This is a genomic window from Actinocorallia populi, from assembly GCF_002995495.1.
GTDB classification, from domain to species: Bacteria; Actinomycetota; Actinomycetes; order Streptosporangiales; family Streptosporangiaceae; genus Actinocorallia; species Actinocorallia populi.
In genome coordinates, this window is record NZ_PVZV01000005.1 from 54,477 (window position 1) to 112,147 (window position 57,671).

Consider the following 57,671-nt stretch of genomic DNA (forward strand, 5'->3'; position numbering starts at 1 on the left):
CGCGCCGACCCGCGGGTACTCCTCGTGCACGCTCGTCACGTTGACGATCCGGCCGCCCGCGCCGCGCTCCACCATGCGGCGGGCCGCGCGCTGGGAGCACAGGAAGGCGCCGTCCAGGTCGACGGACAGCACCGAACGCCAGTCCTCGAAGTCCATCTCCAGCAGGGGGGTGCTGCTGCCGGTGCCCGCGTTGTTCACCAGGACGCCGAGGCCGCCCAGCTCGTCCGCCAGCTCGTCGACGGCCTCCGACGCGGTGACGGGGTCGGTCAGGTCGTGGCGGCGGACGGCGGCGCGGCGGCCGTGCGCCATGATCTCGTGGACCGCCTGCTGGGCGCCGAGGTCGTCGCAGTGGAAGGTGATGCCGATGTCGAAGCCCTGCTCGGCCAGCGTCACCGCGGTCGCCTTGCCGATCCCCGAGTCCGCGCCGGTGATGATCGCCACCCGGTCGTAGTGGGCTTCGGAGACGGGCGCAAGGCCGGGCTGCATGGCGGACCTCCTGTCGGACGCGTTCCGTCGGAGGCCTCCCCGGTGTGATCGCCGCGAAACCGGGGACTCCTCAGGCGTCCTCGGGGAACGGAGGGCCCCAGTCCGCCGACAGGGCGCGGCGGAGCTCCCGGAGGGCGGCGCCGCCGATGCGTCCGGCGAGCTCCTCCTCCAGGCGGGCGATCTGGGCGCGGGCGACGCGGTCCACCCGGTGGCCCTCCTCGGTCATCACGGTGCGCAGGCGGCGGGCCGAGGCGGGGTCGGGGGACTGCTCGAGCAGGCCGAGCCGCACCAGCGCCTGCACGGCCTGGTGGGTGCTCTGGCGGGTCACGCCCATGCGGCGCGACAGCTCCGCGACCGTCGTGCCGCCGGGGTCCAGGGCGGCGAAGACGGCCTGCTGGCCGATGGTGACGGGCTTCTCGCCCGCCGCCCGCATCGCCTCGGCCAGCGCCTCGTCGAACCAGCGGCGCGCGTCGCCGAGGAGCTGCGGCAGGTTTCGCTCGGTCATCTCTCCCCGGAAGGTCGTCTCGCGGCGGGCCGGAGGATCCCGGCTCCACGGATCAAGTTACCGGTGGCCGGCCCTTGGATCCCCCACGCTATGTCAGGTAGCCTGACATCAGTCGAGAGAGACGGAGCCCCGCCATGACCATGGAATACGCCACCCGGTACCGGACCCGCTCGTCCATCCCCCCGGAGCCCGGCAGGCCCTACTTCATCGAGAAGGGCCTCGGCGACCGCGCCCACCTGTTCACCGACCTGTTCACCGTCTACGCGGGCGGGGAGCAGACCGAGGGCACCTTCAACTTCTTCACCTGCGAGGGGCCCAAGGGCGACACCATCCCGTCGCACTCCCACCCCGACACGTACGAGGTCTTCTACATCGGCCAGGGGGCCGTCCGGCTGTTCGTCGAGGACCTCGAAGGCGAGCCGCACGAGAAGCTGCTGACCCAGGGCGACTTCGGGTTCGTGCCGAAGAACTGCCCGCACGCCTACCGCATCGAACGCCACCACAGCCTGATCATCGGCGTCGCGGCCGGCCCCGGCGGGACGTTCGAGCGCTTCTTCGAGAACCTCGGCGCCCCCGTGGAGGAGCTCGGCCTGCCCCAGGCCCCGGTCGTCCCCGAACCGCACAAGTTCGGCACCGTGCCGCAGGAGTACGACGTGCGGTTCCTGCCCGACCACCGGTGGAGGGCGTCGTAGCCGTGCTCTACCTCAAGGCGCTCGCGGCGGGCGTGCTGGTCGGCGTCCTGTACGCGGCGGTGCGGGTGGACTCCCCGGCACCGCCCCCGGTCGCGCTGCTCGGCCTCCTCGGCATGCTGGCGGGCCAGGCCCTTCTGGAAGCCCTGTGAACGCCCGCCCGCTGAAGGGCTTCGCCCGGCGGGGAGCCGTCGCGTTCGGCGCGGGCCTGCTGATGGGAGCGGTGTACTGGGCGCTGGGCATCACCTCGCCCGCCCCGCCCCTCATCGGGCTGACCGGCCTCCTCGGCATCGTCGCGGGCGAACGCGCCGTCACCGCCCTGCTCTCCCGACGCCGTCCCGCCTCCGGCCCCGAGCAGTGAACAGGCGGGCGACCCGGATCCCGCCCGCACCCGCACCGCGGCCATCCGGGATCCCGCCCGCACCCGCACCCGTTCCGAGGCGGCCGCGCCGGCCCCGGGCACGCGCCGCCGCCTCCGACCCCGACTCCGACAAGGAGGAGCCCATGTCCTCGGGCTTCATCGACGTCCACGCCCACTTCGTCACCGACTCCTACCTCGAGCGCGCCCGCGCCGCCGGACACGAACGGCCCGACGGCGTCCCGGCCTGGCCTTCCTGGTCGGCGGCCGCGCACCTGGAGCTGATGGACGAGGCGGGCGTCGACACCGCGGTCCTGTCGATCTCCTCACCCGGCGTGCACTTCGGCGACGACGCCGCCGCCCGCGCCCTGGCGCGCGAGGTCAACGAGGACGGCGCCGCCGTGGTGCGCGACCATCCCGGACGTTTCGGGCTCTTCGCGTCCCTGCCCCTGCCCGACGTCGACGGCGCGCTCGCCGAGATCGACCACGCCCTCGACGTGCTGGGCGCGGACGGCGTCGTCCTGGAGACCAACACCCACGGCGTCTACCTCGGCGACGAGCGCCTGGAGCCGGTGTTCACCGAACTGGGCCGCCGCGGAGCCGCGGTGTTCCTGCACCCGACCTCGCCGGTGTGCTGGGAGAAGTCGGCGCTCGGCAGGCCGCGCCCGATGGTGGAGTTCGTCTTCGACACCGCCCGCACCGTCACCGACCTGCTGTTCGCCGGAACGCTCGACCGCCACCCCGGCCTGAAGGTCGTCGTCCCGCACTGCGGCGGAGCCCTGCCCGTCCTCGCCGACCGCATCAACGGCTTCATGCGCCTGTTCATGCCGTCCGAGACCGGCGCCCCCGACGCCCTCACCCAGCTGGGCCGCCTCTACTACGACACCGCGGGCCCGGCCTTCCCCCGGCAGATCCCCGCGCTGCTGAACCTCGTGGGCCCCGATCGGCTGCTGTACGGCAGCGACTACTGCTGGACGCCCGCGCCCGCCGCCCTCGAGCACGCCGCGTCCTTCGCCGCCGCGCCCCCGCCCGTCGAAGGCCAGACCTGGCAGTCCCTCACCACCGCCAACGCCCTGACCCTCCTGCCGCGCCTCGAGACCGGAGGACGCCCGTGACCGGCTTCCCCTTCGAACTGCTCGCGCCCCCGGACCCGGCGGTCCTGCCGCTGCCCCCGGCGGCGCGCCCCGAGCCCGGGGTGCGGCTGCTGCGCGGAGCCGTCTACCACGTTCCCGACGGGAGCCGTCCGCTGGAGCTGGACCTGTGGCTCCCCGAGGAGGCGCCGGGGCCGCTGCCCGTCATCGTGTTCGTGCACGGCGGGGCCTGGCGCACCGGCCTGCGCGAGGACATGGGTCCCCGGTTCCACTCATGGCGACCCGGCCCGTTCGCCCGGCTCGTCCAGGCCGGTTTCGCCGTCGCCTGCCCGTCCTACCGGCTCAGCGGAGAGGCCGTCCACCCGGCCCAGCGCGACGACCTCGCCCGGGTCCTGGCATGGCTGCGCAGCCGCGCGGACGAGCTCGGCCTGGATCCGGAACGGACCGTTCTGTGGGGGGAGTCGGCGGGCGGCCACCTCGCCGCGCTCACGGCGCTGACCGCCCCCGCCGGAACGGTACGCGGCTGTGTCACCTGGTACGCCCCGTCCGACCTGGCCTCCCTGGCCGAGGACCATCCCCCGGGCCGCTTCGACCCGTCCGATCCGGGCACCTTCGAGGCGCTCCTCCTGGGCGCGCCTCCCGCGGAAGCCCCCGGGCGGGCCCGGGACGCGAGCCCCGTCGCCCACGTCACCCCGCAGGCGCCGCCCTTCCTCGTCCTCCACGGCACCGAGGACGGCCTCGTCCCCTTCGCCCAGTCCCGCCGTCTGGCCGAAGCCCTGCGCGCCCAGGGCGCGGACGCCGCCCTGCACCCCGTGGAAGGCGCGGACCACCTGTGGGTCGGCCTGCCGGAACGGGAAGTGGCGGAGTGCTTCGCCCTCTCGCTGGACTTCGCGCTCCGCAACGTCTGAGGTCAGGGCCAGGAGGGCTCGTTGCGCGGGACGATGACGAGTTCGCCGACGACGCTGCCGGCCGGGACGGACAGCGCGTACATGACGGTGTCGGCGACGATGTCCGGATCCTGGAGCTTGCCGGTGTCGGCGTCGGGGAAGCGCTCGAGGATGAAGCGCGTCTCCATGCCTCCGGCGATGATGCCGGTGACCCCGATGCCGAGGCAGTCGCGCTGCGCCTCCTTGAAGAGGGTGTGCGTGAACGCCCGCAGCCCCGTCTTGCTCGCCGCGTACGGCCCGGCCTCGGTCCAGGTCCGGTTGGCCGCGGTGGACAGGATGTTGACGATGTGGCCGCCGCCCTGCCGGATCATCCGCCGGTAGTTCTCCAGGCACAGGTGGATCGGGCCCAGCAGGTTGGTGGAGATGACCAGGTCGGCCTCCTCGGCCGTCAGGTGCTCGATCGGCTTGCTGACGTCGACCGCGGCGTTGTTCACCAGGATCTCCAGGCTGCCCGACGCCTGCCAGACGTCGCTCACCGCCGCCGCGACCTGCGTCCTGTCCCGGATGTCCAGCAGCAGCGGCTGGACCGCCAGCCCCTCCTCGCCGAGCGCCCGCGCCAGCTCCTTGAGCTCCTTCTCCCGCACGTCGGCCGCCCACACCATGGCCCCGGCCCCGGCCAGCCGCCGTGCGATCGCCGCCCCCAGCCCCCGCGCGGCCCCCGTCACCAGCGCGTTCCTGCCCCGCAGATCCACCTGCATCTCCCCGTCCCCGTTCTTCCGTCCGCCCGACCCAGGCATCCCCGTCATCCACAGCGTGAAACCGGCACGTCACTTTCCGTGCCAGGGTGGGAAAGGGCCGGTCGGGAGGGAGGGGCCGTATGGATGTGAACGAGGTGCTCCTGCCGGGGGTGGGGCTGCGGTACGAGTTCACCAACCGGGACGGGGAGCGGATCGGGGTGATCGCGCGGCGGTCGGGCGACTTCGAGGTGGTGGTGTACGGGGAGGGGGATCCGGACGAGTCGCGGCCGGTGTTCCGGCTGACGGGGGACGAGGCCGAGACGCTCGCGCAGATCCTCGGGGCGCCGCGGATCGCCGAACGTTTCGCGGACCTGACGCGGGAGGTGCCGGGGCTGAACGCGGGCCAGGTCGAGGTGCTGCCGGGCAGCCCTTACGCCGGGCGGCCGCTGGGGGACAGCCGGGCCCGCACCCTGACGGGCGCGTCGATCGTGGCGGTCGTGCGGGGAGAGGAGGTGATCGCCTCACCGGGGCCGGAGCGGATGCTGCAGACGGGAGACGTCCTGGTGGTCATCGGCACCGCCGAGGGCATCCTCGGCGTGGAACGGCTCTTCGGGGGTTGAGCGGCTTGGACATCTCGGTCGCGTTCCTGCTGGAGCTGGGCCTGATCCTGGTCGTGCTGAGCGTGCTGGGTTCGCTGGCGCGCCGCTGGACGTTGTCGCCGGTCCCGCTGTACCTCCTCACGGGCCTGGCGCTGGGGGACGGCGGGCTCGCGCCGGTCCCCGAGGCCGCGGAGTTCGTGGAGGTCGGCGCGTCCATCGGGGTGGTGCTCCTGCTGCTGGCGCTGGGCCTGGAGTTCTCCCTCGCCGAGTTCGCCGTCAGCCTGCGCCGCCACGTGCCCTCGGCCGGCGTGGACCTCGTGCTGAACGCGCTGCCGGGCGCGGCGGCCGGCTGGCTGCTGGGCCTGAACGGCGTCGGCGTCCTGGCCCTGGCCGGAGCCACCTACGTCTCCTCCTCGGGCATCATCGCCCGCCTGCTGAGCGACCTGCGGCGCCTGGGCAACCGGGAGACCCCGGCGGTGCTGGCGGTCCTGGTGCTGGAGGACTTCGCGATGGCCGCCTACCTGCCGCCCCTGGCCGTCCTGGCCGTCGGCGGCACCTGGTGGCAGGCCGCCCTGGGCGTCCTGGTCGCGCTCGGCGCGCTGGCGGCGGCCTTCGCGGGCTCCTACCGCTGGGGCCACCGCGTGGGCCGGGTCGTCACCCACCCCGAGGCCGAGCAGTCGATGCTCCGGATCCTGGGCATCACCCTGATCGTCGCGGCGCTCGCGGAAGCCGTGCACGCCTCGGCGGCGGTGGGCGCCTTCCTGGTGGGCCTCACCCTCACCGGCGAGGCCGCCGACCGCGCCCGCGCCGTGATGGAGCCGCTGCGCGACCTCTTCGCCGCCGTCTTCTTCGTCGCCATAGGCCTGTCCGTCACCCTCTCCGCGCTGCTCCCCCTCCTTCCCGCCGCGGCGGCCCTGGCCGCCGTCACCGCCGCCACCAAGATCGCCACAGGCTGGTACGCGGCCTCCCGCGACGGCGTGGCCGCCCGAGGCCGCCTCCGCGCCGGCACCGCCCTGACCGTCCGCGGCGAGTTCTCCATCATCATCGTCGGCCTGGCCGCCCCCCAGTCCCCCCACCTGGTCCCCCTCATCTCGGCCTACGTCCTCCTCCTGGCCCTGGCCGGCCCGCTCCTCACCCGCCTGGCCGCGACCCCCCTCGCCCCGCTCCCGCCGGCACGGCGCCGAACCCGCTGAACCCGCGCCCCTCCCGCCCACCCGGGCCCGCGAGAACGGCCGCCCCGCGAAGCCCGTTCCTCGCTACCCTGTTCCCGTAAAAGCGGCCCGACGGGCTTCCGCACGATCGTTCGATCTCGGACACGCTCCCACCCGCACGAGATCTCGTGCTGCCCGGGAGTGGGTTCGTGACGGCATTCCGGCATTCCGCCGAAAGCCTGGCCGCGTTGGCCTCGCCCGCCGAACAGAAGTTGAGCGATCGCATCGCCGAACAGCTCCGGAGGTCCACCAACGGGAATCCGGGCCCGGCCGAGCGGAGGTCCTGGGACCGCAGCCTGCCCGTGCTGGCGCGGGACCTGGTGGACGCCGGGCTCGGCGGCGTCGAGATGCTGGTGGAGTACCAGCTGCCGCTCACGAGCCGGCGCGCCGACGTGGTCCTGGCGGGGGTGGACCACGGCGGCGGGGACGCCTACCTGGTGGTCGAGCTCAAGCAGTGGAGCCGGGCCGAGCTGTACGAGGACGACCCGGACCTGGTCCTCGTCGAGGGCGCGCCCGGCGGGCCGCGCCTGCACCCCGCACTCCAGGTCAGGGGCTACTGCGAGTACCTCCGCGACTTCGTGGGCGTGTTCGACGGCAGAGGCCCGGCCGGAGCCGCCTACCTGCACAACGCCGAGGACCTGGACGTGGCGGACCTCCTGCCGAAGGCCGACTCGGAGCAGGGACGGCTGTTCACCAAGAGCAGGAGAGGCGCGTTCCAGGAATACCTGCGAGAACGCTTCTCCCCCCGATCGGGCGCCGAGGCCGCCGACCGGCTCATGAACAGCGCGGTCCGTCCGTCCAAGCAGCTGATGAAACTCGGCGCGGCGGAGATCAAGGACCGGGAGCAGTTCGTCCTGCTGGCCGAGCAGCGGCTGGCCTACGAGCTGGTGCTGCACGCGGTGGAGGCCTCCCGGCGTGCGGACTCCAAGGAGGTCGTCATCGTGACCGGCGGTCCGGGCAGCGGGAAGAGCGTCATCGCGCTGTCGGTGCTCGGCGAGCTGTTCCGGCAGGGCAGGACGGCGCTGCACGCGACGGGCTCCTCGGCGTTCACGACCACCCTGCGCAACCACGTCGGCAAGGGCTCCGGACGGGTCAAATCGCTGTTCAAGTACTTCAACAGCTTCATGGCGGCGGAGAAGAACTCGCTGGACGTCCTGATCTGCGACGAGGCCCACCGGATCAGGGAGACGTCGGCGAACCGCTACACCAGGGCCGCGTTCCGGACCGGCAGGCCGCAGCTCGACGAGCTGATCTCGGTGGCCAGGGTCCCGGTCTTCCTGCTCGACCGGAACCAGGTCGTCCGCCCGGGGGAGCTGGGCAGCCCCGAGGAGATCCGGGCGTACGCGGAGAGCCGCGGCTTCAAGGTCCACGAGATCGCCCTGGACGGGCAGTTCCGGTGCGGGGGGAGCGCGCTGTACGAGGACTGGGTGCTGCGGCTGCTCGGCCTTCGGGGCGACGGCCCCGTCCCCTGGACCGGTGAGGACGACCACTTCCGGGTGGAGGTCGCCGACAGCCCCGCGGCTTTGGAGGCGCGGCTGGAGCGGGAGCACGAAGCCGGTTTCTCGGCGCGGATGACGGCCGGGTACTGCTGGCCGTGGAGCGAGCCGGAGGGGGACGGCTCCCTCGTGCCGGACGTGCGGATCGGCGGCTGGGCCCGGCCCTGGAACGTCAAGAGCGACAGGGCCGTCGGAAACGCGCCCGCGAGTTCCCTGTGGGCGACCTCGCCGGGCGGGTTCGGGCAGGTCGGATGCGTCTACACCGCTCAGGGGTTCGAGTACGACTGGAGCGGTGTCATTCTCGGGCCCGATCTCGTCGTCCGGGACGGCCGGTTCGTCGCGGTCAGGGAGGGCACGAGGGATCCGGTGTTCAGGAAGGACACTTCGCCGGCGGAGTACGAGCGGCTCGTGAAGCACACATACAAGGTGCTGCTCACCCGGGGCATGATCGGGACGGTGCTCTACTCGACGGATGCCGAGACGCGGCAGTTCCTCGAGCGGCTGGTCGGTCCAGGGGCCTGACGGGTTTCTTGTGGGGCGGGGCGCGGGCGCCTAGCGTCGGAGGCATGAAGATACGGATCGGGTACGCGCCGGGGACCAGGGAACCGCAGCGGGAGGACTTCACCGCGCTGGTGGAGGAGCTGGAACGGTTGAGGTTCGATTCGTTGTGGGTGACGGAACGGGCCACCGGGGCCGGCGGGGACCCGGTGGCGCTGCTGGCGTACGCGGGGGCGGTGACGTCGCGGATCAAGCTGGGGACCGCGGTGATGACGTTGCCGGGACGGCAGCCGGCGCTGCTGGCGCAGCAGCTCGCCACGCTCGACCGGTTGACGGGCGGGCGGCTGCTGCCGGCGTTCGGGCTGGGGCAGCGGAGGCAGGAGGAGCACCAGGCGTTCGGGGTGCGGCGCAACGAGCGGGTGGCGTTGTTCGAGGAGCTGCTGCCGCTGCTGCGGCGCTTCTGGGCGGAGGACGCCGTCACCCACCACGGGGAGCGGTTCCGCTTCGACGCGCTGAACGTGCTCCCCAAACCGGTCAAGGGCGGATTCGACGTCTGGATGGGCGGCAGCTCGGACGCCGAGCTGCGGCGCACCGGGCGTCTGGCCGACGGGTGGCTGGCCGCTTTTGTCACCCCCGCCGAGGCCGCCGCGGGACGGGAGAAAGTGGAGCGCGCCGCCGCCGAGGCGGGCCGCGAGATCGACCCCGAGCACTTCGGCGCGACCATCCCCTACCACCGGGGGACCGTCCCCGAAGAGCGCCTGGCCAGAGCCCGCGCCGTCCACGGCCCGGCGCCCCTGGCCGACCTGGTCCCCGCCCTGGACGACCTGGAGGCCCACCTGCGCCGCTTCGTTGACGCGGGCATCTCCAAGTTCGTCCTGGCCCCCGTGCACAGCCCCGCGGACTGGACGACCGAGCTCACCGAGGTCAGGGACGCCGCCCTCTGCCTCCAGACCTGAGGACTCCGGGCGGGCCGGTGGCCTCGGCCGGGCGGGGCGGGGCCAGGAGTGCCGTCCTCTGCCTTCAGGGGTGGGGGCTTCGGGTGGGCCGGTGGCCGGGTTGGGTGGGGTGAGGTCAGGGGCGGTGGGCGGCGGTTTCGGGGGCGGGGTTGCGGTAGCGGTCGCGGACGTCCTGGCGGAGGAGGGAGGCGAAGCCGGCGGATTCGATGCGGTGGACGAGGGCGGGCAGGGTGATGCCGAGGGCGGTGGCGGTGTCGGCCAGGTGCCAGTCCGCGGCGGCGAGGGTGCTCAGGAGGTGGCCGCGGCGCACCTGGTTCTCCGAGAGGCGGAAGGTCTTCAGGTAGGCGAGGGTGCCGGAGGAGTCGGTGATGGTCTCGGCCAGGTGGTTCTCGCGGCGGCGTTCGAAGGACGGCAGGAGGCGGGACAGGCGGTAGGGGCCGAGGTCGTAGACGGTCCCGGACGTGTAGACGCCGTCCAGGAGGGCGCCCGCCATGAGGCGGTCGTGGAAACGGGCCCAGGCCTCCTGCTGCTCGCGGGCCTGGGATCTCAGGTCGGCGAGGGAGCGGATGCGGGTGTCGTCCAGCCTGGCGTGGAAGTCCGGTACGGGCGGGCTGAGAACGCCGTAGTGGTAGATCAGCTCGCCGTACAGGTCGTTGACGAGCGTGGTGTGCAGGACGCGGTAGTCGGCGGGGTGGGGGACGACGAACGCGGCGGCCAGGGCGTCGGCGACGTAGACGAGGACGCCGCACTGCCCGTGGTGGATCTCGAAGACGCGCAGGGCCTCCTCCAAGCCGGTGATGGCGGCGCCGCTGTACGCCTCCTCCACGCGGGGAGAGAGTCCTTGTCTGACGGCGCGGTGCGACCACTCCTCCCACATGATCTCCGGGCCGCCGAAGTGCAACGTGAGGTAGCCCTCCAAGGCGAGGTGGAGAGGCAGGAAACGCAGCCGGTTCTTGTCCGTACGGCGTGCCATGCGGTGGTGGAAACGCAGCGGCATGTGGGCGGGGGGCCGTTCCGGCGTGCCCGGTGCGCGCAGCTGGGTGCCGTACGTCGCGGCGGGTGAGCCGTCAGAGGTCCAGGTGGCGACGAAGCCGTGCGGAATGTAGGTGGAGTACGTCATGCGGACGCCGACGTCCACCACGCCGTACGCGCTGTAGATGCGGGGGTCCAGGCGGAGGTCCTCGATCGGCGAGTCGCGAACCAGCGGGACGAGCCGCACCCCGCCCCAGGCCTGGGCCGGACGTGTCGTCAGTCCCTTCAACGCGATCCCGTTCACGTCTTCTCCCCCAGGAAGTCCGCCACCCGCCGGTCCAGGTGGGCGCGCAACTCGGCCAACCCGGTGCGTCCTTCGGCGAACCCGGCCAGTTCCACCAGCGCGACGAGGTTCTCCGCGTCGCGGATGCCCGCTGTCGGAACGGTGGGGGACAGGCGGCGCACGTCGAAGGCCGCCGCGTCGTACACCGGGTTCAGGTGGACGATGGCGCAGGCGCGGGCGGGATCGAGCCGGGTGCGCCATACCCGCAGCACTTCACCGGCGAGGCCGGGTGGCGAGTTCTCCCACCCGTCGGAGACGATGACGAGCCGTTCGGGAGCGGTCTCCAGTGCGTCGAGGATGCGTTCGCCCAGGGGAGTGGCCCCGTACGGGCGGACCATCAGCGGGTCCCGCCGTCCCGACAACCACAGCGGCGTGTACCGCGACGCGAGAGCCTCCAGCAGGTAGTGGCAGGCCAGCGCCACCGCCAGCGGCCGGCGCCGCTTCTGCGCCGAGCCGTAGGCGGAGAAACTGTCGTCCAGGACGGCGGAGACCGCCCCCCAGCTCCCCGCGAGCCCGCCCGCGCACCTGCGGGCCGCCGCGCGCAGCGCTTCGACCAGTTCGTCATGGCGACGGGCACGCTCGTCGAGCCCCAGGGACAGCACATAGGACGCCAGCCGCGTCAGCGGCATCGCCGTCAGGTCGGCTCGGACGGCTTCGCCCCCCGATCCCTGCAGGCGCAGCCGCTCCAGCCGGGTGAGCCGGGGTTCGATCCGCCCCAGAAAGGCGCTTCTCTTCACTCCGTGTTTGGCCGCAAACCCTTCCGCCACCGTGTATGGCAATTCATAAATGGCCTCCTGCGCAAAGTGCGCGCGCACCCAGGCGTTCATCAGGGGGGCGGAGTAACGCCCGCCGCGGTGCGGAGTGAAGAGAAAGGTCCCGAGTTCCCGGTCGAGGCTCAGGTGAATGTGACGCACGGCATCCTTGAGCCCGCCGCGGTACTTCACCGCGTCGAACGCCGGATCGGGCCGTCCCGCAAGCCAGTCGCGCATGATGGCGCGCGTCCTTCGGTTGTTGACCCGCGCGCGCCGCAGCCGCCGGAACAACCGGTAGACCCGCTGGGGAGGCAGCGTCTCCAGTTTCCGCGCGATGAGCCGCCCCTCGGCCCGCGGGTCCTTTGCCTCGCGCGAGGTGCACAGGAGGTTCTGGATGATCAGCGCGGCGTTGTGGTCGTTGACGTCCAGGGCGAGCGACGCGGCGTACAGGTCGCGGTAGTTGCCCAGCAGGTAGTGGTGCAGGAAGTCCAGGGAGAGCCCCTGCCCGCCGCCTTGGGAGTGGAACTCACGCTGCCCCGTCGAGGTGATCGCCGCGTTGACGAACAGCAGCACGTCCTCGGCCGCGATGAGGTCGGCCTCGTCCCGCATGGGCTCCTCCCGGTGGCGTGGGGTCGGCCGGGGAATGGAGCGCGAACTGCGAAGCTTCGCTGTATAGGCGGGTCCCGGAAGTCGCGCCGGAGTCCCGCGGCCGACCGCCGAACGCTACCACCTGAAGCGCCTCCGTTTCACCGGTATTTCACGCGCGCTTACCGGCCGCGCCGATCACTAAACACCGGAGACTGTCAAGTGACATAGATCTCTTTTGCATAAAATCTGCATCAAGTCCTGCGGCACGGGCAGATCTAGAAATGCCAACAACATCACTTGACTTCGCGTTCGGAGAGGCATAATGACCGTCACTGGAATCATCACCGCCATCGTCATCGGCGCGATCGTCGGCATGCTCGGCCGCCTGATCCTGCCCGGCCGTCAGTCGATCGGCGTGCTGCTGACCGTGGGCGTCGGTATCGTCGCGGCGATCATCGGCACCCTGCTCGCCCAGGGCGTCGGCGTCGCCACCACCGATGGCGTCGACTGGATCGAGCTGGCCTTCCAGGTCGTCCTGGCCGCCGTGGGTGTGGGCGCCACCGCCGCCCTGATGGGCCGGGGCGGTCGTACCCACCACCGCGGTCGCTACTGACGCGAGACGCACGGGGACGCCTGAGCGCTCCCGCGGCCGGCGCCGAGGCCCCGCTTCCGGAAACGGAAGGCGGGGCCTCGCCCTTTGTTCCCGGGCACCGCCCGCCGGGTGGGCCGGCGCGATGAGCGCGTTCCCCGGTGGTCAGCCTCCGGCGAGGTTCCCGTCCAGCGGTTCCTCCACATGCGGGAGGCACCGCTGCCCGACCTCGCGGAGGCGGCCGGTCTCCACCTCGTAGACGAAGCCGCGGATCTCGTCGGTGTACGGGATGAACGGATCGACCCGGATCCGCCTGATGGACTGGAGGACGTCCTCCTCCAGGTCGTCGAAGGCCTCGGCCGCCCAGTCCGGCTTCACCCCCGTCTCCTCCTGGAGCCGCCTTTTGAACATGTCGTCGGTGAAGGCGAGCATGCCGCAGTCGGTGTGGTGGATCAGCATGATCTCGGTGGTGCCCAGGAGGCGCTGGCTGATCGCGAGGCTGCGCCGCTCGTCGGCGGTGATGACCCCGCCCGCGTTCCGGATGACGTGCGCGTCGCCCTCGCGCAGGCCGAGGATCTTGTAGATGTCGAGCCGCGCGTCCATGCACGCCACCACCGCGAGGCCCCTGGCCGGCGTCGATGGCAGGTTCCCCTCGGCGAACGAGGCGGCGTAGCGCTCGTTGTTGGCCAGCAGCTCATCGGTCACGCTCATGTATACCTCCGTTACTCTGCGTCACTTTCGAGAGTAGAGGAACGGACGGGGTGAAGGGCGGAGGGGCGGCTCTCGCCGTCCGGATGTCATCCGCCCGGCGGCCGCGCTCACAGGCCGCCGAGGCGGCCTTCGAGGAGGACGAGGAGTTCGGCGAGGCGGTCGGCGAGTTCGGTGCGGGCCGTCTCGTCCAGCCCGGAGAGGAGGGCGGACTCGTGGGCGAGCTGGGCGGGGAGCGCCTCGTCGATGAGGGCGCGGCCCTCGGGGGTGAGGGAGAGGTGGGTGACGCGGCGGTCGTGGTCGTCGGTGCGGCGGGAGACCAGGCCGCGGTCCTCCAGTGCGCGCAGGCGCTTGGTGACGGCCGCGCCGGAGGCGAAGGTCTCGCGGGCCAGATGGCCGGGGGTGAGTTCGCCGCCGACGCGGCGCAGCGCGGCGAGGATCTCGAACTCCGGACGGGACAGGCCGTGCCGGGCCAGCGGGGTGTGCTCGGCCTGCTGGAGCAGCAGGTGACAGCGGGTCAGCCGGCCGATCACCGCGATGGGGGAGGTGTCCACGCCGGGAAGTGCCTGCTCCCACTGGCGCAGCACCCGCGCGACGACGTCCTCGGTGTCCTTCACGGGAGCGACTTTAGCCGCGCCAGTTCGCGGTGGCCGTCGCGCTCCGCCTGAACGATGCGCTCCTCGGGCAGGCCGCGCCGCCACCATTCCCCGGACTCGGTCTCGAGGGAGTCCCGCAGCTCCGCCAGCGCGGAGGCCAGGGCCGTCGCGGCGGGGACGGGCGCGACGGTACGGGAGGATTCCCGGGTCCGCTCCAGCCGTTCCAGGGCCAGGTCGACGCGGTGGGCGGCGCGCCGGTCGACCACCAGCAGGCAGGCCAGCAGGCCGGCCGCGACGCCGACGCAGGTGTCCAGCCACCGGTCGGTGACGAGCACGAAACCGGGCTCGGCGGCGGCGAACTCCGTCATGAGCAGGGCCATCGGGGTGACGAAGACGGTGCCGAGCCAGTAGTTGCGGGGGATGAACGCCTCGGCGGCGACCTGGCAGGCCAGGATCAGCAGGATCAGCGCTACGGCGCCCGTCCGGCTGACCGGCAGCAGCAGGGTGAAGACCGCGAGGCCCGCGAAGTTCCCCAGGGCCCGCTGGAGCCCGCGCGTCCAGGAGAGTACGGCGTTCGCCTGGCACACCGCCGCGGCCGTCACGAGCGCCCAGTACGGGTGCCCGACCCCGGCCAGCAGCGACACCCAGCCCGCCAGCAGTGTCGCCAGCAGTGTCCGGAGGACGACCGGGACGAGTCCCGGCAGTATCTTCACGGGCCGTGCGGCGCTGCGTTCCGCGGCCAGCCCGACGAGTTCCTCGTGCTGCTCGCCGGACAGGCCCACGTCCGGAACGGTGTCCGTCTCGCGCAGGGCACGGGCCCACCTGCGCAGCGGGACGGGGTCGGGTGTCCGGACGAGCGCCTCCTCGGCCTGGACGATCAGCCGTTCCAGCCCTGAGGGGCGGGCCGCCAGGACCGCCCGCCACGCCGCGTTGACGGCCGCCGCCGCACGCCGCCTCCCGGCGGGCCCGTCGATCGCGGCCGCGGCCTCCAGCGCCTGCGCGACCGCCCGCCGTTCGGGTCCGTGCGGCCGGAGCAGGGCGGGCGCCATCACCACCGCCCAGGCGAACGCCGCGCCCAGCGCGGTCAGCGCCACGTGTTTCGGCACCTCGCCGAGCCGGTGCGGAACGAACGCGCAGGCCGCCCCGATGAACGTCAGGACGACGTTTCCCGGCGGTCCGGCCCGCAGCGACTCGGTGAAGAGCCTGTGCCCCGCGGCCAGCAGCGCCCCTACCGCCACCAGCAGCACCGCCGAGCCCGTCAGGCTCGCCGCGGTGATCGCCGCGGCCACGGTGCCGGTCATCACCAGCCCGATCCACGCCGTCATCCGGGCCCGCGCCCGGTAGGGCAGCGCGTGCGCGTACAGGGCGCACATCGCCCCCGCCGAGGTGTAGACCGCCAGGTCGAGCCGTCCCAGCGCGAGCAGCGCGAAGTCCGGCACGACCAGCGCGATCACCGCGCTCAGCGCGCGTTTCCACCAGATCTCGTCCCGCGCGCCGACGCCGAGGACCCCCGCGAGGGGGAACCGGGGGCGCAGTGACCACCTGTCGAGAGCACACACGAACATATAGCTTACAAGTGTTTTACTCGTGAAATAAATTCCGGCCGGACGTGACCGGTTCCGCCCGGGGCGGGATCCCGCCCGGACGTCACAGGTAGGGGCCGGGGCTTTCGGCGGGGGCGGCGGGAGCCGTGGTGATCTGCTGCGAGGCCGAGGCCAGCGCGGTGAGCTCGGCGAGGGTCGAGCCCTCGGGCGCGATCCGTTCGCCGGGCGGGAGGGCGGTCCCGGAGCGTTCGAGCCACGCGGACGCCTCGTCCCGGGGGAGGCGGCCGATCTCCAGCTGGGCCATGCACCGGCCGGGGCGGATGACCGCCGGGTGGAGCCGGGAGAGGTCCTCGTTCGTGGTGATGGCGATGAGGACGTCGCGCCCCTGGCCGAGCATCCCGTCCGTCAGGTTGAGCAGCCGGGACAGGCCCTGCCCGGTGTTCTGCTTGGCCTCGACGCGGATCAGTTCGTCGCAGTCCTCCAGGAGGAGCATCCGCCAGCGGGGAGCGTCGTCGTCGCTGTCCGCGCCGACCGCGACGCTCATGAGGTAACCGGGGTCGGAGAACAGCCGCTCGGGGTCGAGCAGGCAGTCGACCTGGCACCAGGACGACCACTCCCGCGCCAGCGCCCGCAGCAGGGTGGTCTTTCCGGTGCCCGGAGGCCCGTGCAGCAGCAGGAGGCGGCCGGTCAGCCCCTCGGACGTGAGCCGCATGAGCCTGTCCAGGGCGGGTGCCGCCACGGACGGGTAGTTGCCGCGGATGTCCGCCCACGAAGGCGCGGAGATCGACCGCTCCCGGCGAATGGGGGAGTTCGTTCCGGCGTGCCAGAACCCCATCTCCACCCGGCTCTCGTCCTCGGGGGCGGGTTCGGTGGAGTCGCGCACCGACTCCTCCAGCACGGAGGCCGCCAGTTCGCGGCTCACCGCGGTGACCTCCACCTGCGCCGAACCGCCCGGCCACCGGACCGCGCGCAGCGCGTATCCCTCTCCGGCGGCCAGGACGGACCCGCCCCCGTCCTCCTCGGCGCTCCGCAGCACGGTGGAGTCGGCGGGGCGGAGCGGCGCGTCGGCCCGCACCCGCTCCAGCCGGGTGGACTTGGAGTGCGGGTGCTCCCCGCGGACGAACCGCTGGAGCGCCAGGGCGTCGATGACGTCGCGGGGGGAGTCGGCGTCGTCGACGTTCATGACCCAGGAGAGCTCCGGCTCGCCTTGGGGAAGCTGCGTATCAAGAAGCCGGAGATTCCCCTGTGAACTGGACATGTCCTCGATGATCGCCCTCCTACGGCGGCCCGTCCACTACTTTTCCCGGAACGTGCCGGGCGGCGGCGCGCGCGGCCCGTGGGACAAAGAAGACACGACCCGGGAGAACACCTGGTTGAGGAACGGGACGCCCGGTGCCTACATTCGGTCGGTCGGAGTCCGACCCGGTGAAAGGACACGAGGTGCTCCTCGACGCGGCCCAGTGGCAGGACAAGATCTTCATCGACGGCGCGTGGGAGCCCGGCTCCGGCGGGACGGCCGAGGTGAGCGAGCCCGCCACCGGCGCCTCCCTCGGCTCCATCGGCATCGCCGGCACCGGCGACCTGGCGCGGGCGGCCGAGAGCGCCGCCGCCGCGCAGCGCGAGTGGGCCGCGCTGCCGCACTCGCGGCGGGCCGCGGTGCTGCGCAGGGCCGCGGCGCTGTGGGCCGAGCACGCCGAGGACATCTCCTGGTGGAACATCCGCGAGGTCGGCGCGGTCCCCGGCATGGCCGGATTCGCGGTGCACAACGCCGAGCAGGAGTGCCACGAGGCCGCCGCGCTGCCCGGCCGCTCCTACGGCGAGCTCCTGCCCAGCGAGGAGCCGCGCCTGTCGATGGCCGCCCGCATGCCCGCGGGCGTCGTCGGCGTGATCTCCCCGTTCAACGTGCCGATCATCCTGGGCATCCGCTCGGTCGCCCCGGCGCTGGCGCTGGGCAACGCGGTGATCCTCAAGCCGGACCCGCGCACCGCCGTCACCGGCGGCGTCACGATCGCGCGGATCTTCGAGGAGGCGGGCCTGCCCCCGGGCGTCCTGCAGATGCTCCCCGGCGGCGCGGACGTCGGCCAGGCGATGGTGGAGCACCCGCTGGTGCGCGTCATCTCCTTCACCGGCTCCACCGAGGCGGGCCGCAGGGTCGGCGAGCTGGCCGGACGCCACCTCAAGCGCGCCCACCTGGAGCTCGGCGGCAACTCCGCCCTGATCATCCTGGACGACGCCGACCTGGACGCCGCCGTCAACCTCGCGGCCTGGGGCGGCTTCTTCCACCAGGGCCAGATCTGCATGACGACCGGCCGCCACCTCGTCCACGAGCGCCTGTACGACGAGTTCGTCGACCGCCTGGCCGCCAAGGCGAGCGCCCTGCCCGTCGGCGACCCCGCCACCGGGCAGGTCGCCCTCGGCCCGGTCATCGACGCGGGACAGCGCGACAAGATCCACGCCCTGGTCTCCGCCAGCACCGGCGGAGGGGCCCGCCTCGCCGCCGGAGGCACCTACGAGGACCTCTTCTACCGCCCCACGGTCCTGGCCGACGCCACCCCCGACACGCCCGCCTTCGCCCGGGAGGTCTTCGGCCCGGTCGCCCCGGTGGCGCGCTTCACCACTCCCGAAGAGGCCGTACGCCTGGCCGTCACCAGCGAGTACGGCCTGTCTCTCGGCATCGTCACCGGCGACGCCATGCGGGGCTGGGAACTGGCCCAGAAGATCCCCACCGGCATCGTGCACATCAACGACCAGACCGTCAACGACGAGGCCAACGCCCCCTTCGGCGGCGTCGCCGCCTCCGGGACCGGCTCCCGCTTCGGCGGACCCGCCGCCAACGTCGAGGCCTTCACCGAGACCCGCTGGATCACCATGCGCGGCAAGGCCCCGACCTACCCGTTCTGACGGGTCACCCGGCGAAGCGCTCGTCGACCTCCTCGGGGGTGAGGCCGAAGTCCTCCAGCGAGTAGCTGTGGGACGGGCGGCCCGTCCCCGCGTCGCTCTCGGTGCGCAGGGCCGCCATCGCGGCGCGCGCCTCGTCGGTGAAGGGCAGGCCGAAGCGGGTGTAGATGCCCTCGACGGTGCCGACGGGGTCGCTGACGAACGCGTCGTAGTCGACGTCGTGGAAGCGGGACGGGTCGTGCTTGGCGCGCTCGGCGCGGAAGAGGTCCAGGCCGCGGCCCCACAGGTCGAGCTGGGAGCGGCCGATCACCGGGCCCTCGAAGGCCGTGGACCAGCCGGACGAGCTGTGCGCGGCGAGGCTGCACATCGAGGCCATCGACGTGCGGGGGGCGCGGTGCGTCTGGACGATCAACGCGTCGGGGTAGACCTCCAGCAGCGCGTCCAGGGCGAAGAGGTGGCTGGGGTTCTTCAGCACCCAGCGGCGGTTCGCGTCGGGCATGCCGATGAGCTGGAGGTTGCGCCGGTGCCTGCGGTAGGCGGGCGTCCAGTCCTGGTCGGCGAGCCAGGCCGAGTACGTGGGCAGGTGCGCCAGGCACTCGAACGAGACGGAGCGCAGGGACTGGCGCAGCAGCTGCCAGCACTCCTCCACCATGTCGGCCGACATGTAGTGCACGCCCATGAACTCGGGGTGCTTGACGTGGTGCCGCTGGTATCCGGCCTGGATGGCCTGGAAGAACGGGTCGTCCGGCCAGGTCTCGCGGGGCGGGCGGGGCCGCGGCATCTCGGCGAGCCACACCTCCAGGCCCTGGTGCGCCGGGTCGGCGGTGAGGAGGCGGTGCAGCGCGGTCGTGCCGGTGCGGGGCAGGCCGGTGACGAAGATGGGGCGTTCGACGGGGACGTCCGCGTACTGGGGGTTCTGCCGCCAGGCCTGCTCGGCCAGGAGGCGGGCGCCCAGCGAGCCGCGCACCATGGCGCGGGCCGCCTTGACCCCGAGCGGGGTGAGGGCGGCCTCCCGCTCGTAGGAGTCGAGGAGGACGGCCAGGCCGTCGCGGTAGTCGTCCTCCCCGAAGTCGGACAGGCCGGTGATCTTGGTGGCCGAGGCGTGGAGGTCCTCGGCGGTGCCGACGGTGCTCATCGGTGGGCCTCCGGAGGTCAGTGGTGGAACTCGCCGCAGTTGACGTCGAGGCACTGCCCGGTGACCGCCCGGGCGAGCGGGGAGAGCAGGAACACCGCGGTGTCGGCGATCTCGTCGGGTTCGGGGAGCCTGCGCAGGTCGATGTCGGCCGCGGTCTCCTCGTAGACCTGCCGGGTGGGGACGCCGCGCTCCTTGGCGAGGTGCTTGAAGTAGAACTTCAGGTTGTCGGCCCAGATGTAGCCGGGCGCGATCGTGTTGACCCGCACGCCCCGCGGCCCGAGCTCGGTGGCGAGGCTCTGCGCGAGGGCCAGCAGTGCGGCCTTGGACATCTTGTACGCGCCGAACGTGCGCCGCGAGTGCCGCAGCACCGAGGAGTTGACCATCACGACGGAGCCGCCGTGCTCGGCGAGCGCCGGGGCGGCCAGGCCGGTCAGCCGCAGCGCGGCGAACACGTTCGTCTCGATGGCGGCGCGGATCCCGTCGGGGTCGGTGTCGCCCAGGTCGGCCAGCGGGGGGATCGAGAAGGCGTTGTTGACCAGCCCGTCCAGCCGCCCGCACTCCGCCAGCGCGGTGTCCACGAGCCGCCGGCACGAGTCGTCGTCGGTGATGTCGGTCCGGACGGTGATCGCGCGGCGGCCCAGCGCGGCGACCTCCCCGGCGACCTCGGTCAGCCGTTCGGGCGTGCGCGCCGCCAGCACGACGTCGGCGCCCGCGGCGGCGCAGCGCAGCGCCAGGCTCCGGCCCAGGCCGGGCCCGACCCCGGAGACGATGACGACCTTGTCCTGCAGCAGCATCAGCCCAGCATCCTTCGCGCGACGGCCGTCTGACGCACGGCGATCCGGTCGGTCCACTCCTGCGGCGTCACCTTTTGGTTTTCGTGGTGGGGCAGCAGCTTGGGCAGCTCGTCGAACGGCACGACCTCGACGCGGGGCCCTTCCTCGGGGTTGAGCGCCCGGGAGAGCCGCTGCCAGCGGAACTGCAGGAAGCCGCGCCGGTGCCCGGTGCACTCGATCCAGTTGGCCAGGCCGGGGTCGCGTTCGGCGACGACGTAGCGGATCATCCCGTCGGGGTCGACGCGGGCCTGGTCGGCGGTGAGGCTCGTCTGGTGGTTGATGTAGTCGAGCGAGACGTACCAGAGGCTGCCGAGCTGGAAGCCGAAGTACGGCGCGAGCTCCTTGGCGGGGGCCGGCACCGTGATGACCATGGCCTGGTCGTCGGCCAGGTCGTAGTGCCCGACGGAGGAGTACTGCGTGGTGAGGCCGCCGGGGGTGGAGCGCGGCTCGGTGAGCGTGTTGACCGGCAGGTCCAGGTAGTGCCACTCGGGGAAGGCGAGGAACGTCTTGATCCGGGAGACGAGGATGCGCCCGGCGACGCCGAAGCGCTTGGCGCTCAGCTGCTCGGTCGCCGCGGGAGGGGCCATGCCGAGGGTGTCGGCGCGGTGGATGCGGATCTCGCCGCGCCGCTCGTTCGCCCAGTCGCTGTAGACCTCGCGGGCGATGAGCATCGCCGCGCCGGGCGCGAGCGCGAAGTAGTTCGGGCCCGCGTCGGGCTTCGCCGGCCCGAACCGCACCTCGTACGTGCCGTCGGGGGCGATCTCGAGCTCGCGGTCGTCGAACGCGGTGAGGCTGTCGGGGGAGCTGGCGGGGCTGTAGTCGCCGTTCATCACCTGGAAGCTGAGGTCGGCGGTGGTGCCCCGGCGGCCCGTGACGACGTACTCGGCGTCGTCGCGGATGTAGGCGTGGAAGTAGAGCGTGTCGGGGTTGTCGAGCCCGAGCTTGCTGTACGGGCCGGTGGAGGCGACGAAGAAGGGGAAGTCGCGCTCGTAGGCCCATGCCAGGTGCAGTGACGCCTTGATGCTCCCGGCGAGGTAGTCCAGGCCCTCGGCCAGGTCCTGCTCGGTGCTGATGTGCGGTGCCGAGCGGATGATGCGCTCGGCTTCGGCGATCGCCGCGCCGAAGGACTCTGTGGCCACCTGCTGCTCCTTGCGGTACAAATATGGACCGATGCGGTAGATTTCTGTGCTGCGACATTAGAACGCGTTCCAGGGAGGGGTCAATGGGCGGAGCCCGGCGCTCACCGCCGACCGCGCGGGTGGTCGCGGTGCTCGACCGGTTCGCCACGTCGGGCGGCCGCCGCTTCGGCCTGTCGGAGCTCGCCCGCGACCTGGGCATCAGCAAGCCCACCTGCCTGGGCATCCTCACCGAGCTGACCGCCACGGGCTACCTGGTCCGCGACCCCCGCACCCTGGCCTACGGCCTCGGCCCCGCGCTCATCGCCGCGGGCCGCGCCGCCCAGCGGGGCTTCGCCGCGACCGGGGCGGCGCGCCGCCACCTCGAGCCGCTGGTCGCCCGCCACCGCACGGCCGCCACGGTCTCCGCCGTCGTCGACGACGAGATCATGGTCCTCGACGCGCTCGCCGCCCCGGGGCTCACCCCCGCCCGGGTGGGGGAGCGCTACCCGTTCGCCCCGCCCAGCGGCCTGATGTACGTCCTGTGGGATCACGACGAGGCGTTCGAACGCTGGCTGGCCAAGGAGCCGACCCTCCCGGTCACCCTGGACCGCGGCCGCCTCCGCACCATCACGGCCCGCTGCCGCGCCTCGGGCTACCTCGTGGAGAGCCTCACCCCGGCGGGCATGCGCCTGTACTCCCTGCTGAACGACGCCGCGGCCCGCGACCTCCCCCCGGAGGCCCGTGCCCTGATGGGCGAGCTGCTGTCCGACCTGGGGGAGCGCGTCTACCTCGAGGCCGAGCTCAGCCCCGGGGTCCGCCATCCCGTCCATCTCATCGCCGCCCCCGTCTACGACGCCGACGGTGCGCAGGAGCTCGTCCTGGCCCTCCAGGTCGGCGCCACGCTCACCGGCGCCGAGATCGCCCGCAGGGGCGCCGCCCTCGTCGCGGCGGCCGAGGCCGTCACCGCGGAGCTCGGCGGGCGCCTCCCGGGCCGCGCGGACCCGCCGATCGAAGACTGATTTCGCAAATTCAGCCGATTTGTCGGTGCGCCTCACTAGGTTCGTGATCATTCATCGCAGCGAGGGCGAGACGGACTCCTGCGTTCTTCGGTATCCCCGGAACCGCGCCTCCTGCGGCTGGCGCTCCGGGGACGTCTACATCTGGAGGTGGAGCCCCGGTGGGCTGGTTGTCAGCGGGCGAGGGATACGAGATCGCCCTGGTGGACGGCAAGGTGGTGGCGCGGTCGGCCCGCGCGGGCGGAAGGCAGCTGAAGACGCTGCCGAAGGCGCTGCGCGACCACCCCGAGGTGGAGCGGCTGCGCCAGTTCGCCGAATGGCTCGGCCAGCACGCCGCCGCGTGCGTCGCGCAGGTCGACGCGTGGATGATCTCGTCGCTGCCGGTGCCCACCGGGCTGCTCGGCCGGGTGTGGCCCGACGACGCCTGGCAGGTGGCGCTGCGCGACCTCATCGTGGTCGGCGACGACCCGGACGAGCCCGGCTTCCTGCGGGACGTCTCGGAGTCCGGGGAACTGCGGGTGGTGAACCTGGACGGGGAGACGGTGCGGATGTCCGCCGAGACGGTGACGTTCCCGCACCCGGTGCTGCTGCCCGACCTGGAGGACCTGCGCGAGTTCGCCGCCGAACTCGAGGTGACCCAGAAGGTCGAGCAGATCTACCGCGCCACCTGGATCAAGCCCGCCGAGGCGGAACTGGCCCCGAAGGCCACCTCCGTGAACGAGTTCTCCGGCGGGAGGTTCGCCTCGCGGTTCGCGCTGACGGCCCGCGCCGAGTCCTGCGGCTACCGCGTGTCCGGCGGCTACGCCACCTGCGGGGTGCGGGACGGCGGCCGGACGCTCGAGGCCTCGTTGTGGATCGGTGAACCGTACTGGGACGGCGAGAACGAGACCGGCTCCCTGACCTGGAACGACAAGGACGGCAAGGCGCTGAAGCTGCGGGAGGTGGGTCCCGTGGCCTGGTCGGAGGGGATGCGGATGGGCGCGGCGCTGTACGCCGGCCGGATCGTGGAAGGGACCGAGGGCAGATGAGCGACGCCTCCGAACTGCTGGCCGCCGGTGCCGTCCTCCCGCTCGGCACGGTGGACGCGGGGGAGTCGGCGGTCCTGCTGACCGCCCGCACCTACCGGCACCCGGCCCTGGACGACCGCGTGGTGGTGCGGCTGACGGCCGCCGACCTCGGGCAGGGCGAGGACCAGGCCTCCGGTTTCCTCGGCCTGGAACGGATCAGCGAGCCCGTGGAGGTCGGATTCGGCCGGCGCACCGCGCTGGGCTTCCCCGAATGGGTGCTGGTCCACCACCCCGAGGACGGCCACCACGCCCTGGCCGTCATGCCCGAGATGAAGAAGATCGACCAGCGCGCGAAGAACAAGCCGAAGGCCGCGCTGGACGGCTTCCACGAGCTGGCCCGGCGCCTGGCCTCCTCGGTACCGCACCTGCTGCCGACCTTCTACGAGCGGGCCGCCCGTACCTTCCTCGGCATCGAGAACGTCGTCTACGCCACGCAGATGTTCACCCACGCCCGCAAGGCCGAGGCCGAGCACGGGCTGCCGATCGACGACGAGCGGCACGACGCGGTCTTCCTGGAGTTCGCGCTCGCCGGTGCGCTGCCGGTGAAGGTCCTCTCCGGATACGCCAAGGAGCTGGCCGCCCGGGTCTCCGCCGAGGAGGCTCTGCGCCGTTTCACGCGGCTGTGCGTGCGGCGTACCGCGAGCGGGCTGCCGCCGTCGGCGCAGATGGCCGTGGAGCTGCGGCGCCTGGCCAAGGCGGCAGGCGAGGACTCCGTGGCCGTCGAACACGCCTACCTCACCGAGCTGCTCGCCCTCCCGGCGACCGTGCGCGCCGCCGCGGGCTGGTGGAAGTCGCACCGGGCGGCCCTGATCTCCCTGGCCGCGCAGCGGCCGGAGGCGTGCGGGACGCTGCTGAACATGTTCCCGGTCAACGACGACCAGGACTTCTCGTCCCTGTGGCTGGAGATCCTCGAGGAGTCCGGGGCCACCGAGGCGCTCTCCGCACCTGACGGGACGCCCCGGGAGGCACGGCCGCAGGACGGCAGCGCGGGCTGGTTGAAGCGTTTCCTGCAGATGTGGGGGTCGGGATGGCACAAACCCCGTCCGCCCGGGCTGCTCCCGCTGGTGGAGCGCATGGCGGACCGGCTGCGAGCCGAGCTCACCGCCCGCGGCGAGGGTTTCGAGATCCCCCGGCACGTCGACCTGCTGGACCTGCTGCTCGCCCTGGGTGTCCCGGTGGCCGACCCCACCGAGCGCCACCAGCTGGATCTGAACGACTGGGCCAGGCTCGAGGAGCGGCGTGACCTGCTCGCCCTGGAGGCCGACGGAAGGTTCCGCCGGGCCTTCCACAGCGGCGCCGACGCCTTCTCGAACGACGAACACGGCCGGCGGGCGATGAGCGCCCTGATGGCCTCGCCGGGCGGACGGCCCCTGCTGGTGGAGTGGGTCGGCGAGGTCGCCCGCCGGTCGACCGCCACGGGGCTGCCGGGCCTGCCCGCCGCGCTGAACAGGCTCGGCTGGCTGCCCGGAGAGGTACTGGCGCTGGACGAGGAGGCGGCGCGCACGGCGATCACCTCGAGCCTGGCACCGGTCCTGGCCCGCACCCTGCGAGCCGGGCTCTTCGACGAGCTGCACTGGCCCGCCTGGGAGGAGTGCCTCGCCGAACTCGTCCAGGCCGATAAGACCAACAAGATCCTCGTCGCCGACGCCTGGCCGTACCTCATCGTCGCAGGCCCCGTGCAGGTCCGGGTGATCGGCCCCGAGGGTCCGGTGCTCGTCCACGACCTGCGCATTCCCGCCTCCGACAACGGCGGCGACTCGGTCGGCTTCCGTTACGTGGACGGGGAGCTGTTCGTCCACTGGTACTCCTCGCAGTACGGCGGGAAGCGCGTCGGGTACTGGCACACCGAAGCCGGTCAGCCGCGGCCCGTGGAGGGCCACCTGCCCAAGGCGAAGAGCATGTACTGGTACCAGAACGACCAGGAGATCAGCCTGCCGCTGCCCGGCGGCGGCCACACCACCGGCGCCGGAACGGTGCACCGCGGCGACACGGTGATGCCCTGGTTCCGGCCGGTCGCCACCGACGGGACGTCGTACTGGGTGTGGACCGCCCGGAAAGAAGAAGGATCCGGATCCGGCTGGCACGAGTACGACCCGGCGAGCGGCGAGCACGGCCGAGAGAGCCTGCCGGGCTTCTTCACCGACGGAGTACGGGCGGTACCGGGCTCCTCCTTCTCCTCCGGCTGGCTGCTGCCCGCCCCCGGGGCCGGGACCACCCCCACGGGCACCCCCGCGGACGGGCTGTTCGGCTGGCGGGTCGTGGAACTGCCCGACGGCTCCCTGCGCTCGGAGGACCTCGCCGGGAACGGCATGACGACACCGAAGGGCGTCATTCCGTTCAGCGGCCTGTTCATGCCCGGCAGCGACCGGCCCCTGGCCGTGCTGACCCGCTCCTACCAGGTCGAGCTGGCCGACCAGGACGGCGTCGTCACCGCCTTCGCGCAGACCGACCACGCCCCCGGGGTGTTCGCGGAGGGCACCCCGCTCCTGCCTCCGGCGCGGTACTGGCACTTTCTGCGGCCTCGCGACCCCCGTGGTTCGGAGGTGCTGCGCGGTATCGACCACGAGACCGTCTCGGCCCTGATCAAGGCGGCCGCGGCCATCGGCGAGAACCCGGCCAGGGAGGCCGAGGCCGCGGCCGCCGCCGCCGAGGAGCTGGCCGGGGCGATCCGGGCACTGCTGCCGGAGGTCACGCACGAGGCGCTGATCGCCGGGGTGGCCGGGGTCGTGAAATACACCGCCGAACAGCAGAAGGTCCTGGACAGGGCCGCGAAGCGCCTCGAGGCGGCTCTTGCTTCGGAGCCCGTCCAGGAGGAGGTCGCGACCGGCCCCGCCGACCGGCTGCTCAAGGCGGTGCTCGACGGCCTGGGCCTCGACCGGAACCAGAACCGCGACGACGAGGCCCCCGCCCTCTTCGGCGTGCTCCAGACCATGGCGCGGGCCACGGCGGACGACGCCTTCGCCGATCCGTCCGAACGTCCGCGCCTCCATCTGGACGGACCGAAGTTCCCTGAGTCCTCCCTGCACCTGCACAGGCTGCTCGAAAGTCACGCCGCCGCGGTCTACCGTGCGGTGACGGGGTACAGCGCCCCCGAGCAGCGGGAGGCGCTGCGGGAACTGCTGACGGCGCTCGGCGAGCTGGGCCTGGTCACGGACGGGCGGCGGCCCGACCGCTGGCGCCGGTTCGTGCTGCGGCTGGAGAAGGAGCTGATCAGCCACCCCGACGGCTCGTGGCGGACGCGCCACTGGAGGAGGCTGCTCCCGCTGGAAGGCGGCGCCTTCCTGGCCTTCCTGGACTGCTCCCTGTCGGACAAGGGCGGAGAGTTCACGGCGCTGTTCCACGACCCGGCGGGCAGGTTCGAGGTCCCGGAGCCCTACACGGTGGGCTCGTCCGGCCCGGTCATCGACCCGGAGCGCACCGTCCCGCAGGACGGGTTCCTGGCCGAGGCCGCCGAACGCGGTCCGGCGCCGTGGTTCCCCGAGGCGGCCGAGGAGTTCTCCCGGCTCACCGGTGTCACCCCGACCACGGCCAAGCTGGTGCTCGCCGGCCTGCCGTCGGTCGACAGCTGGGAGCGCAACTTCCTGGCGCCCGAGCTGCGGTCCGTGCTCGACGTCAAGGTCGCCGAGGCCGCCTTCGCCAAGGACCAGCTCAGGGGGTTGGGCATCCGGATCCGGCAGGCGCTGATCGGCGCGCTGCTGCCCGCCGACCCGGCCCGCCTGTGGACCGACGGTCCCGACACGGCCGCGGCGGCGAAGGTGTGGAACGCCGAGTTCGGCCGGCGGGTGGCGGTGCCCGAGGCGCTCCTGACCGAGGCGGCCAAGACGGTGCGCACCGGCTGGGACTCCATCGCGGCGCTGCCCGCCCTGCTCGACCCGGCCTCCGAACCGCAGCTGAGCCAGGACCTCAAGTGGGTCGTGCGGGGGGACAAGGTCGTGCCGGAGGGGAAGACCGCGGGTTTCACCGCGGCGACCCTCCGTACCGCCGTCGCGCTGACGGCCTGGCTCGCCCACAGCCTCCCCGGCGGGGACCCGCTGCGCGACCGCCTTCCGGCCGCCCTCGCGGCGGTGCGGGCCAGGCTCGCCAACCCCGACCTGATGCTCGGCGCCGACCGGTACGTCGACATCTCCAGGTTCCGCAAGGTGGCGGGCGCCCCCACCGAGGTCGGGGAGGGGTACGAGCGGTACGGCGCGGTCGTCATGGCCACCCACGACAGCCTGCCCTACCCCGCCGTCCGGACGGCCCTGCTGGACGAGACCGGCTCGGACCCCTACCTGGCCGTGCTGCGCGCCGACCTCCCCGAACTGGGGGCTCTGGAACTCCCCTGGCGCACCGCCCTGGACGGCCGTTTCGCGGAGCTCCTGGCGGACCCGGGCGATCCGGCCGCGGGGGAGAGGGACGCCGACGGCACGTGGTGGCCGCAGGATCCGTCCCGTTCCGTGCCGGATCTCGTCGCCGAGGCCGCGGAGCGGTTCGGGCTCGGCGCGGATGCGGCGACGGTCTATCTGATGTTGTTGGTCATGCCGGATCCCACCGACAAGAACACCGCGAGGTGGACGGGCTGGAAACCGGCCCGGATCAAGGCGGCCCGTGCCGAGCTGGCCGCGACGGATCTGGTGGTGGAGGCGCGTCGCTCCCGGGCGAGTCGTTCCTTGTTCCTTCCGGGTGCTTGGAGTGAGTTGAAGACGCCCTGTCTGCCGTTGGAGGAGTGGAAGCTTTCGCTCTACGGTGTGCCGGCCGGGGCGCAGCGGCCTTCGTTGGGTGTCGTTGTTCCCTTCGAGCCTGTCGCGGACCTGTATCGCAGGGCGTGGCAGCGCATCGTGGAGGACGACGTGCCCCGCTTCGCGGCCCTGGAGGTCCGCAAGGGCCGGCGCCGCTGAGCGAGACCGCCGCTCCACGCGTGCCCGCCGGGGATCCCCCGGCGGGCACGTCTCGGTTTTCGGGTGATTTGTCAGAGCCGCCCACTAGATTCACGATCATGAACGACATGGCTGAGCTGCCGAGGGGCGCCGTTCTTCCGCTGGGCACCGAAGGCGCGGGGGAGCGGCTGGCGCCGCTGGCCGCCCGCGGCTACCGGCACCCCGCCCTGGCCGGCCGGGTGGTGGTGCGGCTGGTGCCCGCCGAGCAGATCGAGGGCGCGGACCTGGCCGCCCGGTTCCTGGGTCTGGAGGGCTTCGGCGAGCCCGAGACCGTCGCCCTGGGGCCGCGCACCGCGCTGGGCTTCCCCGAGTGGGTGCTGGCGCACCACCCCGAGGACGGGCATCACGCGCTGGCCGTCGTGCCCGAACTGGAGCGCATCGCCCGGCGCGCGAGGTCCAAGCCGAAGGCGGCGCTGACGGCGTTCCAGGAGCTGGCCGCCAAGTTGGCGTCGTCGGTGCCGCACCTGCTGCCGACCTTCTACGAGCGGGTGGCGCGGGAGTTCCTCGCGGTCGAGAACCCCACCTACGCCGCGCAGATGTTCACTCGCGCCCGTACCGCCGAGGCCGAGCACGGGCTGTCGATCGACGAGGATCGGCTGGACGCGGTCTTCCTGGAGTTCACGCTCGCTGGAGCCCTCCAGGTCAAGACGCTCTCCGCCTACGCCGCCGGCTTGGCCGAGCGCGTGCCCGCCGATGAGGCGCTGCGCCGCTTCACCCGGTTGTGCGTGCGGCGTACGGCGGGTGGGGTGCCGCCGTCGGCGCGGATGGCCACCGACCTGAGGCGGCTCGCCAAGGCCGCGAGTGCGGACGCGAAGACCGTCGAACACGACTACCTCGCCGAGATGTTGGACCTGCCCGCGACCGCGCACGCCGTCGGAGGCTGGTGGAAGGCGCACCGCCAGGCGCTGCTTTCCTTGGCCCGGGAACGCCCGGAGATCTGCGGGAAGCTGCTGAACCTGATCCCGGAAGACACCGAACGCGACGGCGAGATGCCCGCTCTGTGGTTGGAGATCCTGGAGGAGTCCGGTGCCACCGTCGCGCTCTGTGATCCCGGCAGCGTGCCCGAAGCCGCATGGCCGGAGGACGGCAGCGTCGGCTGGCTGAAGCGGTTCCACGAGTTCGTGAGGAAAGCGCAGCAGAATGCCTGCCTGCCCGCTCTGTACCCGCTGGTCGAGCGCATGGCGGACCGGTTGAAGGCCGAACTCGCCGCCGACGGTGAAGGACTGCCCGCCTTCCAGCAGGTCGACCTGCTGGATCTGCTGCTCGCCTTGGGCATACCGGTGGCCGATCCGTCGCGCGGCCACTCGCTGAGGCTGGAGGACTGGGCCGGGGCTCCGGAGCAGCGGGACCTGCTGGCGCTCGCCGCCGACGACCGCTTCCGTGTCTCCTTCCACCGCGGCATCGGAAGGTTGAACACCGGCCGCGGCGCGCAGGTCTTCCAGAAGCTGATCGCCTCACCCGGCGGCCGCCCGGTGCTCACCGACTGGATGGCGAAGGTCGCCCGCGAGACGGTCAGGCCGAGCCTGTCCCGACTCGCCGGGCCGCTGGAACGGTTGGAGCGGCTGCCCGACGAGGTGCTGGCGCTCGCCGAGAAGGAGGTGCGCGAGGTGGCGACGACCGACCTCGCCTCGATCCTCGCCCGGAACCTGCGGGGCGGGCTCTTCGACGAACTGGGCTGGCCCGCCTGGGAGGAGGCGCTGGCACAGCTGGGCGGCAAGCCGTCCAGGCTGCGCATCGCCGACGCCTGGCCGCACCTGATCGTCTCCAACCGGCACCAGGCCAGGGTGATCGGCGCCGAGGGCACCGTCCTGGTCCACGACCTGCGCGTCCCCGCCGGGGAGATACTCGACAGACCGTGCTTCCACTACGTGGACGGCGAACTGCTCGTCCAGTGGTCGTCCCGGCAGCGGAACGGCGAATGGCTCGGGTACTGGCACACCTCGGCCGACCGGCGGCAGCCGATGAGGGGCGCCGTCGGCCGCAGTGCCCGCATGCCCTGGGACCAGGACGGGTTCTACAACCTGCCGCTCCCCGGAGGCGGCCGCACCACCGGCGCGGGAGTGCTGCACCAGGGGGACACCGTGCTGCCCGAGGCCGGGCGCGTCATCGGCGACGGCACGTCGTACTGGGTGCTGCGGTTCGCGGACGGTGAAAGCGCCTGGCACGAATACGACCCGGTGAGCGGGGAGACCGGGCGGCAGAGCATGCCCGCCTTCTTCACCGACGCGATCCGCGGCCTTCCCGAGGGAAGCACCTTCGAGAGCGGCAGGCTGCTCCCCGCCGTCGCCGAGAAGGCAGGGCCGGACGGGATCCCGGTGGGCGGGGCGGACGGCTGGCGGGTGGTGCGGCTGCCCGACGGCTCGTACCGCGGTGAAGACCTCGCCGGCAACGCCGTCACCACTCGGGGATCCTTCCGCCCGGTGGGCGTGGTGTTCCTGCCGGGGGACGAAAGACCCCGCGCGCTGGTGCAGGGCTCCTTCCAACTGGAACTGGTCGACCCCGACGACGTCGTCACCGCCTCCACGAGGACGGACGGCCCGGCCGGCCGGGCCACCGCGCTCCTGCCGCCGGTGCAGTACTGGCACGCCATGCGCCCCCGTGACCCGCGGGGCTCACAGGCCCTGCGCCGCATCGGCGGAGACACCGCGGCCGCACTGCTCAAGGCGGTCCGGGAGGGGGCGGAGCCGGCCGACGCCGTCCGCACCCTGATCCCGGAGCTCACCCACGAGAGCCTGATCAAGGAGATCGGCGCGGTCGTGCGGACCGCCGCCGACCGGCAGCAGACCCTCGACAGGATCGGACGGAAGCTGAAGAGGACTTCCCTTCCCCCCAAGCCGGTGGAGAAGTTCGAAGGACCGTACGACTCGGCCATCCGGCACGCGCTCAACGGCATCGACGAAGGAGAGGGCTTCGGCGGTGACAATCCCGTTCTCTTCACCTTGATCGAGCACATGCGCCGCGCCCGGGACGGACGGTACGACGGCGAGCAGTGCGAAACCCACCTGGACGGGATCAGGCTCCCCCACACGCCCCTGCGAATGGAGTTTCTGCTCTCCATCCGTGCGGCGATGTCCTACCGCGCGGTATCGGCACTCACCCCGCCCGAGGACAGGGCGGTGCTCGGCTCACTACTGAGGGCTTTCGGCGAACTGGGCATGACCGGCGACGCCGAGACGCGGTCCCGGTGGCGGCTGCTCAAGCTGCACATGGACCAGACAGGAACCAACTCCCTCCACTGGAAGCAGAAGAAGAACCGCCGGAGGGCACTGCTCCCGCTGGAAGACGGTGCGTTCCTGGCCTTCGTGGACTACGACCACGTCAACGCGGGCGTCGAATTCCCCGTGCTCTTTCACGACCCGGCGGGCCGGTTCGAGGTGCCCACCTCCTACCGGGTGGTCTCGTCCGAGCCGCTCACCGCGCCGGAGGACGGCTTCTCCCCGGACGGTCTGCTGGCCGAGGCCGCCGCGCGCGGGCCCGTCCCCTGGTTCCCCGAGGCGGCCGAGGAGTTCGCCCGGCTGACCGGCGTCACCGTCACTACGGCGAAGCTGATCGTCGCGGGTCTGCCCGGGATCGAGCACTGGGAGCGGAACTTCCTGTCCGCCGAGGTGCGGTCCGTGCTCAAGGTGAAGGTCGCCGAAGCTGCCGTGGCCAAGGACGGCCTCAGCAGACTGGACACGGCGTTCAGGCGCGCCCTCGTCGGCGCGCTCGTGCCCGCCGACCCGTCCCGGCTGTGGACCGACGGTCCCGACGCGGCCGCGGCGGCGAAGGTGTGGAACGCCGAGTTCGGCAGGCGTACGGCGGTCCCCGAAGCCCTTATGGCCGAGGCGGTCAAGGTGATGCGCGGCGGCTGGCCCGCCGGTGAGGCGCTGCCCGCCCTGTTCGACCCGGCGTCCGCGCCCGAGCTGACCCGGGACCTGAAGTGGACGGTGGACGATGACCGCGCCGTCCCCGAGAGCTGGAGTGAGAAGGGGTTCACCTCGACGGTCCTCATCGGAGCCGTCGCGGCGTCCGCCTGGCTCGCCCACCGCCTTCCCGCCGGGGACCCGCTGCGCGGCAGGCTCCCCGCGGCGCTCGCGGCGGTCCGCGACCGGCTCGCCAACCCCGACCTGCTGCTCCACCTCGACCAGTACGTCGACCTCCCGGACTTCCGCAGGGCGGCGGGCACCGCCACCGAGGTGCGGGAGGGGTACGAGCGGTACGGGGCGTTGATCATGGCCACCGCCGACGACCTTCCCTACCCCGCGATCAGGACGGCGCTGCTCGACGAGCAGGGTCAGGACCTGTACCTGCCCCTGCTGCGGGAGGAGTTCGAACCCACCGGTGTGGAGACGGCACTCCGCCTCGTACGGGACGGCCGTTTCGCGGAGCTCCTGGCGGACCCGGGTGATCCGGCCGCGGGGGAGCGGGACGCCGACGGCGTGTGGTGGCCGCAGGATCCGTCTCGTTCTGTGCCGGATCTCGTCGCCGAGGCCGCGGGGCGGTTCGGGCTCGGTGCGGATGCGGCGACGGTCTATCTGATGTTGTTGGTCATGCCGGATCCCACGGACAAGAACACTGCGAGGTGGACGGGCTGGAAGCCTGCCCGGGTCAAGGCGGCCCGTGCGGAGTTGGCTGCGACGGATCTGGTGGTGGAGGCGCGTCGCTCCCGGGCGAGCCGTTCCCTGTTCCTTCCGGGCGCTTGGAGTGAGTTGAAGACGCCCTGTCTGCCGTTGGAGGAGTGGAAGCTTTCGCTCTACGGTGTGCCGGCCGGGGCGCAGCGGCCTTCGTTGGGTGTCGTCGTGCCCTTCGAGCCTGCCGCGGACCTGTATCGCAGGGCGTGGCAGCGCATCGTGGAGGACGACGTGCCCCGCTTCGCGGCCCTGGAGGTCCGCCGTCGGCGAGGCTGATCCGCGAGCGCGGCCGAGACGGGCTTCCGCCTGTCTCGGCCGCGCTTTTTCATAGTCGGGCTGATTGCAGGTTTTTGATTGTTTTGTCGGCAACGCCCACTAGGTTCGTGATCATTCGCCGCGGGAGGACGGACCGGACGGTCGAAAGGGGAGAGGGCGCATGAATGACGTTGAAGGCCTGCTGGAGGCGGGCGCCGTGCTGCCGCCCGGCACCGAGGGCGGCGGCGAGGACGCCGTTCCGCTGACCGCGCGGACGTACCGGCATCCGGCCTTGGACGATCGCGTGGTGGTGCGGCTGGTGGCCGCAGAGCTCGGGGAGGGCGAGGATCTCGCCACCGGGTTCCTCGGTCTGGAGATCTCGGCCGAACCGGAGGTCGTCGGCGTCGGGAAGCGGGCTGCTCTGGGCTTTCCCGAGTGGGTGCTGGTGCATCACCCCGAGGACGGGCATCACGCGCTGGCCCTCGTACCGGAGTTGGAGCGCATCGCCCGGCGGGCCAAGTCCAAGCCGAAGGCGGCACTGGTGGCGTTCCAGGAGCTGGCCGCCAAGTTGGCGTCGTCGGTGCCGCACCTGCTGCCGACCTTCTACGAGCGGGTGGCGCGGGAGTTCCTCGCGGTCGAGAACCCCACCTACGCCGCGCAGATGTTCACCCGCGCCCGCAGCGCGGAGACCGAGCACGGGCTGCCGATCGACGAGGATCGGCTGGACGCGGTCTTCCTGGAGTTCGCGCTCGCCGGAGCCCTCCAGGTCAAGACGCTCTCAGCCTACGCCGCCGCGCTGTCCGAGCGGGTGCCCGCAGACGAGGCACTGCGCCGCTTCATCCGCCTGTGCGTGCGGCGGACCGCGGGCGGAGTGCCGCCGTCGGCGCGGATGGCCACCGACCTGAGGCGGCTCGCCAAGGCCGCGAGCGGGGACGTGCAGGAGGTCGAACACGCCTATCTCGTTGAGGTGCTGTCCCTGCCCACGACCATTCGTGCCGCCGCGGGCTGGTGGAAGACGCACCGTCAAGCGCTGGTCTCCCTGGCTCGCGAGCGTCCCGAGATCCGCGGAAAGCTGCTGAGCCTGATCCCGGACGACCCCGAGCACAGCGGCGAGATGCCCGTCATGTGGCTGGAGATCCTGGAGGAGGCCGGTGCCATCGCCGCACTCTGCGACCCCGACAGCGCGCCCGAGGCGGCGCGGTCGGAGGACGGCAGCGTCGGCTGGCTGAAGCGGATGCACGCGTTCCTGGTGAGGAGGCGGAGAGGCGCTCACCTGCCCGCCCTGTATCCGCTGGTCGAGCGCATGGCGGACCGGTTGAAGGCCGAACTCGCCGCCATCGGCGAAGGGCTGCCCGCCTTCAGGCAGGTCGACCTGCTGGACCTGCTGCTCTCTCTGGGCGTACCGGTGGCCGATCCGCCGTACGGCCACTCCCTGGAACTGGCCGACTGGTCCAGGACCGACGGGCAGCGGGACCTGCTGGCGCTCGCCGCCGATCACCGCTTCCACGGCTCCTTCCGCCGCAGCCTCGATGCGTTGATCAACCGTCACGGCGGCGCGCATGCCTTCGGGAGACTGCTCGCCTCCCCCGGCGGACGCCCGATACTCACCGAGTGGATGACGACGGTCGCCCGCGAGACGATCGTGCCGAGCCTGCCCAGGCTTCCCGAGCAGCTGGGACGGCTGGAGCGGCTGCCCGGCACCGTGCTGGCGCTCGCGGAGAAGGAGGTGCGCGCGGTCGCGGCCACCGACCTGGCCCCGGTCCTCGTCCGGAGCCTGCGGGCGGGGCTCTTCGACGAGCTGGGCTGGCCCGCCTGGGAGGAGGCGCTGGCCTCCCTGGGCGGTGACAAGCCCTACCAGCTGCGCGTCACCGACGCCTGGCCGTACCTGATCGTCGCCGGGAACACCCAGGTCAGGGTGATCGGCGCCGAGGGCACCGTCCTCGTCCACGACCTGCGCGTCCCCGCCGGGGACGCGGTCAACGGCCCGTGCTTCCACTACGTGGACGGGGAACTGCTCGTCTACTGGACGTCCCGGCAGCGGAACGGCGGGCTGCTCGGCTACTGGCACACCGCGGCCGACCGGCAGCAGCCGATGACGGGCGTCATCAGCCAAGGCGTACGCCTTGGCTGGTACCGGCACGACATCCGCAGCCTGCAGCTTCCCGGAGGCGGGCGCACCACCGGTGCGGGAGTGCTGCACCGGGGGGACACCGTGCTGCCCTCATTCCGCCGCGTCATCGGCGACGGCACGTCGTACTGGGTGTGGCACCCCATGGAGAACGGCGACGGCCACGCCTGGCACGAGTACGACCCGGAGAGCGGAGAGACCGGGCGGCGGAGCGAGCCCGCCTTCTTCACCGACGCGACCCGGGGCCTTCCCGAGGGGAGCGCCTTCGTGAGCGGCACGCTGCTGCCCGCCGTCTCCGGCAAGGCCGGACCGGACGGCGTCCCGGTGGGCGGGACGGACGGCTGGCGGGTCACGCGGCTGCCCGACGGCTCGTACCGCGGCGAGGACCTCGCGGGGAACACCGTCACGACTCCGGCGGGCTCCCGTCCGGCGGGCGTGATGTTCCTGCCGGGGGACGACAGGCCCCGCGCCCTGACGCGGAACGTCTACGAGGTGGAGCTGATCGACCCCGACGGCGTCGTCACCGCCTCCGCCAGGACGGACGGGAAGGCCGGACGGGTCACCGCGCCGCTGCCGTCGCCGCAGTACTGGCACGGCATGCGCCCCCGCGACCCGCGGGGCTCGGAGGCGCTGCGCCGGATCGACGAGGAGACCGCGGCCGCGTTGATGAAGGCGGTCCAGGGCGAAGGCGAGCTCTCCGAGCTCGTCCGCGCGCTGATTCCGGAGATCACCCACGAGGGCCTGGCCGCGGAGGTCGGCGCGGTCGCGCGGTTCGCCGCCCACCGGCAGGCGGCCCTGGAGGGGATCGGGCGGAGACTGGACGACGCGCTCGCTCCCCCCGTGGCGGTGGAGAGGTTCGAGGGACCGGGCGACATGGCGATCCGGGGCGCGCTCAACGGCGTTCTGCGGGGTCGGCGCACCAGCGGCGGGGGGCCCGCCTTCTTCACCTCGATCGAGCTCATGCGCCGTGCCAAGGCCGGACGGTATGCCGACAAGAAGTGCGAGACCCACATAGAGGGAATCGTGCTGCCCTACACCACCCTTCGGGCCGAAGACCTGCTCTCCATCCGTGCGGCGATGTCCTACCGTGCGGTGTCGGCGTTCACCCCGGTCGAGGACAGGGACGTACTGAGCACGCTGCTGAAGGCGTTCGGCGAGCTGGGCATGACCGGCGACGACGAGACGCGGGCCCGATGGCGCGTGCTCCGGCTCCGCCTGGAGATGTCCGCGCTCCAGACCGAGGACGGGAAGGAAGGCCACCGAAGGGCGCTCCTCCCGCTGGAAGGCGGTGCGTTCCTGGCCGTGGTGGACTTCGCACACCAGCAGAACACGGGGGCATGCGAGTTCCCGGCGCTCTTCTACGACCCGGCAGGTCGATTCGAGGCCCCCTCCACCTACCAGGTGCTCTCGTCCGAGCCGCTCACCGCGCCGGAGGACGGCTTCTCCCCGGACGGTCTGCTGGCCGAGGCCGCCGCGCGCGGTCCCGTCCCCTGGTTCCCCGAGGCGGCCGAGGAGTTCGCCCGGCTGACCGGCGTCACCGTCACTATGGCGAAGCTGGTCGTCGCGGGTCTGCCCGGGATCGAGTATTGGGAGCGGAACTTCCTGTCGGCCGAGGTGCGGTCCGTGCTCAAGGTGAAGGTCGCCGACGCCGCCCTGGCCAAGGACGAACTCAGCAGGCTGGACCAGGACTTCAGGTGCGCCCTCGTCGGCGCGCTCGTGCCCGCCGACCCGTCCCGGCTGTGGACCGGCGGTCCCGACGCGGCCGCGGCGGCGGAGGTGTGGAACGCCAGGTTCGGCCGGCGGGTGCCGGTGCCCGAGGCGCTCATGGCCGAGGCGGTCAAGGTGATGCGCGGCGGCTGGCCCGCCGGCCTGGCGCTGCCCGCCCTGTTCGACCCGGCGTCCGCGCCCGAGCTGACCCGGGACCTGAAGTGGACGGTGCGGGGCGACGGCGTCGTCCCCGAGATCAAGGGCGAGAAGGGGTTCACCTCGACGATCCTCGTCGGAGCCGTCGCGGCGTCCGCCTGGCTCGCCCACCGGCTCCCCGCCGGGGACCCGCTGCGCGGCAGACTCCCCGCGGCGCTCGCGGCGGTCCGCGAGCGGCTCGCCAACCCCGACCTGCTGCTTCGCCTCGACCGGTACGTCAATCTTCCGAGCTTCCGCAAGCTGGCGGGCAGTGCCACCGAGGCGGGGGACGGGTACGAGAGGTACGGGGCCGTCGTCATGGCGACCTCCGACAACCTGCCTTACCCCGCGATCAAGACGGCACTGCTCGACGCGGCGGGAGAGGATCCGTACCTGCCCGCGCTGCGCGAGGGCGCCGAACCCACCAGAGTGGAGACGGCGCTGCGCTTCGTACGGGAGGAGCGTTTCGCCGCGCTGCTGGCCGACCCGGGCGACCCGGCGGCGGGGGAGCGGGACGCAGACGGCACCTGGTGGCCGCAGGACCCGTCCCGTTCGGTGCCCGACCTCGTCACCGAGGCGGCGGAGCGGTACGGCCTGGGCCGGGACGCGGCCGCGGTGTACCTGATGCTGCTGGCGATGCCCGATCCCACCGACCGCGACACGGCCCGGTGGACGGGATGGAAGCCGGTTCGCCTCAAGGCGGCCCGCGCGGAGCTGGCGGCCACGGACCTCGTCGTCGAGGCCCGCCGCCCCCGTGCGGGCCGCTCCCTGTTCCTGCCCGGCGGCTGGAACGCGCTGCGCGCCCCCCACCTGCCGCAGGAGGAGTGGAAGCTCCCGCTGTACGACCTGGTCGGCGGCGCGGAGCCCAAGGCGCTGCTCGGCGTCCTCGTCCCCGCCGAGCCCGTGGCGGACCTGTACCGCAGGGCGTGGCAGCGCATCGTCGAGGACGACGTGCCGCGCTTCGCGAACCTGGAGATCCGCCGAGGCCGACGCCGCTGATCCGAGAGAGCGGCGGGGATCCCTCCGCGGCGCCCGCCGATTCCCGTCGGCGGGCGCCGCGCCCGTGAAGGGGTTTCTCTCGCGGCTACCTGGGTTGTTTTCGGGGTTTTCGACTGGTTTGTCGTGGTGGCCCGCTAGGTTCGTGATCATCGTCGCGGTGCGGCCCGGGAGGGCTCCCGCGTTCTTCGCCATTCCCGGAACGCATCGTCCTTCGGCGTGCGGCCTCCGGGCAGCGGACTTCTGGAGGTGCGGCCCGGTGGGTTGGTCGGCGGCGGGTGAGGGATACGAGATCTCCCTGGCGGAGGGGCGCGTCGTGGCGCGCTCCACGTCGGGGAGATCGGCGGGGAGGCGGCTGAAGACGCTGCCGAAGGCGCTGCGCGACCATGCCGAGGTGGAGCGGCTGCGGCGGTTCGCCGAGTGGCTGGACCGGCACACCGCGGAGTGCGCCGCGCAGGTCGACGCGTGGATGGTCTCGGCGCTGCCCGTGCCGTCCGCGGTGCTGGGCCAGGTATGGGAGGACGAGGCGTGGCGGGCGGCGCTGCGCGACCTCGTGGTGGTCGGCGGCGACCCGGAGACGACGGGCTTCCTGCGGGACGTGTCGGAGTCGGGGGAACTGGGAGTGGTGAACCTGGACGGCGAGACGGTGCGGTCGTCCGCCGAGACGGTGGTGTTCCCGCATCCGGTGCTGCTGCCCGACCTGGACGGGCTGCGGGAGTTCGCCGCCGAGCTGGGGGTGACCCAGAAGGTCGAGCAGATCTACCGGGCGACCTGGAACAAGCCGTCGGATCCGCGCTCGCGGTCCGATGCCACGAGCGAGTTCGCCGGAGGGAGGTACCGCTCGCGCTTCGCCCTCGTCTCCCGCGCCGAGTCCCTCGGCTACCGGGTCTCGGGCGGTTACGTCATCCACCGCCTCCGCGACGGCGGCGGCCGGATGGTCCAGGCCGCGGTGTGGGTCGGTGAACCGCACCGTGAGGACGAATGCGAGACCGGCGGCCTGGGCTGGCGGGACCCGGAAGGGCATCACCTGCCGTTCGACGAGATCGACGCGGTGGCCTGGTCGGAGGGCATGCGCATGGCGGCCGCCCTGTACGCGGGCCGGACCGGGGAGAGCTGAGGGCCCGTGAACGACGCGCACGGACTGCCGGCGCCTGTTCACCGTGAGCCTCGGCGCGGAGGCGTTCCGCCCGGTCAGGCCGAGAAGCCGGTCCGCGGGGTTGCACGTTTCTCCAGCGAACAGGGGCAGGGATTTCTGTTTTTCGGCTGATTTGTCGGTGGGGCCCACTAGGTTCGTGATCACCGCTGCGGTGAGGGCCGGACAGGCCTCCCGCGTTTTCGGCGCCTTCCGGACCGTGTCGCCGCCGAGTGCGTGGCGTGCGGGCCGGTCCACGGAGAGAAGAGAGGGAGAGCGTGCATGGGTGATGCTTCCGGACTGCTGGCGGCGGGCGCCGTCCTCCCGCTCGGCACCGAAGGCGCGGGGGAGCAGGCGGTGCCGCTGGCCGCCCGGAAGTACCGGCACCAGGTCCTCGGCGACCGGGTGGTGGTGCGGCTGGTGGCCGTCGAGCTGGGTGCGGGGGAGGACCGTGCCGCGGAGTTCCTGGGCATGGAACGCCTCGGCGAGCCCAGAGAAGTCGGTCTCGGCCGGCGCGGTTCGCTGGGTTTCCCGGAGTGGGTGCTGGTGCACCACCCCGAGGACGGCCACCATGCCCTGGACGTCGTGCCCGAGCTGGAGCGCATCGCGCAGCGTGCGAAGACCAAGCCGAAAGCGGCGCTGGACGCCTTCCGGGAGCTGGGCGGGCGTCTGGAGTCCTCGGTCCCGCACCTGCTGCCGACCTTCTACGAGCGGGTCGCCCGGGAGTTCCTCGCGATCGAGAACACCGTCTACGCGGTCCAGATGTTCGCCCGCGCCCGTGCCGCCGAAGCCGAGCACGGACTGCCGATCGACGAGGAGCGGCTCGACGCCGTCTTCCTGGAGTTCATGCTCGCCGGGGCGCTGCCGGTGAAGGTCATCTCCGGATACGCCAAGGGGCTGGCCGCCCGCGTGCCCGCAGACGAGGCGCTGCGCCGCTTCACCCGGCTGTGCCTGCGCCGCACGGCGGGCGGGATGGCGCCGTCGTCGCAGGTGGCGGCAGACCTGAGGCGCCTGGCCAAGGCGGCGGGCGAGAACGTTCGAGCCGTCGAACACGCCTACCTCACCGGACTGCTCGCCTTCCCGGTGACGGAACAGGCGGCCCTGGGCTGGTGGAAGGCACACCGTTCGGCCCTGTCCTCCCTGGCCGAGCGGCAGCCGGAGGTCCTCGGAACGCTGCTGAACATGATGCCGTCGCCCGAAGACCGGAACATGCCGGAACTGTGGCTGCAGATCCTGGAGGCGGCCGGCGCCTTCACCGTGCTCTGCGACCCCGACGGCGCGCCCGAGGAGGCACGGCCGAAGGACGGCAGCGCGGGCTGGCTGCAGCGCTTCCTGGACTTCTGGAACACGCGGTGGCGCAGAGACCGTCCGCCCGCGCTGCTCCCGCTGGTCGAGCGCATGGCGGACCGGCTGCGGTCCGAGCTCGCAGCGAGCGGCGCGAGCTTCGAGGTCCCCCACCTGCTGGACCTGCTGGACCTGATGCTCGCCCTGGACGTACCGGTGACCGGTCCGGGCTGGGACACCCGGCAGCCCCTGACCGACTGGGCCCGGGGGGAAGACCGGCGCGATCTGCTGGCGCTGGCGGCCGACCCGCGCTTCCGCCACGACTTCCACCGGAACGCCGACAGGCTGCCCGACGACGAGGCGGGCCGGCACGCCCTGCGCGTCCTGCTCGCCTCGCCGGGCGGACGCCCGCTGCTGGCCGGCTGGGTGGCCGAGCTCGCCCGCCGGACGACCGCCGCGGCCCTGCCGGACGCTCCCGGCGTGGTGGAGCACCTCGGCCGGCTGCCCGGCGAGGTGCTGGCGCAGGCCGGGGACGCGGTGCGCGCGGCGGTCACCACGGGCATGGCCCCGGCCCTGCGGCAGACCCTGCGGGCCGGGATCCTCGACGAGCTCGGCTGGTCCGCGTGGGAGGAGGCACTCGCCGACCTCGCCCGTCCCGAGGCCGTGGCCGAGATCCGCGTCGCGGGCGCCTGGCCGCACCTGATCGTCGCCGGCCGGACCCAGGCCAGGGTGATCGGCGCCGAGGGCACCGTGCTCACCCACGACCTGCGCGTCCTCGACGGCGACGTCCGCGGCGGTCCGGGCTTCCACCACGTGGACGGGGAACTGCTCGTCCACTGGAAGTCCTGGCAGCGAGACGGCGGACTCCTCGGCTACCGGCACACCGACGCCGACCGGCACCACCCCGTGGAAGGCCACTTCTCCCCGGCGACACCCATGTCCCTGTACAAGGAGACCGACGAGGTCGGCCTGTCGCTGCCCGGCGGAGGCCTCGCCACCGGCGCCGGGACCCTGCGCCGGGAGGACACCGTCCTGCCCGAGAGCCGGCAGCTCGTCACCGACGGGACGTCGTACTGGGTGTGGACGGCGAAAGCCGAGGCCGGGACCGGCTGGGCCTGGCACGAGTACGACCCGGTGAACGGAGAACGCGGACGCGAGAGCACGCCGGGCTTCTTCGCCGATGCCACCCGCGACCTGCCCGGCGGCGTCTTCTCCGCTGGCTGGCTGCTGCCCGCCCCCGGCATCGGGGACACCCCGGTCGGCACCCCCTCGAACGGCCTGCTCGGCTGGCGGGTCGTATGGCTGCCCGACGAGTCCTACCGAGGCGAGGACCTCGCCGGGAACACCGTCACGGCACCCAAGGGGCACCGGCCGCTCAGCGCCTTGTTCCTGCCCGGTGACGACAGGCCGCGCGCCGTGGCGAGCAGGGGCTACCAGAGGCTGGGACTGGTCGACCCGGACGGGGCCGTCACGTCCTCCATGAGGACGGACGGGGCTCCGGGAGCGTTCGCGGAGGGCACCGTGCTCCTGCCTCCGGTGCGGTACTGGCACTGCCTGAGCCCCCGCGACCCCCGGGGCTCGGCGGCGCTGCGCCGGATCGACCTGGAGACGGCCACGTCCCTGCTCAAGGCCGCGATGGGCGACGGCGACCTGATCCAAGCCGTCCGCGAGCTGCTGCCGGACCTCACCCACGAGGCGTTGATCGCCGGAGTGGCCGGGGTCGCACGGCACGCCGCCGCCCGGCAGAAGTCACTGGACGAGACGGCGAAGCGGCTGGAGGAGGCACGCGCCGAGGAGCCTGTACCGGAGGAGAAGTCCGCCCCGGGCGAGCGGCTGGTCAGGGAGGCACTCAGCGGCCTGGACGGCGAGCGGTACCAGCCGGCCTACGGCGAGGCCTCCGAGTTCTTCGCGGGAACGCGGATCATGCTGCAGGCCGCCGCGGGAAAGATCGAGGTTCCGGCCCCCGAAGGACGGCCTGTCCTGCACCTGGACGGCCCCGACCTACCCGGGAGCCGACTGTGGGAGCGTTCCCTGCCCGAAGGCCGGGCCGCCATGGCCTACCGGGCGGTGTCGGAGATCACCGATCCCGAGCACCGGGAGGCGCTGCGGGCGCTGCTGAAGCTGCTCGACAAGCTGGACCTGGTCCCCGACGAGAACGGAAAGGTGTCCCGCTGGCGCCTGTTCAACCTGTATCTCGACGCGACGGCGCTCCGTCCGGCCCTCCAGGAAACGAAGGGGCCGTGGAGCTGGAACGGTCTGCTTCCTCTGGACGGTGGCGCGTTCCTGACCGTCGTGGGTTCCGCCCGCAGTTCGGACTACACGGGTCGGTTCACCACGATGTTCTATGACCCGTCATGCCGGTTCGAGGTCCCCGACCCCTACACGGTTCTGTCGTCGGAACCGTTCGTCCCACCGGCGAACACCATCCCGCTGGACGGGTTCCTGGCCGCGGCCGCCGAGCGCGGACCGGTGCCGTGGTCGCCTGAGGCCGCGGCGGAGTTCTCCCGGCTCACCGGCGTCACCGAGGCGACGGCCCGGCTGGTGGTCGCGGGGCTGCCATGGGTCGACAAGAAGGAACGGAACTTCCTGCCGTCGAAGATGCGGACCGCGCTCGGGCTGAAGGCCGCCGACGCCGCCGTCGCCCGGGAAGAGCTGCGTGCGCTGACGCCGAGCGTCCGGCGGGCTCTGGTCGGCGCCCTGCTGCCCGCCGATCCGGCCCGGCTGTGGACCGACGGCCCCGACGTCGCCGCCGCGGCGAAGGTGTGGAACACCGAGGTCGGCAAGCGGCTCACGGTGCCGGTGGCGCTCATGACCGAGGCGTGCCAGGCGGTGCGGACCCGCTGGGAGGGCGCTCGCTGCCTGTCCGCCGTGCTCGATCCGGCCTCCGAGCCGCGGCTGAGCCGGGACGTGAAGTGGATCGTGCGAGGGGACCACGTCTCCACCGAGAACGAGAAGACGGTCGGCTTCACCCAGGACACGCTTTTCGGCGCCGTCGCGATGACGGCCTGGCTCGCCCACCGGCTCCCGGCCGGGGACCCGCTGCGCGAACGGCTTCCCGAGACCCTCGAAACGGTGCGCGCCAGGCTCGCCTACCCCGACCTGATGTTCGATTTCGGAAATCGTGTCGAGCTCGACGGGTTCCGCAGGGTGGCGGGCCCGCCCACCGAAGCCGGTGACGGATACGAGCGGTACGGCGCGGTCGTGATGGCCACCGGCCGCACGTACTCCTACCCCGGCGTCCGGCCGGCACTGCTGGACGAGCCCGGAAGCGACTCCTACCTGACTCTTCTGCAGGAAGAACGCCCCGATTTCCTCGGACTCGCCGCGCTCGGACCGGCGGTGCGCACGGCCCGGGACGAGCGTTTCGCGGCGTTGCTCGCTGATCCGGGTGATCCGGTGGCGGGGGAGCGGGACGCCGATGGCATGTGGTGGCCGCAGGATCCGTCCCGTTCCGTGCCGGATCTCGTTGCCGAGGCTGCTTCGCGGTACGGGTTGGGTTCGGATGCGGCGGCCGTGTACCTGATGCTTCTGGCGATGCCCGACCCCACCGACAAGAACACCGCGCGGTGGACGGGCTGGCAGCCCGACCGGCTCAAGGCGGCCTGTGCCGAGCTGGCGGAAAGGGATCTCGTCGTCGAGGCTCGGCGGTCCCGGGCCGGACGTTCCCTGTTCCTGCCCGGCGGCTGGATCGGTTTCCCCGCCCCCAGAACACCGCTGGAGGAGTGGAAGCTCCCGCTCTACCCCCTGGCGGGCGCCCCGGAGGCGAAGACGCCCTTCGGCGTCGTCGTCCCCGCCGAACCCGTCGCCGACCTGTACCGCAAAGCCTGGCGACGCGTCCGCGAGGAGGACGGGCCGCGCTTCGCGGAACTCCAGGTCCGCCGGGGCCGGGGCCGCTAGACCCTCATCCGACTTTCGTGAACCCCATGAACTCGTGAACCCGTGCAAGGAAAGGAAGACACGATGACCTCCACCGCGCAGGTGACGGAAGCCCCCGCCCGCCAGGTGCTCCCCGCAGAGGAGCGGTACGCCGACGAGCTGGCCTTCCTGGCCGCCTACGACTCCGGACCCCGCCCGCCCGGCTGGGCGCTGACCCCGAAGGCCGTCGTCACGTTCGTCTGCGGCTCCGGCGACGAGCCCCTGCGCCTGCCCTCGCCGGTGAAGGGCATGCCCGACCGGCTCGTCGTGGCGCCCAAGTTCGTCGGGGAGCGCTCCCTCGTCGAGCGGTGCGTGGTGACCCTCGCCGGAGAGCGCGGCCTGCTGCTCGTCGGCGAACCCGGCACCGCCAAGTCGATGCTCTCGGAACTGCTCGCCGCCGCCGTCTGCGGCACCAGCGCCCTGACCGTCCAGGGCACCGCCGGGACCACCGAGGACGCCTTCCGCTACGGCTGGAACTACGCGCTCCTGCTGGCCCAGGGCCCCACCCCGCAGGCGCTCGTGCCCTCGCCCGTCCTCACCGCGATGCGCAGCGGCCGCGTCGCCCGCATCGAAGAGGTCACCCGCTGCCTCCCCGAGGTGCAGGACGCGCTGGTGTCGATCCTGTCCGACCGGCGGCTGAGCGTCCCCGAACTGTCGGGCACCGACGACGCGACCCTCTCGGCGGCCTCCGGTTTCACCGTCATCGCCACCGCCAACCTCCGCGACCGCGGCGTCTCGGAGATGTCGGCCGCCCTCAAGCGCCGCTTCAACTTCGAGACCGTCGCGCCGATCGCCGACGCCGCCGCCGAGACCGAGCTGATCCGCCGCCAGGCCACCACCGCCGTGGAGCGCGCCGGCGCGCCCTTCTCCGTCGACGACTCCGTCCTGGACACCCTCGTCACCGTCTTCCGCGACCTGCGCTCCGGCCGTTCCGCCGAAGGCTGGGACGTGGAGCGCCCCAGCACCGTCATGTCCACCGCCGAAGCCGTCCAGGTGGCCGCCTCCCTGGCCATCTCCACCGCCTACCTCTCCTCCGGCGACCCCCTCGACCTCGTCCCCGGCCACCTCCTCGGCGTCGTCCGCAAGGACGACGCCGCCGACCACGCCCGCCTCCTCGGCTACTGGGACGGCCCCGTCCGCCGCCGCGCCGAAGACGGCTCCGCCACCTGGCGCCGTCTGTGGGACCTCCGCGAGACCGTCCGCTGATCCGAAGGCCCGGGGGACACCCCGGCCGACCGCGGCGAAGCGGGACCGGCTGTTCCCTGCGGGGGTCTGAGGGTTCGTTTCTCAGGTGGACGGCCTGGCCGCTCGCGTGGAGCGGGGACTGGTCGTTCCCTCGCGGGAGGCTGAGGGCTCGTCTCTCAGGTGGACGATCCGGTCGTTCGCGGTGAAGCGGGGTCGGCTCCCCGCGCGGTCGTTCCCGGGGTCGCGGCCGGGCGGAGATCGGTCGTTCTCCGCATGGGGTCTGGGGAGCGTCCCCGGACAGACAGGTAGAAGGAAGTCTGGAGGAGTTGCGGTGTTGAGTGCCGTGGGAGTCGTGGAGCCGCGGGAGGCCGTGGGGCTGCTCGCCGAGTGCGGGAAGCCGTTCCTGGTGGGGGTGCGTCATCACAGTCCGGCGGTGGCCGCCGTCGTGCCGGCGTTGCTGGAGGCGGCCGGGGCGGAGGTGGTGTGCGTCGAGCTGCCCGCTGACTTCCAGCGGTGGATTCCGCACCTGGGGGACGCCGGGATGACGGCGCCCGTCGCGCTCGCGGGAACGCAGCGGGACGGAGGGCTGGGGTTCTACCCGTTCGCGGACTTCTCTCCCGAGCTCGCGGCCATCCGCTGGGCGCGGGAGCGCGGGGTACCGGTGGTGTGCTGCGACCTGCCCCTGGCGGACCCGGGCTGGGCGGGGGAGCGGGGCGCCGGTTCGGGAGAGGCGGTCTTCGCGGGAGCGCTGGCGGCCTCGGGGACCGGACGCGACGGGGACGACCTGTGGGACCGCGCCGTCGAGGTGCTGGCGCCCGGTTGCAGCCCCGAGGCCGTGCGGCGTGCGGCGCTCGGCGTCGGCTGGGCGCTGCGGCAGGACGCCGAGCGCGGAGCCGGGGTGGCCGCCGTCGACCTGGCGCGCGAGGCGTACATGCGGGGCGTCCTGGCACGGGTCGCCGCCGACGGGCGCCGTGTCGCTGCCGTCGTCGGCTCCTTCCACGCGCCCGCGCTGGTGACCGGGGACGCGGCGGAGGTGCCGGAGGCGCTCGACGAGGAGTCGGTGACCTCGCTGGTGCCCTACGCCTTCGACCTGCTGGACGCGAGGTCGGGATACCCGGCGGGAATTCGGGACCCGCGCTGGCAGCAGGAGGTGTTCCAGGCCGGCGGCGACCCCGCGGAACTGCGGGACGCCGCGGCGCGCGCCATCACCGGGATCTGCCGGGCGATGCGGGACGCCGGGCACACGGCGGGCACGGGAGAGGCGGCCGAGACGCTGCGGGTCGCCTGCGACCTGGCCCTGCTGCGCGGGCTGCCCGCGCCGGGGCGGGGCGAACTGGTGGAGGCGGTGAGCACCGTGCTCGGCCAGGGCGAGCCCCTCGGCCGGGGACGGGCCGTGGCCAAGGCACTGGAACAGGTGCTGGTCGGGACGGCCCGGGGCAGGCTCGCGCCCGGCACGCCGCGCTCGGGCCTCGGCCCGTCCGTGGAGCGGGAGCTGGCGGAGCTGCGGCTGCCCTGCCCCGACGACCCCGACTTCAAGGAGCTGCGGCTCGACCCGCTGCGGTCCGCGCTGGACCGCCGCCGCGAGACGCTGCTCCAGCGGCTCGACGTGTGCGGCGTCGGGTACGGCGAGCGGGTCGACGTCGGCGGCACCGGCGACGGCACCGCCCTCAGCACCCGCTGGCGGGTGAGGTGGACCCCGTCCGTGCCCGCCCGGCTCGACCTCGTCGGCGTCCGGGGCGTCACCGCCGCCCAGGCCGCGGCCGGCACCCTCAGCGAGCGGTTCCGGCACGAGGCGGCCGCGGGCGGCCCCACCTGCGCCCAGCTCCTGGGCGGCCTGGAGACCGCCGCCCGCTGCGACCTGCCGGACCTCGTCGCCGCCCGCCTCGCCGACGCCGCCGAGGCGCTGCCCTCGGCGGGAACCCTCCCCGAACTGATCCGGGGCCTGGACCTGCTGGAGGCGCTGCGCCGCGAGCACCTCCCCGGAACCACCCCCGAGCTGCGCGAGCAGGCGTCCGGCCTGGCGGCCGTCCTGCTGGAGGCGGCCGTCCGCGCCCTGCCCGGCCTCGCCGGAAGCGACGACCCCCAGGACGCCACCGCCCTGGTGGACCTGGCCACCCGCGCCGGAGAGCACCGCCTCGGCCTCCGCCTGGACGACGCCCTGGACACCCTGGCCCGCACCGGATCCCCGATGATGAGCGGCACGGCCCGCGCCGTCCGCGTCCTGCTGGACCTGGACGACGCCGCCTCCCTGGGCTCCCGCGTCGCGGGCTGGATCGACACCGCCACCACCCCCGAGATCCGCACCCGCCTGCACCGCAGGCTCGCCGGCCTGCTCACCGCGGCGGGACCCCTCCTGGAGAACGCCCCCGCCGCCCTCGACCCGCTGATCGGCCGCATCGAGACCCTCTCCGACCGGAGCTTCCTCGTCCGGCTCCCGGCCCTGCGCGGCGGCTTCAACATCCTCACGCCCGCCGCCCGCGGCCGCCTCCTGGAGACGGTCACCGCGCGCCTGGGCGACCGCCCCGACCTCGCCCTCGACGTCCCCGCCCCCCTCCTGGCCCTGTGGACCACCACCGACAGCCAGGCCCACCGGGCGCTCCAGATGCTCGACCTGCCCGCCTTCGGCTCACCGGAGGCGAAGGCGCCCGAGCCGGGACCGGCCGGGAAGCACACGACGACCGACCCCGCGCCGATCGCGCGGTCCGCACCGTCTGAGCTGGTCATGCCGTCCGCGCAGTCCGCGCCGTCTGTGAAGTCCGCGCCGTCCGCAACATCTGAGCCGTCTGCACCGTCTGCACCGTCCGTGAAGTTCGCACCGTCCGAGCCGTCTGCACGGTCTGGGCTGATCGTGCCGTCCGCATCGTCTGTGCCGGCCGTGCCGATCGTGCCGTCCGCGCAGCCCGCGGCGTCCGCGGGGGGCGTGCCGGTGCGGGAAGGCGGTCCGGAGCGGCCGTCCGTCCTCCCGGAGGAGGGCGGCGAGCGGCGGCTGGGCCCGGCCGACCGGTGGCGGCTCCTGCTCGGGCGGGAGAGCGAGAAGCTCTCGCCGGGAGCCGGCCGCTACGGGCAGGCGCTCGACGAGCTGTACGGGGCGGGCAAGGGCGAAGGGGCCGCCGACTTCGGTCCCGGCGGCGACCCCGCGAACGGCGGGGGACGGGAGGAGTCCTTCCCCACCGCCCGCGAATGGGCGGCCGAGCTGGAGGCGCTGTTCGGCGCCGATGTGTGCGAGGAGGTCCTGGCGCAGGCGGCCGACGCGGGCCGCACGGACGTGCTCACCGAACTGAACCCCGACCTCGTGCGCCCGTCCATCGGGCTGCTGACGACCGTGCTGTCCCTGGCGGGCGGCATGCCCGAGCAGCAGCTCGCCAAGCTGCGCCCCCTGGTGAAGCGCCTGGTGGACGAGCTGGCCAAGGAACTGGCGACCCGGATGCGGCCCACCCTCACCGGCCTGGCCACGCCGCGGCCGACCCGCAGGCCCGGCGGGAAGCTGGACCTGCAGCGCACCCTGCGGGCGAACCTCGCGCACACCCGCGAACTCGACGACGGACGGCGCGTCGTGGTGCCCGAGAACCCGGTCTTCACCACGCGCGCCAGCCGGCAGTCCGACTGGCGGCTGATCCTCGTGGTCGACGTGTCCGGCTCGATGGAGGCGTCCGTCATCTGGTCGGCCCTCACCGCCGCCGTGCTCGGCGGCGTCCCCACCCTCTCCACCCACTTCCTGACGTTCTCCACCGAGGTCATCGACCTGACCGAGCGCGTCGACGACCCGCTCTCCCTGCTGCTGGAGGTGCGCGTCGGCGGCGGCACGCACATCGCGCGCGGCCTCGCCCACGCGCGCTCCCTGGTGACGGTGCCCAGCCGCACCCTGGTCGTGGTCGTCAGCGACTTCGAAGAGGGCTACGGCGTCGGCGGGCTCCTCGCCGAGGTCCGCACGCTCGTCTCCTCCGGCGTCCACCTCCTGGGCTGCGCCGCCCTCGACGACACCGGCGCTCCCCGCTACTCCAAGCCCATCGCCACGCAGCTGGCCGCCGCCGGAATGCCGGTGGCCGCCCTCAGCCCCCAGGCACTGGCCCGCTGGGTCGGCGCCCGCCTCCGCGGAGAAGCCCGATGACCACTCCCTCGACAACCCTCCCCCCGGTCGCCCCCGACGTGACGGCCACCGCCGTGGAGAGCCTCACGTCCCGGCTGCGCAAGAAGCTGGACGCCGCCGTGGAGCAGTACGCGGCGGCCCCCGTCACCAGGGGCGACGACGGCTCCCTGACGGTCGTCTGCGGCGAGGACACCGCCGTCACCCTCACCCCCGGACCCGCGGGAACGGTCAGCACGGCAGAGCAGGCCGTGTGCAGCTGCCTGCTCGCGCCCCGCTGCCTGCACCGCGCGGCCGTCCTCACCGCCTGCCCGATCGCCGACCCCGCCGCGGAGCCCGAGGCCTCGGCCGACGCGCCGGCCCCCGGAGCCGAACCGGCCGCCGCCTCGTCGACCGACAGGGCCGCCTCCGGCACGGCATCCGGACCGGAGGCGGGCGAAGCGGCCGGTACGCCGGCCGCCGGATCCGGGAAGACCGCCCCGGTGCCGGCGGAGGAGCCGCCTGCGAAGAAGCTTACGGCCGCGCAGGTCCGTGCGGCCGAAGGCCTGTGGAAAGCCGCTGCCGCCGTTCTGGCGGCGGGCGCCCAGGCGACGGGTTCCGTCCCGCAGGCCGAGCTGCTCCGCGCCGCCCACACCGCCCGGCTCGCCGGGCTCTACCGAGCCGAGGCCGCCGCGCTGCGCGTCGTACGCGGGGTGAAGGGCGCGCGGGCCCGCTACGAGAGCCACCGGCTGGCCGACCTCGCCGCCGCGCTGGGCGACCTCCTGCTGACGGCGTCCCTCCTGGCGACGGGCCGCTCCGAGACACGGCTCGTCGGCACGGCCCGCCGCGACTACCGCCAGGGCAGCAGCCTGCGCGTCCAGGGCGTCTTCCGCGAACCGGTGATCAGCGCGACGGGTTACGGCGGCGTCGTCACCCACCTCGTCTCCGAGACCGGCGACTGGTACTCGATCGCCGACGTCAAACCGGGCGGTCCCTCCCGCGCGCGGGGCGCCGCCACCGCCCCCGTCGCCCTCGGCGGCGTCCCCCTGGACCACGCCGGCCTCGCCCGCTCCGGCCTGACGGTCATCGGCACGACGGTCTCCCCGGACGGGCGGCTGGGCGCGGGCAAGGGCGTCCGCGCCCTGCCGGGCCCCGGCCTGGACTGGGCCGCCGCGCCCTTCCTGTTCGGCCGCACCCTGGCCGAGGCCGTCGCCGAACGGCTCGCCGTCGACCCCGGCGCCGACCCCGTCCAGGCCGAACTCCGGCTCCGCCGCCCCGTCGGCTGCGACCTGGTGATCCTCGGCCCCTCGGGCGACCACGTCCTGGCCCGCGAGCTCCATCCCGAGACCGGGGAGCCGCAGCCCGTCCTGGTCCGCCTGGTCCCCGCCCACCGCCACCCCGACCTGGCGCACACCGCCAACCTGCGCCAGCTGGCGGCCCGCCCCGGCGTGCACGTCCGCGTGGTCGCCCGCGTCGACCCGACCCGCGCCACCACCCTCACGCCCCTGGCGGTCGGTCCCGTTCCCGGCCACCCCTGCACCCTGCGCCTCCCCGCCGAATGGCAGGGCCACGCCGACCTCGGCTACGACCACGTCCAGGGCGCGCACTTCCCGGCGGAGCTCGAGCCCGGACCGCCTGTCGGCGCGGCCCCCGACCCCCTGACCGACTCCCCGCTCTGGCGCGTCCGACGCCTGGTGGAGCTGGCCGCCGCGGGCGGACGCCGCGCCGTGGCCGAATCGGCACGGGGGGAGGCGGCCGTCCCGTCCCTCCTCGACCGCACCGGCTTCCACCACGCCGCCACCCTGACCACCGCCCTCACGAACGAGGCCGCCCGCCACACCCGTGACGTCTTCGGCCGCCTCGCCGACACCGACCCCCGCCACTTCGCCGCCGCCTGGCTCGCCTCGTCCGTCCACCTCACCGCGGCCGAGCACGCCCTCGTCCGCGCCACCTGGGAGGCGGGCCAGGCCTCGTAGCACGCGCCTCGCCGCCGCGGCGACTACACCGCAGGTTTCCGGGAAATGGGTGTCAGCCCGGATGGCGGTGGCCGCGGCGGTCGCCGATGCTGGGACAGGGAACGACGAAACGCCCGGACCGGGCCAGAAGGAGTCTGTTTCGACGACCACCAGCCCATGCCGCGCACCGCGCGACGGGCCCTTTACAGAACACGGAGCGGACGTCCGTTCCGGACCATATCGGCGGCGCCGGGTCAACGTTGACCCGGCGCCGCCGATATGGTCCGCCGGGCGTCCCTCCGCCGGTGCCCGCCACCGGACCCAGCACGAGAGTGGAGTGACACGATGCCTCTTGATCTGACCGGCGACGATGTGACGAACCGGGACCTGCTCGGCCGGGTGACGCTGCCGCTCACCGGCTGGACCGCCCGCCTCCACCACCCCGACCGCCTGGTGCTGGACCCGGGCGGCGGATCGCCCCTGACCTACTCGCTGCTCGGCTCCGCGGCGCCCGAGCAGCTGCTGCTCCGCGCCCACCACGTCCGGCTCGGCCGCGCCTTCGGCCCCGCGGGGATCGACACCGTGACACTGGCCTACGGGGTGACCGGAGGCGGCCCCGCCGAACCGCTCTTCCTGCGCCACCGCCCCTGGCGGCCGGCCCGCGTCCACGAGGCACGCCCCGTCACGCTGTCCGGCCGCGTCTGGCTGGCCGAGCTCCCCGGCCACTTCGACGAGGTCCGCGTCACCGCCGACGGCCACACCGCCGTCCGCCTCGTCTGAGCCCGGCGGGCCCTTGCCGGAGCCGTCACCGACCCCTGACCCCGAAGCACCGCACCCGGCGCCGTCCTCCTTGGACGGCGCCACGTCCGGCGAGCGGCTGAAGGGGCGACTTACGGGTCGGTCATCATGCCGCAGGCCGCCGGTCTTGCAGACGGATGAAATTCACGGACCGGCGCGCCTTTCCCGCTGAAACCAGATGGACGCCCACGCCCCCGCGAACCGCGTGGGTCGACCCGCAGGGCGAGGTGCGGGACGTCGGGTACATCCCCAGCTCCTGATCCCGGACCGGCCGCGGTGCCGCCATGTCCGGTCTCGCAGGGGAGTCCCACTCCGGCAGGGGCCGGTACGGCCGAGGTGAAGCGTCCGCCTCCTCGCCTCGGCCGTGCCGCCCTGACCGGGCGGGGACTATCGGCCGGAGAGCACCGCGGGCCCGGCTTCGGGGCCCTCGCCGCCCGCAGTGGTCAGGACGGTGCCGGGCCCTCCTGCGAGGTGATCACCCAGACGTGGCCGTCGGGGTCGGCGAAGGAGCCCTCGTAGGCCCAAGGCCGCTGACCGGGGGCGGAGACGGTCTCGGCTCCGGCCCGGCGTGCTCGCTCGACGAGTTCGTCGACGGCGGCGGCGTTCTCGGCGGGCAGGTTGAGCAGGCACTCGCTGCTCTCCTTCGGGGCGATGTCGCGGCCGCCGGCGACCCACCCGAAGCCGACCGTGGGGATGAGCATGAGGCGGACGCCGTCATTGAGCGCGAACTGCAGCGGCTCGGGCACGCCGTCGTCCGCCACCTCGCCGACGGGCTCGAAGCCCAGGCCGTCGCGGTAGAACGCGAACGACGTGCGGCGGTCGGCGATCGGCAGGCAGACGATGAAGGGGGCTGTGGTCATGTGCGGTTCCTCGGGAAGGCCGGTCTCTCACCGGAACGGCGGGCGGGGAGATCACACTAGGCGGTGGCTCTGACAGAACGACGGCCCGTCCGGTCCGCCGGAGGGGCGGGCCGCATCGCGGAAGCCGGCCGACGCCCGGGTCCGGCACGTCCAGGCCGACGGCAAAATGTCTCGATAGTCAATTTTCATTGCAAATGAGAGTAATTGCCAATCTAATAATGGTCACATTGTCGTCACTCGGTCGCGATCCGCGGTTCGCCGCGGGGAATGATAGGAATATGCTCCGCGCCGAGAGAGAAGAGGGCAGCCGTGGGCTCCAAGCGCCTCGTGGTCTGCTGTGATGGCACCTGGAACACCGCCGACCAGGAGGTGGCAGGATGGCTTTGCCCGACCAATATCCCCAAACTCGCACTTTCCATCGCCCCGCGGGATTCCGCCGGGGTGGACCAGCGCGTCTATTACCGCAGCGGGGTCGGCACGGGCCGGTGGGAGCGCCTGCGCGGCGGCGCGTTCGGCTTCGGGTTGTCGCGCAACGTCTTCGACGCCTACCGCTTCCTCATCGACAACTACGAGACCGGGGACGAGTTGTTCCTCTTCGGGTTCAGCCGCGGCGCGTTCACCGCGCGCAGCCTCGCCGGCCTGGTCCGCAACAGCGGCGTCCTGCGCAGGGAGAACGCGGGCCGGCTGAAGGAGGCATGGTCCCTCTACCGGAGCAGGACCGAAAAACCCGGCGGCGTGGCCTCCACCCTGTTCCGCAACTCGTACTCGCACGAGCCCCGGATCCGCTTCCTCGGCGTGTTCGACACCGTCGGCGCCCTGGGCGTCCCGGCCCTCGGCCCCCGCTGGCTCGGCCCGGTCGTCAGACGGCTCAACCGCCGCTGGGAGTTCCACGACACCACGCTCAGCTCCCGCGTCGACGGCGCGTTCCACGCGCTGGCGCTCGACGAGCGGCGGTCGGTGTTCGAGCCGACGCTCTGGCACCGCAAGCCGGAGGCCCGCGACCAGGAACTGAGGCAGGCGTGGTTCGCCGGAGCGCACTGCGACGTCGGCGGCGGCCACCGCGACACGGCCCTGTCCGACCTGGCGCTGCTGTGGATGGCCGCCTGCGCGCACGAATACGGCCTGGAGTTCCTGCCCACCGCCTTCCAGCCCGGAAGCCCCGCCGAGACCGCCCCGGACGAGAGCACCCGCTTCACCGTGGCCCCCGACCCGATGGGCCGCCTCCACAGCTCCTGGAAGGGCCTCTACCGCCTGACCGAACCCGCGGACCGGATGATCGGCACCGCCGTGAACGAACAGGGCCTCCCCGACGGCCACGAATACCTGGCGGCCACCGCCAAGGAACGCCACGACAACGACCCCCTGTACCGCCCCCGAGGCCTCGTCGCCTACCTGGAGGACCCGGCGAACGTCCGCCTGGAGCCGGTTCCGAAGACCACGCGCGTCGGTGACGGACCGCCGATCTTCTGAGCCCCGGTGATGGCCGGCACCGGGATCAAGGCCGCTCGGCGAGCCACCGGGCGGCCGAACGGCGGACGGCCGCTCCCGCCGTCCGGTTGCGGGCGATCGCCCGGATGACCTCGGCCGCTCCGGCCGAGGTGCCGGAGCCGAGCGTCTCGAGGATCTTTTTGAGGGTCCTGTCCGAGACGAGGCACTCGGCCTGCGCGACGGCGAGCAGAAGGCGCAGGTCGGGCGGTGGCTCCAGGACCTTGCCGATGAGGTGGCCGCGCAGGAGGCCCTGGGTGCGGGGGCTGAAGACGAGGTCGCGCAGGAGCTCCGGGCCGAGCCGGTCCCGGGCGGTGGTCCGGAGGAACTGGCGGGTCACGTCCAGGCGGCGGCTCTCGACCAGGAAGTCCCGCGCGAAGCGGGCACCGGTTCCGTCCTTCCGGGCGAAGAAGGCGCGGATCACCGCCGCGCCGGCGAAAGGGCCAGGCCGGAGGAAACGGCTCGTCAGGGCGGCCGCGACCAGGCCGGCATCGTCCGGGGTGCCGTGTTCGGCCAGGACGGCCAGGGCGGAATCCCTCCTCGACCGGCAGAGCCACCTGTACGGCCGCGCGAAGGCCCTGCGGCGCAGGCGGGCCAGAGCGGGCCCGTCACCGGTGGCGGCGAGCATGGCAAGGACGTCGAAGAACGGCCGCGCCCGCCAGTGCCTGCCGCCCGCCAGGGCGCGGAGGACTCCCGCGTCGCGAAGCGAGGGATCCTCGGTGTACCGGTCGCGTACGTGGATGGAGAAGTCGAGGATCAACCTTCGGCTCGCGAGGACCTCCCGGAGCACCTGCAGACGTGCCTCGCCGCCCTGCTCGAAGAGTTCCGCGCACGGCCCGTCGCACTCCCGGCGCCCCTCCCCGGGCCGAGCCGGATCCTTGACCCAGAAGCAGTCGGCCATGTCCCGCCTGCGCCGCCCCTCACGCAGCAGCCAGGACCGCACCAGCACGAGGTCCTCCGCCTCCCCGCGCCGGGCCAGCAGGCCGACGGCGGCACGAAGCCCCGGCGGATCCTCCGCGAGAAGCCCCGACAGGAAGCCCAGATTCCCCGCACCGCCTTCCGCCGCCCTGCGCAGAAGCTCGTGCGTCAGATCCTCCCCAGCGCTCAACCCGCCTCCTCGAATGGGCCCCCCGGTTTCCGACGCGAGCGGAAACCGAGTGGTTCGCCGGGCGATCACACGTCATCGGTGAAGGCCCTCCGGAGGCGGACGGTCGAAGCGCTTCGGGTCGGGCGGGAGAGACTGCGTGTGGGAATGCGCGGATACATCCTCTGATTGCGGGAAATTGGGTGGTGGGCCCGATGGCGGTGGCCGCGGTGGTGGTCGATCCTGGGCGGGGCCGGTGGTGCGATCCGGTCGGCGGTCGTGCCTTGCGTCCTCGGGTCCTGTGGAGGGCGGGCCTTCGGACGGCGGCTCCTTGGACATCGGAGTGATCTGTATGCGGTTCGGTTCCGTCGAGGACCGTGGTGGTGCGCGGCGCGGGCCGCGTGCCGCGGTCGATCTGGGCAGCAGTCGCATCCGGGTCAGCGTGCCCGCTCGCGAGGTGCTGATCGACCGGCCTTCATCGCTTCCCGCCGCGCCAGGCGCCGGGGACGAGGCGTTCGGGGGAGTCCGGCCGCGCCGGAAGCGGGGGGCGGACCGGGACGCGTGGGTCGAGGGGGCTGCTCCTCCGGGGTGGGTGCGTCCCATCCGGCACGGCATGGTGACCGACGCCCGGGACTGCGCCCGGCTGACCGGCGGCGCTCTGCGGGAGGCCGCCGCGCCCGCCCTGAAGGAGATCCTGCTGGCGCTTCCCAGCGCGGCCACCGACCGGGACCGGCGGCGGGCGGTGACGGCCGTGCGGGCCGCCGCGGACTGCCCGGTGCGGACGATGGAGGCGCCGCTGGCCGCGGTGATGGGTGCGGGGCGTGCGTTCGGCGATACGAGCCCCCGGCTGGTGCTGGACATCGGCGCGGGCCTCGCCGAGATGGCGGTGATCGTGGAAGGGGAGGTTGGTCACGCGCGTTCCGTCCAGTACCTCCTGGAACGGCCGCCCGGTAGCGCGAGTCCGCGGCTGCCGCGGCACGTGCACGGCAGGCTGGCCGACGAGCTGCAGCAGATGCTGGACGGGCTGCCGGCCCGGCTGCGGTCCCGTGTCCTGTCCCGGGGACTGCTGCTGACCGGCGGCGGGGCGCTCCTGCCGTCCCTGCCGGGCGGGCTCGCCTCCCGGCTGGCGGTGGACGTCCGCATCGCTCCCGACCCGGCCCGCGCCACCATCCGCGGCCTGGCCCGCGTCTGCCTCGCCCCCGAGTCCGTACGGGCGGTGGTCGCCGTCCGGGAGGACTGAGGCGCCGGATTCGGTGACGCTCATCCCGGGTGTCCGAAGTCGGCCGGAGGAGACCTGAGCGCGGTGCGGAAGGGCGGGCGTCACCGGGCCAGGAAGATGAAGGCCGGGGCGGTCAGGGCGAGGGGGAGGCCCAGGAACAACGCCACGGCTCCACCGGTCCAGGCCGCGGCGCGCTGCTGGGCGGAGGTGGC

The 57,671-nt window shown here is 73.1% G+C and carries 39 protein-coding genes (2 of these 39 cut by a window edge); 24 read left to right on the forward strand and 15 right to left on the reverse strand.

Annotation, left to right across the window (positions count from 1 at the left end; all coding sequences use genetic code 11):
- A protein-coding gene (locus tag C2865_RS20460) for an SDR family oxidoreductase (RefSeq protein WP_106400145.1) crosses the window boundary here: on the reverse strand, positions 1–486 show its 5' portion. It extends 339 nt beyond the left edge of the window; only the first 486 of its 825 coding nucleotides appear in the window; the start codon lies at positions 484–486; its stop codon lies beyond the left edge, outside the window.
- A 70-nt stretch (positions 487–556) separates the two neighbouring features.
- Positions 557–991, reverse strand: a complete 435-nt coding sequence (locus C2865_RS20465) for a MarR family winged helix-turn-helix transcriptional regulator (RefSeq protein ID WP_106400146.1) — start codon at positions 989–991, stop codon at positions 557–559.
- A 134-nt stretch (positions 992–1,125) separates the two neighbouring features.
- Here C2865_RS20465 and C2865_RS20470 point away from each other — a divergent pair, with 134 nt between their 5' ends.
- The 5 genes from C2865_RS20470 (at position 1,126) to C2865_RS20490 (ending at position 4,037) form a co-directional block, all read left to right on the forward strand.
- The gene (locus C2865_RS20470; RefSeq protein ID WP_106400147.1) at positions 1,126–1,683 is read left to right on the forward strand and encodes a quercetin 2,3-dioxygenase; all 558 of its coding nucleotides are present in this window, start codon (positions 1,126–1,128) and stop codon (positions 1,681–1,683) included.
- Between the two features lie 2 nt (positions 1,684–1,685).
- Positions 1,686–1,832: a DUF1427 family protein gene (locus C2865_RS20475; RefSeq protein WP_106400671.1), complete on the forward strand. Its 147-nt coding sequence runs from the start codon at positions 1,686–1,688 to the stop codon at positions 1,830–1,832.
- Positions 1,829–2,041, forward strand: a complete 213-nt coding sequence (locus C2865_RS20480) for a DUF1427 family protein (protein WP_198653474.1) — start codon at positions 1,829–1,831, stop codon at positions 2,039–2,041. Before C2865_RS20475 ends, C2865_RS20480 begins: the two co-directional genes overlap by 4 nt.
- 143 nt (positions 2,042–2,184) lie before the next feature.
- Positions 2,185–3,153: an amidohydrolase family protein gene (locus C2865_RS20485; protein ID WP_106400148.1), complete on the forward strand. Its 969-nt coding sequence runs from the start codon at positions 2,185–2,187 to the stop codon at positions 3,151–3,153.
- A complete protein-coding gene (locus tag C2865_RS20490; protein ID WP_198653475.1) occupies positions 3,150–4,037 on the forward strand; it encodes an alpha/beta hydrolase in 888 nt (295 codons plus the stop codon). The genes C2865_RS20485 and C2865_RS20490 overlap by 4 nt, the downstream gene beginning before the upstream one ends.
- 2 nt (positions 4,038–4,039) lie before the next feature.
- Here the strand turns inward: C2865_RS20490 and C2865_RS20495 are convergent, their stop codons facing one another.
- The gene (locus C2865_RS20495) at positions 4,040–4,774 is read right to left on the reverse strand and encodes an SDR family oxidoreductase (protein WP_106400149.1); all 735 of its coding nucleotides are present in this window, start codon (positions 4,772–4,774) and stop codon (positions 4,040–4,042) included.
- A 119-nt stretch (positions 4,775–4,893) separates the two neighbouring features.
- Here C2865_RS20495 and C2865_RS20500 point away from each other — a divergent pair, with 119 nt between their 5' ends.
- The 4 genes from C2865_RS20500 to C2865_RS20515 all read left to right on the forward strand — a co-directional run bounded on the left by C2865_RS20500 (position 4,894) and on the right by C2865_RS20515 (position 9,513).
- Positions 4,894–5,373, forward strand: a complete 480-nt coding sequence (locus C2865_RS20500) for a cation:proton antiporter regulatory subunit (protein ID WP_106400150.1) — start codon at positions 4,894–4,896, stop codon at positions 5,371–5,373.
- A 5-nt stretch (positions 5,374–5,378) separates the two neighbouring features.
- Positions 5,379–6,545, forward strand: coding sequence for a cation:proton antiporter (locus tag C2865_RS20505; protein WP_106400151.1), 1,167 nt, complete (start codon positions 5,379–5,381; stop codon positions 6,543–6,545).
- 167 nt (positions 6,546–6,712) lie between these two features.
- The gene (locus C2865_RS20510; RefSeq protein ID WP_106400152.1) at positions 6,713–8,581 is read left to right on the forward strand and encodes a DUF2075 domain-containing protein; all 1,869 of its coding nucleotides are present in this window, start codon (positions 6,713–6,715) and stop codon (positions 8,579–8,581) included.
- Between the two features lie 44 nt (positions 8,582–8,625).
- The gene (locus C2865_RS20515; protein ID WP_106400153.1) at positions 8,626–9,513 is read left to right on the forward strand and encodes an LLM class flavin-dependent oxidoreductase; all 888 of its coding nucleotides are present in this window, start codon (positions 8,626–8,628) and stop codon (positions 9,511–9,513) included.
- Positions 9,514–9,628: 115 nt separating this feature from the next.
- Here C2865_RS20515 and C2865_RS20520 read toward each other — a convergent pair whose 3' ends face one another.
- Complete coding sequence (locus C2865_RS20520) at positions 9,629–10,789, reverse strand: ARPP-2 domain-containing protein (protein ID WP_106400154.1); 1,161 nt, start codon at positions 10,787–10,789, stop codon at positions 9,629–9,631.
- The gene (locus C2865_RS20525; protein WP_106400155.1) at positions 10,786–12,189 is read right to left on the reverse strand and encodes a hypothetical protein; all 1,404 of its coding nucleotides are present in this window, start codon (positions 12,187–12,189) and stop codon (positions 10,786–10,788) included. The genes C2865_RS20520 and C2865_RS20525 overlap by 4 nt, the downstream gene beginning before the upstream one ends.
- A gap of 301 nt (positions 12,190–12,490) precedes the next feature.
- Between C2865_RS20525 and C2865_RS20530 the strand changes: the two genes are divergently transcribed.
- Positions 12,491–12,781 (forward strand): GlsB/YeaQ/YmgE family stress response membrane protein, encoded by a 291-nt coding sequence (locus C2865_RS20530; protein WP_106400156.1) that lies wholly within the window; start codon positions 12,491–12,493, stop codon positions 12,779–12,781.
- 141 nt (positions 12,782–12,922) lie between these two features.
- Here the strand turns inward: C2865_RS20530 and C2865_RS20535 are convergent, their stop codons facing one another.
- The 4 genes from C2865_RS20535 to C2865_RS20550 all read right to left on the reverse strand — a co-directional run bounded on the left by C2865_RS20535 (position 12,923) and on the right by C2865_RS20550 (position 16,863).
- A complete protein-coding gene (locus C2865_RS20535; protein WP_106400157.1) occupies positions 12,923–13,468 on the reverse strand; it encodes a beta-class carbonic anhydrase in 546 nt (181 codons plus the stop codon).
- A gap of 107 nt (positions 13,469–13,575) precedes the next feature.
- Positions 13,576–14,082: a MarR family winged helix-turn-helix transcriptional regulator gene (locus tag C2865_RS20540; RefSeq protein ID WP_232835732.1), complete on the reverse strand. Its 507-nt coding sequence runs from the start codon at positions 14,080–14,082 to the stop codon at positions 13,576–13,578.
- Positions 14,079–15,626 carry an FUSC family protein gene (locus C2865_RS20545; RefSeq protein ID WP_106400159.1) on the reverse strand — a complete coding sequence of 516 codons (1,548 nt, stop codon included), beginning with the start codon at positions 15,624–15,626 and terminating at the stop codon, positions 14,079–14,081. The genes C2865_RS20540 and C2865_RS20545 overlap by 4 nt, the downstream gene beginning before the upstream one ends.
- Positions 15,627–15,708: 82 nt before the next feature.
- Positions 15,709–16,863 (reverse strand): DUF5925 domain-containing protein, encoded by a 1,155-nt coding sequence (locus C2865_RS20550; protein WP_232835733.1) that lies wholly within the window; start codon positions 16,861–16,863, stop codon positions 15,709–15,711.
- A gap of 182 nt (positions 16,864–17,045) precedes the next feature.
- Here C2865_RS20550 and C2865_RS20555 point away from each other — a divergent pair, with 182 nt between their 5' ends.
- Positions 17,046–18,506, forward strand: coding sequence for an aldehyde dehydrogenase family protein (locus C2865_RS20555; RefSeq protein WP_106400161.1), 1,461 nt, complete (start codon positions 17,046–17,048; stop codon positions 18,504–18,506).
- A 4-nt stretch (positions 18,507–18,510) separates the two neighbouring features.
- Here the strand turns inward: C2865_RS20555 and C2865_RS20560 are convergent, their stop codons facing one another.
- Genes C2865_RS20560 through C2865_RS20570 form a run of 3 tightly spaced genes read right to left on the reverse strand, consistent with a single transcriptional unit; the run spans position 18,511 to position 21,610 of the window.
- Complete coding sequence (locus C2865_RS20560) at positions 18,511–19,638, reverse strand: sulfotransferase family protein (RefSeq protein WP_106400162.1); 1,128 nt, start codon at positions 19,636–19,638, stop codon at positions 18,511–18,513.
- A 17-nt stretch (positions 19,639–19,655) separates the two neighbouring features.
- Positions 19,656–20,432: an SDR family oxidoreductase gene (locus C2865_RS20565; RefSeq protein WP_106400163.1), complete on the reverse strand. Its 777-nt coding sequence runs from the start codon at positions 20,430–20,432 to the stop codon at positions 19,656–19,658.
- Complete coding sequence (locus C2865_RS20570) at positions 20,432–21,610, reverse strand: hypothetical protein (RefSeq protein ID WP_106400674.1); 1,179 nt, start codon at positions 21,608–21,610, stop codon at positions 20,432–20,434. The genes C2865_RS20565 and C2865_RS20570 overlap by 1 nt, the downstream gene beginning before the upstream one ends.
- A gap of 83 nt (positions 21,611–21,693) precedes the next feature.
- On the opposite strand from C2865_RS20570, the gene C2865_RS20575 reads away from it, so the two are divergent.
- The 11 genes from C2865_RS20575 to C2865_RS20625 all read left to right on the forward strand — a co-directional run bounded on the left by C2865_RS20575 (position 21,694) and on the right by C2865_RS20625 (position 52,793).
- A complete protein-coding gene (locus C2865_RS20575; RefSeq protein ID WP_106400164.1) occupies positions 21,694–22,608 on the forward strand; it encodes a helix-turn-helix domain-containing protein in 915 nt (304 codons plus the stop codon).
- Between the two features lie 158 nt (positions 22,609–22,766).
- Complete coding sequence (locus C2865_RS20580) at positions 22,767–23,633, forward strand: DUF4132 domain-containing protein (RefSeq protein WP_106400165.1); 867 nt, start codon at positions 22,767–22,769, stop codon at positions 23,631–23,633.
- Positions 23,630–28,549, forward strand: coding sequence for a DNA-binding protein (locus C2865_RS20585; protein WP_106400166.1), 4,920 nt, complete (start codon positions 23,630–23,632; stop codon positions 28,547–28,549). The genes C2865_RS20580 and C2865_RS20585 overlap by 4 nt, the downstream gene beginning before the upstream one ends.
- A gap of 98 nt (positions 28,550–28,647) precedes the next feature.
- Positions 28,648–33,474: a DNA-binding protein gene (locus tag C2865_RS20590; RefSeq protein ID WP_106400167.1), complete on the forward strand. Its 4,827-nt coding sequence runs from the start codon at positions 28,648–28,650 to the stop codon at positions 33,472–33,474.
- A gap of 160 nt (positions 33,475–33,634) precedes the next feature.
- Positions 33,635–38,482: a DNA-binding protein gene (locus C2865_RS20595; RefSeq protein ID WP_106400168.1), complete on the forward strand. Its 4,848-nt coding sequence runs from the start codon at positions 33,635–33,637 to the stop codon at positions 38,480–38,482.
- Between the two features lie 256 nt (positions 38,483–38,738).
- A complete protein-coding gene (locus C2865_RS20600; protein WP_106400169.1) occupies positions 38,739–39,596 on the forward strand; it encodes a DUF4132 domain-containing protein in 858 nt (285 codons plus the stop codon).
- 297 nt (positions 39,597–39,893) lie between these two features.
- Entirely contained in the window at positions 39,894–44,792 is a 4,899-nt protein-coding gene (locus tag C2865_RS20605) for a DNA-binding protein (RefSeq protein ID WP_106400170.1), read from the forward strand.
- Between the two features lie 63 nt (positions 44,793–44,855).
- Positions 44,856–46,016, forward strand: coding sequence for an ATP-binding protein (locus C2865_RS20610; RefSeq protein WP_106400171.1), 1,161 nt, complete (start codon positions 44,856–44,858; stop codon positions 46,014–46,016).
- A gap of 322 nt (positions 46,017–46,338) precedes the next feature.
- Complete coding sequence (locus tag C2865_RS20615) at positions 46,339–50,103, forward strand: DUF5682 family protein (RefSeq protein WP_106400172.1); 3,765 nt, start codon at positions 46,339–46,341, stop codon at positions 50,101–50,103.
- Entirely contained in the window at positions 50,100–52,034 is a 1,935-nt protein-coding gene (locus C2865_RS20620; protein ID WP_106400173.1) for a hypothetical protein, read from the forward strand. The genes C2865_RS20615 and C2865_RS20620 overlap by 4 nt, the downstream gene beginning before the upstream one ends.
- Positions 52,035–52,358: 324 nt before the next feature.
- Positions 52,359–52,793 carry a hypothetical protein gene (locus C2865_RS20625; RefSeq protein ID WP_157963832.1) on the forward strand — a complete coding sequence of 145 codons (435 nt, stop codon included), beginning with the start codon at positions 52,359–52,361 and terminating at the stop codon, positions 52,791–52,793.
- 461 nt (positions 52,794–53,254) lie between these two features.
- On the opposite strand, the gene C2865_RS20630 is transcribed toward C2865_RS20625, so the two are convergent.
- A complete protein-coding gene (locus C2865_RS20630) occupies positions 53,255–53,671 on the reverse strand; it encodes a VOC family protein (RefSeq protein ID WP_106400175.1) in 417 nt (138 codons plus the stop codon).
- 309 nt (positions 53,672–53,980) lie between these two features.
- Between C2865_RS20630 and C2865_RS20635 the strand changes: the two genes are divergently transcribed.
- Complete coding sequence (locus C2865_RS20635; RefSeq protein WP_198653476.1) at positions 53,981–55,141, forward strand: DUF2235 domain-containing protein; 1,161 nt, start codon at positions 53,981–53,983, stop codon at positions 55,139–55,141.
- A 25-nt stretch (positions 55,142–55,166) separates the two neighbouring features.
- Here C2865_RS20635 and C2865_RS20640 read toward each other — a convergent pair whose 3' ends face one another.
- On the reverse strand, positions 55,167–56,264 hold the full coding sequence (locus tag C2865_RS20640) for a hypothetical protein (RefSeq protein WP_106400177.1): 1,098 nt from the start codon (positions 56,262–56,264) through the stop codon (positions 55,167–55,169).
- A 328-nt stretch (positions 56,265–56,592) separates the two neighbouring features.
- On the opposite strand from C2865_RS20640, the gene C2865_RS20645 reads away from it, so the two are divergent.
- A complete protein-coding gene (locus tag C2865_RS20645; RefSeq protein WP_106400178.1) occupies positions 56,593–57,480 on the forward strand; it encodes a rod shape-determining protein in 888 nt (295 codons plus the stop codon).
- A gap of 80 nt (positions 57,481–57,560) precedes the next feature.
- On the opposite strand, the gene C2865_RS20650 is transcribed toward C2865_RS20645, so the two are convergent.
- A protein-coding gene (locus tag C2865_RS20650; protein WP_157963833.1) for a hypothetical protein crosses the window boundary here: on the reverse strand, positions 57,561–57,671 show its end. 342 nt of this gene lie beyond the right edge of the window; 111 of the gene's 453 nt are visible here — the last part of the coding sequence; its start codon lies off the right edge, out of view; its stop codon occupies positions 57,561–57,563.

Coding starts and splice junctions, on each gene's coding strand:
- C2865_RS20565 (WP_106400163.1), bottom strand. CDS start 20,432: ATGCTGCTGCAGGACAAGGTCGTCATCGTCTCCGGGGTCGGGCCCGGC.
- C2865_RS20585 (WP_106400166.1), top strand. CDS start 23,630: ATGAGCGACGCCTCCGAACTGCTGGCCGCCGGTGCCGTCCTCCCGCTC.
- C2865_RS20595 (WP_106400168.1), top strand. CDS start 33,635: ATGAATGACGTTGAAGGCCTGCTGGAGGCGGGCGCCGTGCTGCCGCCC.
- C2865_RS20530 (WP_106400156.1), top strand. CDS start 12,491: ATGACCGTCACTGGAATCATCACCGCCATCGTCATCGGCGCGATCGTC.
- C2865_RS20645 (WP_106400178.1), top strand. CDS start 56,593: ATGCGGTTCGGTTCCGTCGAGGACCGTGGTGGTGCGCGGCGCGGGCCG.
- C2865_RS20470 (WP_106400147.1), top strand. CDS start 1,126: ATGACCATGGAATACGCCACCCGGTACCGGACCCGCTCGTCCATCCCC.
- C2865_RS20535 (WP_106400157.1), bottom strand. CDS start 13,468: ATGAGCGTGACCGATGAGCTGCTGGCCAACAACGAGCGCTACGCCGCC.
- C2865_RS20495 (WP_106400149.1), bottom strand. CDS start 4,774: ATGCAGGTGGATCTGCGGGGCAGGAACGCGCTGGTGACGGGGGCCGCG.
- C2865_RS20515 (WP_106400153.1), top strand. CDS start 8,626: ATGAAGATACGGATCGGGTACGCGCCGGGGACCAGGGAACCGCAGCGG.
- C2865_RS20620 (WP_106400173.1), top strand. CDS start 50,100: ATGACCACTCCCTCGACAACCCTCCCCCCGGTCGCCCCCGACGTGACG.
- C2865_RS20575 (WP_106400164.1), top strand. CDS start 21,694: ATGGGCGGAGCCCGGCGCTCACCGCCGACCGCGCGGGTGGTCGCGGTG.
- C2865_RS20465 (WP_106400146.1), bottom strand. CDS start 991: ATGACCGAGCGAAACCTGCCGCAGCTCCTCGGCGACGCGCGCCGCTGG.
- C2865_RS20590 (WP_106400167.1), top strand. CDS start 28,648: ATGAACGACATGGCTGAGCTGCCGAGGGGCGCCGTTCTTCCGCTGGGC.
- C2865_RS20550 (WP_232835733.1), bottom strand. CDS start 16,863: ATGTCCAGTTCACAGGGGAATCTCCGGCTTCTTGATACGCAGCTTCCC.
- C2865_RS20625 (WP_157963832.1), top strand. CDS start 52,359: ATGCCTCTTGATCTGACCGGCGACGATGTGACGAACCGGGACCTGCTC.
- C2865_RS20485 (WP_106400148.1), top strand. CDS start 2,185: ATGTCCTCGGGCTTCATCGACGTCCACGCCCACTTCGTCACCGACTCC.
- C2865_RS20500 (WP_106400150.1), top strand. CDS start 4,894: ATGGATGTGAACGAGGTGCTCCTGCCGGGGGTGGGGCTGCGGTACGAG.
- C2865_RS20560 (WP_106400162.1), bottom strand. CDS start 19,638: ATGAGCACCGTCGGCACCGCCGAGGACCTCCACGCCTCGGCCACCAAG.
- C2865_RS20630 (WP_106400175.1), bottom strand. CDS start 53,671: ATGACCACAGCCCCCTTCATCGTCTGCCTGCCGATCGCCGACCGCCGC.
- C2865_RS20610 (WP_106400171.1), top strand. CDS start 44,856: ATGACCTCCACCGCGCAGGTGACGGAAGCCCCCGCCCGCCAGGTGCTC.
- C2865_RS20525 (WP_106400155.1), bottom strand. CDS start 12,189: ATGCGGGACGAGGCCGACCTCATCGCGGCCGAGGACGTGCTGCTGTTC.
- C2865_RS20605 (WP_106400170.1), top strand. CDS start 39,894: ATGGGTGATGCTTCCGGACTGCTGGCGGCGGGCGCCGTCCTCCCGCTC.
- C2865_RS20545 (WP_106400159.1), bottom strand. CDS start 15,626: ATGTTCGTGTGTGCTCTCGACAGGTGGTCACTGCGCCCCCGGTTCCCC.